This window comes from Bradyrhizobium sp. UBA2491 (assembly GCF_002341725.1).
In the GTDB taxonomy this organism is placed as follows: Bacteria; Pseudomonadota; Alphaproteobacteria; order Rhizobiales; family Xanthobacteraceae; genus Bradyrhizobium.
The window spans coordinates 113,119-157,204 of record NZ_DDOP01000078.1; the positions used below are offsets into that span (position 1 = coordinate 113,119).

Here is a 44,086-nt window from a genome sequence, read left to right on the forward strand (position 1 = left end):
CGCCACTCCTCCATATGGGGCGCGATCTCGCTGGCGAGGAACTTGCGGTAGGAATCGCGGAAGATGACCTGATCTTCGGTAAAGCTGCGCATCATTCACCCAACAGCGCTCTCAAGAGCGCGGCACCCACACAAAAATTCGGAGCGCCGGCTCTGCTGCAATCAAAACCGGCGCTCCGTTTTCGAACAAATCGCGGCGTTACTTGCCCTTCCAGTTCGGCGCGCGTTTCTCGGCGAAGGCAGCCGCACCCTCGCGGGCGTCCTCGGACACGAAGACCGGACCGACGATCTCCTGCTGCTTCTTCCACATCTGGTCCTCGGGCCAGAGCCTGGATTCGACGATCACCTGCTTGGATGCCTTCACGGCGAGCGGGCCATTGGCGCCGATCGCGGCTGCAAGCTGGAGCGCGGCCTCGAGCGCCGGGCCGTCGGTGACGCGGTTGATGATACCGAGCTCATAGGCACGCTCGGCGCCGAAGAACTCGCCCGTCAACGCGAACTCCATCGCCACGCGGAACGGCATCTGGCGCGGCATGCGGATCAGCCCGCCGGCCGCAGCCGCCAGACCGCGCTTCACCTCGGGGATCCCGAACTTGGCGTTGCGGTTGGCGACGATCATGTCGCACGACAGCGCGATCTCCATCCCGCCGGCGAGCGCGTAGCCGTCGACCGCCGCGATCAGCGGCTTCTTCGGCGGCGCCTCGGTGAGGCCGGCGAAGCCACGACCAGGAATCGACGGCCGTTCGCCCTTCAGGAACCCCTTGAGGTCCATGCCCGAGCAAAACGTACCGCCGGCACCAGTGATGATGCCGACGCTGAGCGCATCGTCGGCATCGAGCCGGTCGATCGCCGCCGCCACGCCCTTGGAGAGGGCAAGGTTGGCCGCGTTCTTGGCTTCCGGCCGGTTCAGCGTGATGATCAGGATCGGTCCGCGGACTTCAGTGAGGACCGGAGTTTCGTCGGACATCGCCTTCGTCTCCTGTTGCCGTGATTGTTGTTTGAACATGATCTTTTCGGAAAGCCGCTTCGCGCCTTTCCGGATCATGCTCTAGCGCGGAGCCATGCGGATGGCGCCATCGAGACGGACGTCTTCACCGTTGAAATAGCCGTTGGTGATCATCGTCAGCGCCAGATGCGCATATTCCTCCGGCATGCCGAGGCGCTTCGGGAACGGCACCGACGCGCTGAGCGCGGCCTTGACGTTCTCGGGGGCGCCCTGGAGCAGCGGCGTGTTGAAGATGCCCGGAAGGATGGTGTTGACGCGGATGCCTTCGGCCATCAGGTCGCGCGCGATCGGCAGGGTCATGCCGACGACACCGGCCTTCGAGGCCGAATAAGCCGCCTGCCCCATCTGACCATCCTCGGCTGCGACCGAAGCCGTATTCACGACCGCGCCGCGCTCACCGTGCTCGAGCGGAGCCAGTGACAGCATGCCCTGCGCCGACTTGGCGATGCAGCGGAAGGTGCCGATGAGGTTGATCTGGATGATGCGGTTGAAGGCATCGATCGGGAAGTGGGTGGGCTCGCCGGTCTTCTTGTCCCGCCCCGCGGTCTTCACCGCGTTGCCGGTGCCGGCGCAGTTCACCAGGATGCGCTCCTGGCCATGTGCCGCGCGGGCCTTGGCGAAGCCCGCATCGACCTGCTCGTCGGAGGTGACGTCGACCTTGCAGAACACACCGCCGATTTCCTTGGCGATGGCTTCACCCTTCTCCTCGTTGAAGTCGAAGATCGCGACCTTCACGCCCTGCGCGGCAAGCGCGCGCGAGGTGGCCGCGCCGAGGCCCGACGCGCCGCCGGTGACGACGGCGGCGACCGATGAATCGAGTTTCATTGCGTTGTCCTTTCGCGATCAGAGGCGTTCGATGATGATGGCGGGCGCCATGCCGCCGGCGGCGCACATGGTGACCAGACCATAACGACCGCCGCTGCGCTCGAGCTCGTCGAGCGCGGTGCCGATCAGGATCGATCCGGTCGCGCCGATCGGATGGCCAAGCGCGATCGAGCCGCCGTTGATGTTGACCTTCTCGCGATTGAGGTCGAGGTCGCGGATGAACTTCTCGGCGACGACCGCGAACGCCTCGTTGATCTCCCAGACATCGATGTCGTTCTTGGTCAGGCCGGCCTTGGCGAGAACCTTCTTGGCTGCCGGGACCGGCGCGTTGAGCATCAGCGTCGGGTCATCACCCTGGTTGGCATAGGCCACGATCCGGCCGCGCGGCTTGAGGCCGTGCTTCTCGGCATAGTCCTTCGACGTGATCAGCACCGCGGCGGCGCCGTCCACCACGCCCGAGCTGTTGCCGGCATGATGCACGCCCTTCCACTCGAGGCCCGGATAGCGGCGCTGGATCTGCTTCTTGAAGGTCGTGCCGTTGCCGAGATCGAAATCGGCAAGCTGCTCGAAGCTGGGCTTCAGCGAAGCCAGGCCTTCGGCGGTGGTCTCGGGACGCGGAAATTCCTCACGGCCGAGGGCCACGCTGCCGTCGTCGTTGAGGACCGGGATCACCGACTTGGCGAAGCGGCCTTCGTCGATCGCCCGCTTGGCGCGCTGCTGGCTGGTCAGTGCCAGGGCATCGCAGGCCTCGCGGCTGATCCCCTCGCGCGTCGCGATCGCGTCGCCGCACACGCCCTGGTGGGACTGCGGATGAATCTCGTCGAGCGCCGGATTGCCGGACCCCATCATCCGCGCCGGCTGACCCGCCTTGGAGCGCTCGGCGGCGAGGGTCTGCTGATAGCTCATCATCTCGGTGCCACCGGCGATGACGCAATCTTCCATCCCCGACATGACAGAGGCTGCCGCGAGGTTCACCGAGGTGATGCCGCCGCCACAGAACCGATCCAGTGTCGTACCGCTGGCATTGATGTCGTAGCCGGCCGCGAGCGCCGACATGCGGCCGAGATCGCCGCCCTGCTTGCCTTCCTGGGTCGAGGTCGACCAGATGATGTCGTCGACGGTCGACGTATCGAGCTTGTTGCGCTCCTTGAGCGCGCCGAGCACGGTTGCTGCCAGCTGCTGCGGGTGCAGGTGCGACAGTGCGCCCTTGCCGGGCTTGCCGATGCCACGCGGCGTGCGGACGGCGTCGATGATGTATGCTTCGGGCATGCGTTTCCCCTTCGTTTCAGATGTTTTGCTCAGATTGACTCGTTCCGACCTCCCGACCATTCCGGTGCGCGTACCGCTTCGGAATGAGATAGGTCGTCAGCGGTGTGGCGTCACCGAAAGCGGCTCGGCAATCGAGTTGCGCTGATCTTCGAAATACTCGAAGCGCGGCACCGTGCGGCGTTCCCGCTCATCGGCACAGGCGGGCTTGTCAGCCCCTTGCGCAAACAACGGAGCGCCAGGCGCCGCAGCATGAGGGCCGAGCGCATACTTCTGCTCTTGCGGCAGGTAGATCAATTGGCCGATCTGGGTGAGGGTCAGCGTGAGACGGGAGACCGTCGAACGGGGAAGACCGCAGCGATCGGCGATCTCGCGATTGCCCAGGCGAATGCTTCGGCCTTCGAAGCAACGCACGATGTCGAATGCGCGCGATACCACCTGGATCACGCGCCGGTTGTCCGTGCCGTCGGTGTCTTGCGCCATCAGTACTTCAGATCGACGTCCCATCGTTTACGCCTCACTCCTCATGTTCGTACGGGTGAATGAAGTCCGCCCGGGTTCGGGCGTGACGCGCCGATCCGCGACGTCACGGTCGCGTGCGCGACGTGATGCGGCGAACGCGCCAGCGGATCTGCATAGAGGATCTGACCACAAGCGCCCTGGCATCCAGCCCAGAAGCCGCGAGCGCGGAGCAAGCAGCTTCGGATATCGATGGCCGACCGGCATCAGGCGGATTCTTTCCCTAGGGTTTCAGACCTTAATTAATTGATTAATTAGTCAGGTGCTTAAAGTGGGCGCTGCACCCTGTCAACTGCGGTTGCCGCAGGGCGCCCCGCGCGGATCGCACCTCGCTCACACCGCCCGGACCCATTCGTCGGAAATAGTGGCTACCGCGGCGTCGCGACGCGATCGAACGGAAGCGCGCCGCCGGCGTGGCGAGACAAGCGTGCAGGCAGATGCGATCGGAGATCAGCAGATTTTCGTGAGAAGCAAACCAGGCAACCGGAGTGTCTGAAGCAACGCGACAGACGGCCGGGATGGCCTTACGAGGGCAAACCTAAGCTATGAAAGCTTGGTGGGCGCACCAGGGCTCGAACCTGGGACCCGCTGATTAAGAGTCAGCTGCTCTACCAACTGAGCTATGCGCCCGGAACTTGTCCGGAAATGACCCTCGCAAGAGAGGCCGTCGTTTAGCAAAGCGATTCCGCGATGTCCAGCAAGCTGGCGCAAGTTTTCCCGACTTTTACGCGCCCTCCCGACAGCCGAAAGGCCGCCGGATTCCGGCGGCCTTTCATGAGCTTGGCGAAAGCGCCGGGGCGCGGCGCTCAGAGCCGACCGGAGCGTTCCTGATCCGGCCCGTCGTCGCGGTCGAAATGACGGTCGCGGCCGCCGCGCTCCCAGCGGTCCATGCCGCGCTCGAGGCGGTGACGGCGCCAGCCCTCGGCGCCGAAGCCGCGGCCTTCCATGTGGGTGAGCATGGTCAGGCGCCGCTTCTGGTTGTCGTCGAGCGTCTTGTAGAGCGGGTCGGCAGCATCGGCGATCTTCTTCAGCGAGGCCGAGGTCGCCGCCATGTTGTCGGCGCGTTCGCGCAGGCGCGCCACAGGATCATCCGGCTTCTGCGCCTTGTCGCCATCGGCCTTCTCGGCGGCCATCCGCGCATTGGCGCGATCCATCCGCATCTTGGCGAAGTCGCGCACCGCGGTCTCGACCGGTGGCCACAGCTTCTCCTGATCGGCGCTGAGCTTCAGCCCGGCGTGAACGGCAGCGATCCGCGCGTCGAGGAAAGCGGCCCGATCTTCGGGGCTCATCCGCGTATGGCTGTGGAACCAGGGACGATGCTGGGCATACACCGCGGTCGAACCGGCAATCGTGAGCGCCGCGATACCGGCGAGCAGAACTTTCTTCATGCGATCCTCCTTCAAGGGTTGCCCAAGGATGATGCGCCCGGCCGCGGCCTTCAACTTACCGATTTGACAGAGAGACCTCTCTTACCAAGATGTAATCCGGCTCATTTCGCGCCGGAAATAATCAAAGCGCGAGATCGCGCTTTGATTGCTTGTTGTTTGCGTTAGTTGATCATCCCGAGCACGCGCGGCAGCCACAGCGAGATCTCCGGCACGTAGGTGATCAGGCCGAGGAACACCAGCATCGCGCACAGCCACGGCAACACCGAGATCGTGATCTCGGAGATGCCCATCTTGGCGATACTGCTCGCGATGTAGAGGTTTAGGCCGACAGGCGGATGGCACAGCCCGACCTCGGTGTTGACGATCATCAGGATGCCGAGATGGACCGGGTTCACGCCGAGCTTGGTCGCCAGCGGATACAGGATCGGCGCCATGATCAATAGGATCGAGGACGGATCCATCACGTTGCCGGCGAGCAGCAGGATGACGTTGACGACGAGCAGGAACATCCACACCGAGAAGTTCTTGTCGATGATCCAGGCCGCCATCTCCTGCGGGATCTGCTCGTGCGTCATCAGGAACGAGAACAGCACCGCGTTGGTGATGATGTAGAGCAGCATCGAGCTCATGCTCGCCGCCTGCAGCAGCACCTTCGGCACCTCGGAGAGCTTCAGCTCCTTGTAGACGAACACGGTGATGAAGAAGGCGTAGGTCGCGGCGACCGCGGCGGCTTCGGTCGGCGTGAAGACGCCGCCATAGATGCCGCCGAGCACGATCGCGATCAGCAGCAGGCCCCAGATACTTTCGCGGAACGCCTTGAACTGCTCGCCGATGGTCGCCCGCGGCATCTTCGGATAGCCGTTGCGTTGCGCCACGAAGAAGGTCACCGCGGCCAGCATCAGCGCGAGCAGGACGCCCGGCACGATGCCGGCCATGAACAGCGCGCCGATCGACGTGTTGGTGGAGACGCCGTAGAGCACCAGGATGATCGAGGGCGGCACCAGGATGCCGAGCGCGCCCGAGGTCGAGATCACGCCGACGCCGAACCGCTTCGGATAGCCGTGATCGACCATCGCCGGCATCATGATCGAGCCGATCGCGACCACGGTCGCGACGCTCGAGCCCGAGATCGCCGCGAACATCGCACAGGCCGCGACGCCGGCAAGCCCGAGGCCGCCGGGCAGATGCCCGACCAATGAGGTCGTGAACGCGATCATCCGCCGCGCGACGCCGCCGCGGGTCAGGAAGGTGCCGGCCAGGATGAAGAACGGGATCGCCATGATACCGAAATTGTCGAGGCCCGAAAACAGCTTCAGGCCGACGCTCTCGATCGGCACCTCGGTCATCGTGAACAGGAAGGTGAGCACGGTCAGGCCGAGCGAGATCGAGATCGGCATGCCCGTCAGCATCAGGGCAAACAGCAGTCCAAAAATAAGGGCGGCGCTCATCACGCTTCTCCGAGCGCGACGGGCGCGGTCTTGCTGGTCTCGACGCCGTCGACATGGGAGGCGTCATGGTGCGGCAGCTCGTCGGTCCACCAGTAATTCCAGCACACTTGCAGGAAGCGGAAGCACATCAGATAGGAGCCGAGCGGGATGCAGGCATAGACGATCCAGCTCGGGATCTCCATGTCGGGCGAGACCTGGTCGGTGTGCATCAGCTCGTAGACGAACTTGGCCCCCATGGTGCCGACGATCGCGGTGAACAGCGCACCGCCGAGCAGGCCGAACAGGATGGTGCGCTTGCGCCAATAGTCGTTGAGGCGGTTGATCAGGACGTCGACGCCGACATGGATGCCGGTGCGCACGCCATAGGCGGCGCCGAACTTCGCCATCCAGATGAACATGTAGATGCAGAGTTCCTGCGACCACGCGAGATTGATGCCGAACAGATACGGATAGAGCAAGGGAACGTCGACCAGAAAGCGGTGCACGACCGTGACGAAGGTCAGGAGCGTCGCGGCCCCCATCAGGCTCGCGATGATGATTTCCTCGAGCCGGTCCAGAATCTTCAGCAGCATAAATCTCCCCTGTCATGGCCTGATGCGGCAACCGGCCACGGCACCCAAGCCGCGGCCTCACACGGCCGCGGCGTTCGTTGTGATTGCGGTTTGGATCCGCCTTAGTTCATCGGGCTACGGCCCGTTTCCTTGAGGAATTCGTCGATCAGCGGCTGGCCGACGCGAGAGGCAACGTCCTTGTAGACCGGCATCATCGCCTTGCGCATCGCCTCGTCCTGCTCCGGCGTCAGGCTGATGATCTCGGTCTTGCCGGCCTTCTTGATCTCGGCAAGCGCGTCGTCGTTCTCCTTGGCCGACTGATTGTTGCCGAACTCGGTGGCTTCCTTCATCGCCTTGGAGAGCTCGTCGCGGATATCGCCCGGCAGGCCGTCCCAGAACTTCTTGTTCACGATCACGACATAGCCGATGTAGCCGTGATTGGTGACGGTGGCGTATTTCTGCACCTCGTGCATTTTCTGGGTGTAGATGTTCGACCAGGTGTTCTCCTGGCCGTCGACCACGCCGGTCTGCAACGCCTGGTAGACATCCGAGAACGCCATCACCTGCGGGATCGCGCCGAGCGCGCGGAACTGGGCCTCCAGCACCTTCGAGGACTGGATGCGGAATTTCAGGCCCTTGTAGTCTGACGGCGCGATCAGCTTCTTGTTGGCGCTCATCTGCTTGAAGCCGTTGTCCCAATAGGCCAGACCGGTCATGCCCTTGGAATCCAGCAGCTTGAGCAGCTTGGCGCCGAGCGGGCCGTCGGTCACCTTGCGCAGCGACTTCAGGTCGGGAAGGATGTAGGGCAGATCGAAGACCTCGAATTCCCTGATCCCGATCGGGCCGAACTTCGAATTCGACGGCGCCAGCATCTGCACCGCGCCGAGTTGCAGCGCCTCGAGCTCTTCCTTGTCCTTGTAGAGCGTCGAGTTCGGATAGACTTCGACCTTCACCTTGCCATTGGTGTACTTCTCGGCCAGTTCCTTGAACTTGTCGGCCGCCTTGCCCTTCGGCGTATCCGAGGCCACCACGTGGCTGAACTTGATGACGATCGGCGACTGTGCCGCAGCCGGCCCGACCAAGGCCAAAGCCGCGATCGACGCCGCGGCCAAAATGAATTTACGCATGTTTCCTCCCGCGTAATTGCGGGGCACGAACACCGGCCCCGAGACATCCGGTCGCACCATTACAGAGAAGCAACGACGATTGCCATTGCCCCTTTAGCAGGGGCTGAATGCGCTATTGCTGCACTGCAAAATCCGATCCGACGGTATCCGCTGCGGCTCTCGCAGCCGTCCGGTGACAGGGTGTGCGCCGGGTTTTCGGTGTCATCACCGGCGCCTGCGGTCGGTTGATCGGCGAGTGAGCCACGGCTCTTGCCACGTCGTCCGGGCGTAGGCCGGGACCCATACGCCGCAGCAGACGTTATCGGCGGGACTCGTCGTTCCGGCATCGCGCACCAATTTTCATTTGGGGTAATGGGTCCCGGCCTGCGCCGGGACGACGGTGAGTATGTTGCGCAGTTTGAGCGTCAAACCACCGCGTTCTCGCGACATGATTTGTCCGAGACGTGCTTGTCGCTGGGACGATCTTCCGGGGTTCCGGGATCCGAACGTCAAGATCACGGCCGGAGCCGTGGCAGCCGTCGTGATGACGGCCATGCTGTTCGTGATCATGTTCGCTTTGATGATCGCCGTTTGACCGCCCGTCCGGCTCCGCTCAGGGCCGCCCTGGCGTTGCTAGCGATGTCCTCCATCCGCACGCCATGCACGCGCCTTGGCCGAGATCGCCGCAGATCCGGGCGCGCTCCCGCTCGAACAAGTTCGGCCATGTCGGGTCATAGCTGGAAATGACAATCGACCCGGCTCCGTATCTCTCCACGTGCGCCCCCCTGATCGTCCTTGACTGAACCGTATCACGCGGTGGCGCGTCTCGCAGCGCGCGACGACGGCTCATGCGCCTGCGGCGTCGCTGGCGGGCGGGCAAAGCGACATCCGGCTTTCACCTGATCAGGCAGGGCGGCAAGGCCTTTTCGTTGGATGGTGCGATCGTCGACGACGAGAGTCTCATGCTCTCGGATGGTCGGCTCGGTCATCAGTCCTAGGACGATCTAGGACTGCGGTCCGATTTACTTCGAATCGAAGGAATGCGCATCTCGGGCAATTGCTTAACTGGGAGATGAAAATGAAATCAATAGTTCCCGCTCTGAGCTTGGCCACAACTGTACTTTTGGCACTGGTTGGTTCGGCTCGAGCGAATCAAGTTTCAGTCGATATCAGTGGTGACGTCAACGCCAATGTCGCCACCTATAGCGGCGGCGGAAATTACCCGCAGGGCGGCACGGCGCTGACCATCAACGGCATCAACTTCAATTTGGCAAGTTACCCCGGCACGACGAACCTGGGGGCGGTGCAACTCAGCCCGGGGGGAACAACATCGGTGACGTTCGCCGTAGATATCCCCAACGTCGGAACAATCTACACGCTGCTCAACTCGGCCTTCGGTGCATTTGGCGGCGTCGTCGGGACGATCACATTCAATGGTTCAAGCGGGTCCGATGCGTTCAATCTGACGGAAGGAACCAACATCCGGGATCATTACTGTTGCGGCGGTTACAACGGCGTTGCGACCAACCTTTACGGCACCGCCAATTTCAACACTGACCGCCTCGATGCGCAAAGCTTCGATGTTTCCAACCTTGGCACGTTGACGAGCATCGTCTTTTCCGAAAGCAATGGTGGCGCGTACGGGGAGCCATTTCTGTCGGCGATTACGGCCGATACGGCGGTGGCCTCCGCTGTCCCCGAGCCTTCGAGCTGGGCGATGATGCTGCTCGGCTTTGCAGGTATTGGCGTTATGGCCTATCGGCGCAAGCAGAGCGGACGTCGGCTTCACCTCGCCTGACCGGCGATCATCTCATCCGAAAGGCCGCCCTTGGGGGCGGCCTTTGCGCTGGCGACCGCAGCTCGAGTTTGCCGTTCGAACGTCGCACGGCAACGAGGCAATCGCATTTTCGGTTCCGATCGAAATCAGAACCGAAGCTTGTTCGTCGCGATCGATTTCGTCACACCCACAATGATGCTTTGTTCGCGGCCGCTCTTTCTGACCGACCTCACTCCACGGGCAGATACGATGATTTCGTCGACGCAAGAAGATTGCCGATCGCCGCCCGAAGCTTGCTGTTGGATACCGGTTTGTGGAGCAAGAGAAGGCCGCTGGCGGCCGCCTCCTGTAGCCGATCGGGAGCCGTATCTCCCGTGATCAGAACCGCAGGAATGATCTCGTTGTATTCCGATCGAAGCTTCTCGATCGCCTCGATGCCGTTCTCGTAGTTCCGCAGGCGATAATCGCAGATCACAAGATCCGGTTTGATCGGGCAAGCCGCGAGCAGTTGCAAGACCTCGCTGACCGAAGCTGCGGAGACAACCTCGTGTCCCCAGCCCTTTAGCAGCGCGGACATCGCCTCTCGGATCGGAAGTTCGTCGTCGATCACGACCACCAAGGCGCGAGCAAGGGCTCCGCCCGGCTCCTGAAGCGGAACTTCCAGTTCCTCCAGCAGCGTCGCGCTCGCGAGGGGGACGTCGATCCGGAAGCAGGAGCCGCGGCCCGGTTGCGACATCACGGAGAGCCTGCACTCGAGCAAGTCCGTCAGGCGGCGGACGATGGCGAGGCCAAGGCCAAGGCCCTCAGCGCGATCACGTTCTGGATTTTCCAGCTGGTAGAACTCTTCAAATATTCTTTGCTGTTGGTCGATCGGAATGCCCGGGCCGGTGTCCCAAACCTCGACCGACAACAACGAGCCGCGGCGCCGGCAACCCACCACGACACGACCGCAATCGGTGTAGCGTACGGCATTGGCGATCAGGTTGCGCATGATCCGATCACCGAAGAGAACAGGATCGGTGAAAACGCTGGCGCTGCATGCATGGAGCTTCAGCGCGATATTCTTGGTCGCTGCCAGTTCACGATAGTCGGAGCAGATCCGGCTCAGCAATGGATGGATCGGGAGGTTTTGGCGGCGAACTTCGACGACGCCGGCATCCAGTCTCGAGATCTCGAGCAGTGCGGCGAACAGACGATCAAGGGTGACCGCCGAACTTTCGATCAACGCGACCAGCCGTGTCGCCTCCGCAGGCAGTACGATACCTCGGAGTGCGCCGATCAGCAGCGAGAGGGCGTGCGCGGGCTGGCGCAGATCATGACTCGCGGCAGCCAGGAAACGGGACTTTGCCCGATTGGCTTGATCCGCCAGTTCTTTCTGTTGCCGGAATCGTTCAGCCAGCTCAATCGACCAGACCCGCAGATCGACGGCGGCCTTGAAGTTGCGGTTGACGTTAAGCGCAAGCCCGCCCATCCCAACGATGTAAATCAACATGAAGAAGGCACTGATCTGTTGAATCTGGCTGGTGTCTCCCACCTTCAGCAGCACATAAGGAAACGTGGCCGGGAAGAACAGGGCACAGAACGACGGAAGATAGGAGCTGCGCGCCGGGATCGCACCGGTAGCGACGCCGAACGTCACTGCGAGCACGAGCACCTGAATTTCGAAGAAGCCCGCTGTTGCGAGATGGACAGTGGCCCATCCCCATGTGGAGCCTTCCACGAGGCTGATCGCCGTGAAGCTCCACGCCCAGCGCCGCCAGTTTGCGGCGGACGATGAGTCGCGATGATACATCCACCGGAGAACCAGATGCGCGACGACGCATGCTGCGATGCATGTAACCCAAGCCAGGCTGGTCGCTGCGTCCGTCACGCCGAGATGGATCAGTGCCGTGACCAGAAGAACGGCCGTTGTTGCCGTAGCCAGCCCGTTGAGAACGACATTCCTGAACAGCGCGGCAACCTGCTCCGTGCGCAGAAGCGAGCGATGTTCGGGCAGAATGAAGGAGACCTCGGCTCCGGCCTGATCCGTCACGTTCATGCTGGCCTGTTCGGCATCTCGTTCAAACTCGTTCGGAACGGTTGCATGCGATATCGCCGCAGCCGAAGCATACCACGTTCTCGACGATAGAGGCCGGGGGCTGGGGCGCATTCGTGCGCCACTCGCAGCCGAACGCCGTGTTTCGCAGAGTGTCGCGGCTGCACGTCGCCAGGACAGCTTCGAGATAGACCTAGGACGTCCTAGGACCTTGTGCCCGCCACGGGCCCCTGCCTTGCCGACCAGACACATCCTGCGCCATAGTCGCGGGATGAAGATACTGGTCGTCGATGATCATCCGGTCATGCTCGAGGGGCTATCCGCGCTGCTGCGCCAGGAAGGACCGCAGACCATCATCGTGCAAGCCAGCAGCGCAACGCAGGCGCTCGCCGCCGTCGAGAGCCACCAAGACCTCGATATCGTCGTGCTGGACCTGATGATGCCAGGGGCAAGTGGATTGTCGACAATCTCTGAGATCGGTCGCGCGCGGCCCGAACTCCCCGTTGTCGTGCTCTCGTCGTCCGAGGATCCCATCGACGTCCGCAACGCCTTGTCTCAAGGTGCGCTTGGCTACGTGCCAAAATCGGCCAGCCGGACCACGCTACTCTCCGCCATTAGCCTCGTGATGAATGGTGAACTCTACATTCCACCGTTGATGCTCAACCAGATCGCGACCGCCAGGCCCGTTGCCGACCGACCGACGCCACGCGCATTGCTGACACCCCGCCAGATCGACGTTCTCCGTCGTATCGGTGAAAGCCTGCCCAACAAGACCATTGCTTATGAAATGGATCTCTCGGAGAAAACCGTCAAGGCGCACATCACTGCGATCTTCAAGGCCCTCAACGTCGTCAATCGCACACAGGCAGCCGCAGCCGGCCGAGACCTTGGCCTGATCCGGCCGACGCGAGAGGCGGACGTGGCGCGGAAGCCGATGGATCGACCGTGAACACAATCGGCACGATCCGAGCCGTGGGAATGACGGCAATCGCTTCGCTCTGCGTCGCGTCCTGCGGGCCGCGGCTCCAGTGTCGGCTGGCATCCGGAGGAGATTGGTTTCCGGTGCCGGTTTTCAGCGAAGTCTCGCAGGCGGCCGCCGCCGTGCACGGTTCGCTCGCATGCGATGTGGTGTATCGCATCGACAAGCGCGACTATGTTCTTGGCGGATGCAATCGTGATCCTGTCGGTCTCTGGCCGAAGCAAGAAGGACGTCTGCACGAGGGAACGGGACGGCGGCAGTTGATCTGCAAGGAATGAAGCCCAACAGCCAGATGATGGTCTCGATCCTTCAGGGAGCTCCCGTTGCGGTGTGGTCTTGGCCGGATACCGAGACACGGCGAGATCACGGCTGGAGCCGTGGTGGCCTCATCATGACAGCCATGCTGTTCGTGATCATATTGGCATTGATGATCGCCGTAGTCGGCGACGAATGCCGCGAACTCGATCTCGGCGAATGATCTACGCGCTACGGAATCTTTGCGCGAAGCACCCGACGCGCGTCTTCAAGTACACGGATGAGGCGATCCAGTTCCTCTGCCCCGAGGAAAACCTCGACATCTCCGTTCTTCCGCAGTGACACAGCGAGCCCCACCGCGTCTCCGCTCACGCGGACAAGTACCACCCCTTCATCGCCGCTGTCCTTGTCGATGAAACTGATTGGCGGAATATTCATGACTCACTCCCGTGGTCCGAGGCGATGAGGATAGAGCGAGTTGCCACCGCGATCTCCGCTCAAACAGAAACGCGGCGCCGAAGCGCCGCGTTTTCAACTCGCCGATCGTGCGCGCTCGTCAGCTCGCGGCCGCCGCAGGGACGTCGCGCTGGCGCTTCATCACGATCTTGTTCAGCGCGCCGAGATAGGCCTTTGCGGACGCGACCAGCGTGTCCGGATCGGCGGCACGCGCGGTCATCGAGCGGCCTTCATGCGCCAGACGCACCGAGACTTCGGCCTGAGCGTCGGTGCCTTCGGTCACCGCGTGGACCTGGTACAGCTCCAGCTTGGCCTCGTGCGGCACCAGGCGCTTGATGCAGTTGAACACGGCGTCTACCGGGCCGTTGCCCTCAGCTTCCTCGATCTTGATCTGGCCGTCGACGTCGAGCTTCATGGTCGCGCGCTGCGGGCCATGGGTACCGGCGATCACGGTCAGCGACGCCAGCTTGATGCGATCGTGGGCGGCCGCCATCTCCTGGTCGACCAGCGCCTCGATGTCCTCGTCGTAGATGTCCTTCTTGCGGTCGGCCAGCGCCTTCATCCGCGTGAACGCATCTTCCAACTGGTTCGGGCCGAGCTTGTAGCCCATCTCCTCCAGCTTGTGCACGAAGGCATGGCGGCCGGAATGCTTGCCCAGCACCAGCGAGGACTGCTTCAGGCCGACCATTTCGGGCTTCATGATCTCGTAGGTCGAGGCGTCCTTCAGCACGCCGTCCTGGTGGATGCCGCTCTCATGGGCGAAGGCGTTGCGGCCGACGATCGCCTTGTTGTACTGCACCGGGAACGAGGTCGCGGCCGACACCACCTTGGAGGCGCGGGTGAGCTGCGTGGTGTCGATCTTGTTCCAGTACGGAAACTTGTCGTTCCGCACGTTGATCGCCATCACGATCTCTTCCAACGCGGCATTGCCGGCGCGCTCGCCGATGCCGTTGACGGTGCATTCGACCTGGCGCGCACCACCCATGATGCCGGCCAGCGAATTGGCGACCGCCATGCCGAGGTCGTTGTGGCAATGCACCGAGAAGATCGCCTTGTCGGAGTTCGGCACGCGCTCGATCAGCGTCTTCATGAAGTGGGTGTATTCCTCCGGCACGGTGTAGCCGACGGTGTCGGGGATGTTCACCGTGGTGGCGCCGGCCTTGATGACGGCCTCGACGATCCGGCACAGATAGTCCATCTCGCTGCGGGTGCCGTCCTCGGCCGACCATTCGACGTCGTCGATCTGGTTGCGGGCGCGGGCGACCATCGCGACCGAGGTCTCGATCACCTGCTCGGGCGTCTTGTTCAGCTTGACCCGCATGTGCAGCGGCGAGGTCGCGATCACGGTGTGAACGCGGCCGCGGCGGGCGAACTTCACGGCCTCGGCGCAGCGGTCGATGTCGGCCGGGTGCGCGCGGGACAGGCCGGCGATGACTGAGTTCTTGGAGCGACGGGCGATCTCGCTGACCGCCTGGAAGTCGCCCTCCGAGGTGATCGGGAAGCCGGCCTCGATGACGTCGACCCCCATATCGTCCAGCAACTCGGCGACTTCGAGCTTCTCCTCGAAGGTCATGGTGGCGCCGGGGCACTGCTCGCCGTCGCGCAGGGTGGTATCGAAAATGATGACGCGGTCCTTCTCGGACTTATCAGGGGTGGCCATGTCAGAAATTCCTTTAAGCTTTGCGCCCGTCATGTTTGCTGCTTGAGCGTTTGGGCGATTATCAGGGTCCGGTGATCTCGTACAAACCCCTGAGTGCCCAGGCGCAAACGCCCAGCCGGCCCTCAGGGGCAGGTAAGAAGCAGGCCGCCAATAAGGAGGGTGGGCCGCGCGGCCGGGATCGTGGCGGTAGCCTGGGCCACCTCCCCCGAAATCCCGTCAATTTGGCCGCGAATCAGCATTGCCAGACCCTCTTGAGCGCTAAAATCCTCGGTCAAAACCATTGACGGTCGGTTGCCGGGACGCGCGCTGAGTGGGTTCGTTCTAAACGATGTTGGCAAGCGGCCGCAATGGGGAAAGATGGTCAGGTAGGCTGACCTAATGACTCACCAGTGCTCCGGGACAGCTGAAGAGAGGCAAAATCGGACGGATCAGGGCCGCGGATCTTTCGCCCCGGCCCGGTCAGCAGGATTGTCAGGATGAACAAGATCCAGTCGTTCAGAATATGCGCACCGGTCGATACCCAGATGCTCTTCGTCATGATGTACGGCAACAGCAGGACAAGACGGGTGCTCCCGATGACGGCGAGACACTGCACGACATTCCAGCCATAGGTGGGGAGGTGCGCGCCCGCGAACAGAAGCGCCGCGATCACCCACGCAGCCAAGATCGATGCCCGCCGCGAGAGGTGAAGTTTGGCGCAGAACAGCCACAACAGCGCCAGGAACGGCAGGATCGTGAAGACCTCCTCGCCGAACAGCTGCGGGATGGTCTTGAGGAAGAACAGGATCAACCCGGCAAGCGGAAGATTGGCGAGCCCGGCGAGAGCCGCATTGGGATTCGTTCCCGAAAGCGTCGTCAAGGTGAAGCCGATCAGCGCGCCGATCAGCACGTTGAGAACCGCAAATCCCACCATCCAGCCGATGTCCCGGACGCCCACGCGCCGGAACAACGCGGTCCAGTGCCTCGGCACGACGATAGCGAGCGCGATCAGGGGAACGGCAAAGAACAGAACCGCCGGAACGAATTGTCCGAAGCCTTTGGCAAACATCGGGATCGGGGTGACGAGCACAACGAACGCTGCGACCAGCATGACCATGACGAACAGCCATTGCCGGCCCGAGATCGCCGCCGGCCTGCCGTTGTAATAGGGGAAGTCGTCGCCGGGATATTCAAAGCGCTCGAACCGGCTCGCGTCCAACGGGACGAGAGACGCCACAGGTTCTGTCGTGTCGACCATCCTTACGCCTCCTCGCCTTGCAGCCTTCGAAGCCAACCGGGCGAGGCCTGCGTCACGCCTGCCGACGTGTCGGCTGCGCCTATTTCCGGCCGCCCTTGTCGGCCCCCTGCTCCGCCTCCAGCGCCTCGCGGATGCGCTTGAACTCGCTCAACTCGGCCTTGTCGACTTCGGGGAATTTCAGCTCCAGCCTGTCGAGCGCGCTCACGATGGTCGAGCCGATCACGGCGCGCGCGAACCATTTGTGGTCGGCCGGCACGATGTGCCAGGGCGCCTCCCTGGTCGCGGTATGGTGGATCATGTCCTGATAGGCGGCCTGGTACTTGGCCCACAGCGCGCGCTCGGAAATGTCGGCCATCGAGAACTTCCAGTTCTTGGCCGGCTCCTCCAGCCGGTCGAGGAAGCGCCGGCGCTGCTCATCCTTGGAGACATGCAGGAAGAACTTCAGGATCACGGTGCCGTTGCGCGACAGATAGCGCTCGATCGCGGCAATGTCCTCGAAGCGTTCGCGCCAGATGTTCTTGGTCACCAGCTTCTTCGGCAGCTTCTGCTTGGCAAGCACCTCGGGGTGCACGCGCACGATCAGGCACTCCTCGTAGTAGGAGCGGTTGAAGATGCCGATGCGGCCGCGCTCCGGCAGCGCGATCATCGCGCGCCACATGTAGTCGTGGTCGAGTTCCCGGGTCGACGGCTGCTTGAAGGAGGAGACCTCGCAACCCTGCGGATTGACGCCCTCGAACACGCTCTTGATCGCCGAATCCTTGCCGGCGGCATCCATGCCCTGGAAGATCAGGAGCAGCGACCAGCGGTCCTGGGCGTAGAGCTTCTCCTGGAAATCGTTGAGCCGCTTGCGGTTGGCCTCGATGATCTTGCCGCCGGCGTCCTTGTCGATGCCGCCCTTCTCGGCGGTCGGGTACGACTTCAGGCGAAACTCGCTGCTGCCGTCGAAGCGGAACGGTGCGACGAAGGGTTTCAGTTCATCGGCGAGCGATTGGGACGGTTTGCTGCTCATGGCCTCTCGACGGCTTGCGTGGCGATTTGATCCGGTCGATCACGCTACCAAGAATGCCCTTGGGCAGGAAGATGATGAACAGCACCAACAGCACGCCATAGACCAGATTATCCCAGCCGACCGCCTTGGTGCCGAACCAGATCCGCAGCACCTCCGCCATCACGATGGTGATGACAGCGCCGACAGTCGGGCCGAGCGCGACATAGACGCCGCCGACGATCGCAGCGAACACCATTTGCAGGGAGACTGCGATGCCGCTCACGGTATCCGGCGAGATGAACATCTGGTACTGGCAATACAGCGCGCCCGCGAGCGCGGTCATCAGCGCGCTGATCAGGGTGACCTTGAGCTTCTCGGCGGTGACGTTGACGCCGGCGGCGGCGGCCGCGTCCTCATCCTCCGAGATCGCTTCCATGGCGTGGCGGATCATGCTGCGGTCGATCGCGCGCCAGATCACGAGACCGAGCACCCAGACCGCGAGCGCGATCAGGTACCAGGTGGTCTTGTCGTCGAATTGCAGCGCCAGCAGGCCCTTGCCGCTCGGGGCGCGCTGCGGCGTGTAGCCGAGCGAGCCGCCGGTATAGTCGCGGGTCGCGGTGATGACTTGCAGCACGATGCCCGACAGCGCCAGGGTCACCAGCACGAAATAATGCCCGGTGATGCGGAAACGGAAACAGGGATAGGCGACGATCAGCGCCAGCACGCCGGCGGTTGCCATGCTCACGGGAATGCCGATCCAGGGCGAGACGCCGAGATGATTCCACAACAGCGCGGTGACATAGGCGCCGATGCCCATGAAGCCGCCATGGCCAAGCGACACCAGCCCGAAGCGGCCCATGATCGACCACGAAGTATAGGCGAACGACCAGATCAGGATCAGCACCAGGAGGTGCAGATGATAGGGATCGCGATGCACGAAAGGCAGCGCGACAAGCACCACCAGCGCGATGATCCAGCCGGCAAGCCCTCTGTTCACGAGCGCCTCGACAGCAGGCCGGCGGGCCGGATGAACATCATCACGATGAAGAAGGCGAAGGCCAGCACGTAACCCCATTCGAGATCGGAGAACAGGCCGCCGAGCGAGATGATCTCGGCGAACACGAAGGCGGCGACGAAACCGCCGATGAAATTGCCGAGGCCGCCGAGCACGCAGATCAGGAAGGTGATCGGCCCGAACGACAGGCCGACGAACGGATGCACGTCATATTGCAGCACCAGCAGGCAGGCAGCGAGGCCGGCCAGCCCGCCGCCGATCGCCGAGGTGATCAGGTAGATGCGCTTCGGGTCGACGCCCATCAACGGCATGATCTGGCGGTCCTGCGCGATGGCGCGGATCGCGGTGCCGGTGAAGGTGCGGGTCAGGAACAGGTACACTCCGATCATGCCGGCGAGCGCCGCGCCGAACGACAGCAACCGCGCATAGCTGAAATTCATCTCGCCGAGCGAGAGCACCGGCAGGCGGATGCCGAGATTCTTGAAGTCGATGCCGAAGGCAACGGTGGCGAAGCTTTGCAGGATGAACAGCACGCCGCCGGTGGCGAGCAACTGGTTGATCGGCGGCGCGGTCAGGAGCGGCGCAATGACCAGGAAATGCAGCAGAGCGCCGAGCAGTGCCACCAGCAAGATGACCAGCGGCGCGGCGGCCCAGTACGGCAGATGGAACACCTGCACGAGATAGTACATGCCGTACATCCCGATCATCACCAGCTCGGCATAGCAGATCCAGGTGACGTCGATGACGCCGAAGATCAGATTGAGCCCGAGTGCCAAGAGCGCCAGCACGCCGCCGAGCAGGATGCCGTTGATGACGGCCTCCAGCAGGTAGATATCGAAGATGTCGAGGAAGGATTGCATGGTGGATCTGCCTTAGAGCGTCGTCGTCTAGGTGAACAGGCAAAACCGTCATCCTGAGGAGCCGCGAAGCGGCGTCTCGAAGGATGCGCGGTCCCGCTGGTGGCCGTACATCCTTCGAGGCTCGCTACGCTCGCACCTCAGGATGACGGGGAAGTGTGTGAACGCGCTTGCTCGACTCACAGTCATCATCCTCATACCCCCAGATACGCCTGCTTGACGGTATCGCTGGCCGCGAGTTCCGCCGCGGACCCTGCGGCACGGATGCTGCCGGCTTCCAGCAGATAGGCGCGGTCGACCACGCGCAGCACCTGCTGCACGTTCTGCTCGACGATCAGGACCGTGAGCCCTGAGGCACGGATGCGCTTGACCAGTTCGAACACCTGCTGCACCACGACCGGCGCGAGCCCGGCCGAGGGCTCGTCGAGCAGCAGCAGTTTCGGGTTCGACATCAGCGCGCGGCCGATCGCGCACATCTGCTGCTCGCCGCCCGACATGGTGCCGGCCATCTGCTGAAGGCGCTCCTTGAGCCGCGGGAACAGCTCGAACACGAAGTCGAGCCGCTCGGCGTAATGCGCGCGGGCGCCCGGCATGTAGGCACCCATCTTCAGATTGTCCGCCACCGTGAGCCGCGGAAACAGCCGGCGGTTTTCCGGCACATGTGCAATGCCGAGGCTGACGATGCGATGCGCTGGCGTCGCGACCACGTCGCTGCCCTGCATGGTGATGGTGCCGCTGGTCGGGCGGATCAGGCCCGAGATCACCCGCATCAGCGTGGTCTTGCCGGCGCCGTTCGGGCCGATCACGCCGATCGCCTCGCCCGCTCTGACGTCGAGGCTGACGTCGAACAGCGCCTGGAAGCTGCCATAACCCGCATCGATCGATCGCAGCTCCAGCATGCCGGTCACGCTCCGATCCGACGGCGTGCTTGGGCGGCGGCCGCGGCCGCCAGGCTCGCGTCGGCATCGGTGCCGAGATAGACCTCGATCACCCTGGCATCACCGGCGATATCGGCCGGCAGGCCCTCGGCGATCTTCTCGCCATGATCGAGCACCATGACGCGGTCGACCACGCGCATCAGGACGCCCATGATGTGCTCGACCCAGATGATGGTGATGCCGAGCTCGTCGCGGATCCGGCGCAGCATGTCGGCGGCCTGATCCATCTCGGCCTCATCGAGCCCGCCGAGACTTTCATCCGCAAGCAGCAGTTTCGGCCCGGTGGCGAGCGCTTTTGCGAGTTCGAGCTTCTTCAGACCTGCCGCCCCCAGCCCCTCGACGCTGCTGCGCCGATCGGTCGGCAGGCCGACCATCGCCAACGCGCGCTCGGCCGCCGCCTCCGCCTTGCTGCGGCTGTGGCGGCTCTGGCCGTAGAAGCCGGCAAGCACGACATTCTCGAAGATGCTGAGGCGGTGAAACGGCCGCGGGATCTGGAAGGTACGGCCGATGCCGCCGACGATGATGCGGTGCGGCGCCAGCCCCGCGATCTCGCGGCCGTCGAACAGGATCGAGCCCGAGGTCGGCGGCAACGTGCCCGACAGCATGTTGAAGATCGTGCTTTTGCCCGAGCCGTTCGGGCCGATCAGGCCGAGGATCTCGCCCCGCTCGACGCGGAACGACACGTTGTTGACGGCGCGAAAGCCGCCAAACCGCTTGACCAGGCCTTCGACGGCGAGCACGGCGGGCTCCGCAGCGCGATCGATCGGCGTCTATCGGCGATGCCGGCGAGCGGCAGCAAGCCGGCGCGCAGCCTTGGTGACCCGCATGAATCCCTCCCGGAGATTGTGCACTGCGTTTCTTGTTCTCGTGCCGCCTATCACAGGAGGAGCGGCCGGTGATGTCAAGCGCGATGGCTGCGTCGCCCCGGCGCAGGCTTGATCAACGCCTCGGCTGACGGCTCGCGCGAGATCAGGCAAACCGCCGGGGCCGGAAGCAATTTCTGACGTTGAAGATATCTGATCAGGCCGCCATCAGCGTCGACTTCTGTCGGTAGACCATGAAGCCAACACCCGCAAAGCCAAGTAGCATCATCGCCCAGGTTCCGAGCTCGGGGACGGGCGATGCAATCGTGAGGAAAGCGTCGGCGATCACCAAGTGTCCTGCGGCGGTCGGATGAATGCCGTCCCAATACACGTACTTGCTGCAATCCGTACCAACGGGCGCGGCTCCACATGCATCCGTCGCATTGGTGAAACCAAATGCAGCTGGATCGAGCGCAATCTGCGTCCCAAGGCCGAAGATATCGAACATGGAGACATCGGTTTCGCCGGCCAACTGCAAACCAAGCGCGGTGTTCATGGATAGTGCGATCAGCGAGCCGAGGCCCGATGCCTGCGCACCGGCCGCTTCGACTGCGGGCGCAAGACCTATATTCGGCGTATTCCAGACGACAATGTGCTTGGCACCCGCTGCGTTGAGCTCGTTGACGATGGTTTTTATGTTGGCAGCGTAGGCTGCGGCGGTCGCCGCGATCGTCGGACCGGGATTCGTACCGGGTGGCAACGCTGCAATAGCCGCAAGCGCGTCTCGCGCATTATTGCCTCCGCCTGCGATGACGTAGAGCGCCGTTGGCGAGGCTTGATTGTTCGCGGAGGCGAGATATTGGTTCGCCTGCGTAACGAGACTGAAGGGAAAACCGCCCGGCCCCCCTCCCGGAGTCCCCGTCGTCGCGCCTCCGTAAGCGAAATCCGTCCCACCTAGTTGCGAGGGTGCTAGCGTCAGGCCCAACGAGGACGCGACGTCCGATGCCCACACCGGCCCATTGCTGTAGACGCCAGTCGCATAGGGAGCGGACGGAATGTAGCTGTTGCCGGTGACGACCTGTCCAGAGTTATTGCCGAGGACAGCCGAGTTGTTGCCATTGTCGGAAAGGCTATCGCCGAAAACCACCATTGAACTATAGGGACTTGCCGATGCAGGCACGCCAACCAGCGAGATTGCAGTGAACGCCAGGATGGGCAGAGCTTTTTTGACGAGCGCGAATCTCATGGCTGGCCTCCCGTTTGACTATTTGCTTCGTTATGTCAACAACCCATACTAGAAGATAAAACCGTTTGCCGGTCAATGCTCGACCGGGCACGCAGGCCTAATCCGGCAACTGCGTCTCGATGAACGCGGTCACGAACCGCGGCATCGCGGCAGTGAGATCGGCGCGGCTGCGGACCAGGTGGATGCCGGCGAGTTCCGGATGTTCCTGGCGCGCGAGGTTGGCCTCGATCCGCGCGCGCAACGCATCGCCGGACATGTCGACGCGCAGGATCTGCATCATCGCCAATGCCACGCCGGTGTAGATGCAGTGCCAGTCGGCGTCGGCGCGGCAATCCGACGGCGCGAGGCCGGTTTCCTCCTCCAGCTCGCGCATCACGCTGCCGGCGATGTCGACCGTCTCGCCCCTGATGTCGTCGAGGTCAGGCGTGCCGGAGGGAAAATAGATGCGCCCGGCATTGGCGGTCTGCTCGCCCATCACGCCGCACACGAAGGCACCGTCGCTTGCGAGCAGCGCGCCCATGCCAAAGCCGTTGAAGACCTCCTTGTCGGGAAAGCCCCAGTCGCGCCAGGCCAGGAAGCTCGCGAAATCGGTCTCGAAATAGCTGGCGCTGAGCCTATCGCCGGCAAACACCGGATCGCGCCCAAGCAGGACGCGGCCATTCCAGAGATGCGGCTTCAGCCGCTGCTGCTCGGCGAAATGCGCATCGATCTCGGCGCGCCGCGCGTCGGCGAACGGCCAGGGTCGCCGCACCAATGCGAGGTCGAGCGCCGTGACGCGACGAATGAGTGGAGACTCCATGGCGCTCATTTTGGCATGATCTCTTCGCAAACCGCCGCGCACTCTTGCGGATCGTGCTTTACTTGGCGCTTCCGGTCGTCTTCTTGACCTGATCGACGAACTTGTTGGTGTAGGTCTTGGTGACGTCGATGCCGGCCTTGGCGACCTCAGGCGAACCTTCGCTGAACACCGCGAGCACGGCTTCGGCGCCCTTCGGGTCCATCTTGCCGGTTTCCGAGAACATCGGGATCGTGTTCTTCAGCGCGGCGAGATAGAGCTCCTTGTTCTTGCCGACGATCTCCTCCGGCATCTTGGCCATGATGTCTTCGGCGGAGTGCGAATGGATCCAGGCCAAGGTCGCCATGATCGCATTGGTCAGCGCCTGCACTTCCTTCTCGTGGCCGTTGACCCAGGCCGCGGTCGAATACAGCGCGCCACCGGGATATTCGCCGCCGAACACCGCAAGCGTGTCGTGCTGGGTGCGGGTGTCGCTGAGGATCTTGAGGTCCTTGTGGCTGCCTTGCAGCACGGTGACGGAGGGATCGAGCATCACGGCAGCATCGATCTGGCCCTGCTCCATCGCCGCCACCGCGGTGGCGCCGAGGCCGACGCCGATCACGGCGGTGCCCGACGGATCGAGGCCGTTCTTCTTCAAGAGATATTTCAGGAAGAAGTCGGTCGAGGAGCCCGGCGCGCTGACGCCGATCTTCTTGCCGGCGAGATCCTTGATCGAATTGATCTCGCCGGTGTGCTTCGGCGAGACCACCAGCACGAGGCCGGGATAGCGGTCGTACACGACGAAGGCCTGAAGCTCCTGCTTCTTGGCGGCGAGATTGACGCAATGGTCGAAATAACCGGAGACGACGTCGGCGCTGCCGCCGAGCACGGCCTTGAGCGCGTCCGAACCGCCCTTGAGGTCGACCAGCTCGACCGCGAGCCCGGCCTTGTCATACTCGCCGAGCTGCTTGGCCAGCACGGTGGGCAAATAGCACAGGCAGGCGCCGCCCCCGACCGCGATGGTGATCTTGCTTTGCGCCGCGGCAAGGCCCGTGGACAGGGTCAGCGCCAGCAGCGTTCCGGCAAGCTTGCCAAGCAGGTTCTTCATGACATCCTCCGTTCGATTGGCCGGCAAGATAGAGGAGCAGGCGCGCCTTGAGAAGGCGACTTTCCGATAGCTGGTCAAGCCCGCGGCGACGGCATAGCATCGCCGAACACAAGACAACACCAAGAATACTTCAAACGAAACACCAAGGGAGGCCTTCATGAATCGGACCGCTACCGCCCTATCGATTGCCGCGGCGTTCGCCGCCGGCTGCGGCGTCACCCATCTGCTGCGACCGGCGCTCGCCGCGGAAACCATCACCGCGCAAGTCATCCACACCGGCGAGATGGACGGCGACAAGCTCGGCGACGCCAACAAGGCAGGCTTCCGTTCCAAGACGTTCGTTTCCGCCGACGGCGCCACCGTCTCGATCCAGGACGGCAACGTGCCGAAGCACATGCATCCGAACACCAACGAGATGCAGTTCATCCTGGAAGGCACCGGCACCGTCTGGCTCGGCGACAAGGAAGTGCCGGTGAAGCCGGGCGACCTGATCGTGATCCCGAAGGGCACGCCGCATGGCGGCACCAAGCCGAACGGTCGCCCGTTCAAGGCAATCGCGATCAAGACGCCTCCGCAGGCGCCTGACGATACCAAGCTGCTGGATTGATCGAGCCGTCCAGCCGTCATTGCGAGGAGCGAAGCGACGAAGCAATCCATCGGTCGGCATATGCCGGGAGATGGCAACGCTCGCAATGACGGTGAGGCGCGGTCCGCGCCCGCTCGGTTCCATTACATGACGGACGACAGATAATTCACTTGCCTCATGTCTCGTCAGTTCATAATATGATGACTGTCATTTCATGGAGAGCATGACCATGAGCCTCGACGATCACCCCACGGTCAGGGCCGTACGGGCTCGTAACAGCCAACCCGTCGCTGATGTCCCGGTCGCTTCGGACCTGATCAAGCGGATCGCGCTCGAGTGCGGGGCTGATGATGTCGGCATCATCGAGTTCGAACGCGCCGCGATCGCGCCGCAACGCGACTTCATCCGCAAGGTCTATGGCCGGACGCGGTCGCTGCTCGCGATCGTTTGCCACATGAACCGCGCGCCGGTGCGCTCGCCGTCGCGCTCGGTCGCCAACGAGGAATTCCACGGCACCTACGATCACGTCAACGAGACCGCACGCGCCATCGTTCGCATGCTCGACGCGCACGGCATCCCGGCCTGCAACTCGGTCGCCGCCTTCCCGATGGAGATGGACCTGCCGCGGATCATGATGGTGCAGCACAAGCCGATCGCGGTGGAAGCGGGCCTCGGCCGGATGGGCATCCATCGCAGCATCATCCATCCCAAGTTCGGCAGCTTCGTCCTGCTCGGCACCGTCCTGCTCGGCTGCGAGGTGGACGCCTACGACCATCCGATCGACTACAATCCCTGCCTGGAGTGCAAGCTTTGCGTTGCCGCCTGCCCGGTCGGCGCGATCAAGCCGGACGGCGGCTTCGATTTCCTGTCCTGCCACACCCACAATTATCACGACTTCCTCGGTAACTTCACGCAGTGGGTGGAGAAGGTCGCGGATTCGACGGACGCCAGGGATTATCGCGCCCGCGTGCCGCGCACCGAGACGCTGAACGTCTGGCAGTCGCTGTCGTTCAAGCCGGGCTACAAGGCCGCGTATTGCATCTCGGCGTGCCCAGCCGGCGAGGACGTGATCGGCCCCTTCCTCAGCGATCGCGACGCGCATTTTGCCGACGTGGTGCAGCCGCTGATCGACAAGGACGAGTTCGTCTACGTGATCCCCGATACCGATGCCGAGGACACGGTGACGCGGCGCTTTCCGCACAAGAAGGTGCAGCATGTCACCTCCGGCCGCCACACCGGCAGCATCCAGGCCTACATCTTCTCGCTCTCGCTCGGCTTCCAGCGCGGCCGGGCGCGCGGGCTGGATTTCGTGACCCATCTGCGCTTCACCGGGGCAAGCACGCTCGATATGACGGTCGCGATCAAGGGCAAGGAGTTGCAGGTGGTGCCGGGGCGTCATGTCGGAGATGCGGCCCTGAACATCATCGCCGATACCCAGGCATGGCTGCGCATCCAGAACCGCGATCTCGAGCTTGCCGACGCGATCGCCGCGGAGTTGGTCAGCCATAGCGACGAGAAGCTCTTCGCCGCCTACATGCGGTGCTTCCCGCTCTGAGCGAGTTGCTCATACCAACAGACCACCACCGTCCACGGGCAGAACCTGCCCGGTCACGTAGCCGTTGAGCATCAGATAGACGTAAGCCATCGCGGCCTCGCTCGGCGAGGCTGCACGTGGCAGCGGCAAGGCTGCCACATAGCCACGGACCATCTGTTCCGGCATCTGCTGGACCAGCTCGGTCAAGACAAGACCCGGACACACCGCGTTGACCCGCACCGGCGCAAGATCGACGGCAAGGCCGCGGGCCAGATGCTCGGTGGCGCCGCCGATCGCCGTCACAAGCGCGCGGCCCTTCCTTGGGCGGTTCACCAGCATGCCGCTGGTCAGCGTGATCGAGCCATCGGGCGCGATGGTCCGGCTGCCGTGCTTGATGGCTGCCAGCACACCTGAGAAGCGGAGCGCAAGCCGTTCGTTCAACGCAGCAAGATCGAGATCGCGTATCGCGACGGGCGCCGCGCCGCTCCAATCGCCCGCGGTGATCACGAGATGATCGAACAGGCCGAGTTCGTCGAAGAACCGCGACACGCTGGCCTCGACCCGCAGGTCGACGGTGCGCCCGGTCGACCCGGGCAGCCGCGCGACGGCCGCATCGACCCGGCTCGCGTTGCTGGATGCGATCACCGCCTCCGCACCACGCTCTCGCGCGATCGCGGCGACGGCAAAGCCGATCCCCGACGATCCGCCGATTACAACCACGCGCTTGCCAGCAAGCGACATCACGACATCAGTCACGGCTCACTCCCGTTACCGCGCGAAATAGGCCGGATGATCGATGTCGGCGATCAACCCGGGCTGCTGCGGCTGCCAGTCGAGCCGCGCCCGCGTCCGCGCACTCGAGGTCGGCACGTCGAAGGCGACGAACCGGCCGAACATGCCGAAATGCTCGGCCGCCTCCTCCGGAGACTTCGACACCAGCGGGACGTTGAGCCGGCGTGCGATGACCTCGGCGATCGCCTTGAACGGCACCCCCTCGTCGGCGACCGCATGGAACGGGCCGCCTTCGACGCCGCGCTCGAGCGCGAGCCGGTAGACCCTCGCCGCATCTAGCCGATGCACGCCGGGCCAGCGGTTCTGTCCCTCGCCGATATAGGCGGAGACACCCCTCTCGCGCGCAAAGGCAACGAGTCGGGGCACGAAGCCGTGGTCACCATGACCATGCACCGAGGGCGGCAGCCGCACGACGGCGGCACGCACGCCGCGCGCCGCCACGGCCATCGTCGTCGCCTCGGATGCGCGCGGATAGGCGTCGGACACCGGAATCGGCGGATCGTCCTCGGTCGCAACGCGACCCTGCGCCACCCGCGCGACGCCCGAGGTGGTGATCAGCGGACGCTGCGAGCCTTCGAGCGCGGCGCCCAGGGTTTCGATGGCGCGCCGGTCGTCTTCGCAGTTCTTGGGGAATTTCGTGAAGTCATGGTTGAAGGCGCAATGGATCACCGCGTTCGACTGCGCCGCGCCGCTCTTCAGGCTCTCGAGATCCTCCAGCGTGCCGTAGTGAACGTCGGCGCCCTCGGCGGCGAGTGCTTCCGCGCCCGCGTCGGAGCGGGTCATGCCGAGCACCTGATGGCCAGCGGCGATCAGTTCCTTCGTGACGGCCGAACCGACCCAGCCGGTGGCCCCGGTAACAAACACACGCATGCGAAAATTCCTTGCTTGAATGTCTGCGTTGGCGGAGGCGCCCTCACCGAGGCGCCTCCGATCGTTTGCGCGAATGCGAAACGTCAGCCCTCGATGCGCAGCCGGTCGAGATCGGCGATCAAGCCGGGTCCGGTCGGATTCCATCCGAGCTTCTTGCGGGTCAGTTCGCTGGAGGCCAGCATGTCGAATCCCATGAACGTCGCAAGCCAGCCAAAGGAGGCTTGCGCCTCCTGCGACGTGATGGATTTGACCGGCAGCTTCAAGCGCCGCCCGATCGTTTCGGCAATATCGCGCAGCGGCACGCCCTCTTCCGCGACCGCGTGATATCGTGCGCCCGGCTCGGCGTTTTCGATCGCCAGCCGATAGAGATGCGCAACGTCGAGAACATGCGCCGCCGGCCAGCGGTTGGCGCCGTCGCCGACATAGGCGCAGACGCCCTTTTCGCGATATGCCTCGATCAAAGGCGTGATGAGACCCTGCCTGACCGGATCGTGGACCTGGGGAAGACGCATGGCCGATGCGCGAACACCCTTGAGTGCCAGGGCGGTCTGTTCCGACACGCGGGGAAACGGGAAGTCCGGCGATATCGCGTGGGTTTCGAGCGCGATCTCGCCCGGCGCGGCCAGTCCCGCCAATCCACCTGTGACGATAAAGGGCCGGTCGGAACCGGCCAGGACAGAACCGATCGCTGCGATGGCGTCGCGGTCGATCTCGCAACTCTTCACGAAGTTCGACCAGTCATGCACAAAGCCGAGGTGGATGACCGCGTCCGCGGCAGTTGCGCCTTTGCGCACGCTGTCGAGATCTTCGAGCGAGCCGCGCAGAACCTCCGCGCCGAGAGCGGCGATGGAGTTGGCCCCTTCATTTGAACGGGCCATCCCGAGGACCTGATGTCCGGCGCCGATCAGTTCCTTGACGAGGGGAGTGCCGATAAAGCCGGTGGCACCAGTGACAAACACGCGCATGAGCAAGTCTCCGAGGTTTCGTTGGAGACAAATCTGGCTCGGCGCGCTATCATGTTAAAGTAGTGACCTTATCATGGTATAATGGCTAACAGGATGAGCGAACCGCTCACGCAAGAGAACCTGCTGGGCGCCTATCTGAAGGATCGCCGCAGCAAGCTTGATCCCGCCGTGTTCGGCTTTGCACCGGAGCGGCGGCGTACGCCCGGCCTGCGCCGCGAGGAAGTGGCGCAGCGCGCCAATATCAGCGCCACCTGGTACACTTGGCTCGAACAGGGCCGCGGCGGCGCACCGTCGGCTGACGTGCTCGACCGCATCGCGCGTGCGCTGATGCTGACCGATGTCGAGCGCGAGCATCTGTTCCTGCTCGGTCTCGGCCGCACACCCGAGGTGCGCTACCAAAAGAGCGAAGGCGTCACGCCGCGGCTGCAACGCGTGCTCGACGTGCTGGAGCCGCACCCTGCCATCGTCAGGACCGCCACATGGGACATCGTCGCCTGGAACCGGGCGGCGACCGTGATGCTGACCGATTACGGATCGCTGCCGCCGCGCGAACGCAACGTGCTGCGCTTCATGTTCCTCGATCCCCGCGTCCGCGCCGCGCAACACGATTGGGCCAGCGTGGCACGCTTCGTCGTCGGCGCGTTCAGGGTCGACGCCGCGCGCGCAGGCGCCGCTGCCGAGGTGCAACCGTTCGTCGATGAACTCTGCCGGCTCAGCCCGGAATTCGCGGCGCTGTGGCGCGACAACGACGTGCGAACCCATGGCGAGGGCATCAAACAGCTCCGGCATCCGATCCTCGGCCCGGTCAAGTTCGAATATTCGGCGTTCGCCGTCGACGGCCGGCCCGACCTCGGCATGATCGTCTACAATCCCGTTGACCCCGAGGTGAAGGAGAAGATCCGCGGGCTGATGGAGGCGGCGCCGGCTGCGACCTAGTCCCGCGCCGCTGCCGTCGGGCGCCACACCAGGAGCCGCTTCTCGACCGCGGTCACCGCCATGTCGATCAGGATCACGAACGCCGACAACACGAACATCCCGGCGAACACGCCGGCGACGTCGAACACGCCTTCGGCCTGCTGGATCAGGTAGCCGAGGCCGGCCGCGGAGCCGAGATATTCGCCGACCACGGCGCCGACCACCGCGAAGCCGACCGAGGTGTGCAGCGAGGAGAACATCCAGGACAATGCCGAGGGCCAGTAGACGTGGCGCATCAGCTGCCGCTCGTTCATGCCGAGCATGCGGCCATTGTCGAGCACCGTGGCCGGCACCTCCTTGACGCCCTGATAGACGTTGAAGAACACGATGAAGAACACCAGCGTCACGCCGAGCGCGACCTTGGACCAGACGCCGAGCCCGAACCACAGCGCGAAGATCGGCGCCAGCACCACGCGCGGCAGCGCGTTGACCATCTTCACATAGGGATCGAACACGGCGGCAACGCGCGGCTGCCGCGCGAACCAGAAGCCGACCAGGATGCCGCCGGCCGAGCCGATCACGAAGGCGAGGATGGATTCCCACAGCGTGATCGCGAGGTGCTTCCAGATCACCCCGGTCGAGAACCACTTCACGATCTGGCCGAAGACATCGACCGGGTTGGAAAAGAAGAACGGCGGCAGCAGCACCTTGCCGAAAACCGGCACGGTGGAAAGGAACTGCCACAGCGCCAGCGTGACGACGGCGACCAGGATTTGCAGCGACAGCAGCGTAACGCGCGACATCAGGCGGCTCCCGCCTGTGTCGACTGGGCATAGCCCTTCATCACCTCGTCCTTCAGCACGCCCCAGATCTCGCGGTGGAGGGCATGGAAATCCTTCTCCATCCGGATCTCGGCGATATCACGCGGCCGCGGCAGCGTGATGCGCCAGTCGCCGATGATGCGCGCGCCCGGGCCGGCCGACATGATCACGACACGGTCGGCCAGCGCGATCGCCTCCTCGAGGTCGTGGGTGACGAACAGCACCGCCTTGCGGTCGGCGCTCCACAGTTCGAGCAGCAGATTGCCCATGATCTGCCGGGTCTGGGCGTCGAGCGGGCCGAACGGTTCGTCCATCAGCAGGATCTTCGGATCACGGATCAGCACCTGCGCCAGCGCCACGCGCTTGCGCTGGCCGCCCGACAGCATGTGCGGATAGCGGCCGGCGAAGGCGCCGAGCCCGACCGAGGTCAGCCATTGCTGCGCGCGTGCCAGCGCCTCGCTGCGCGGCGTGCCCGAAATCTCGAGACCGATCGCGACATTGTCGATCGCGGTCTTCCACGGGAACAGCGCATCGGCCTGGAACAGATAGCCGGCGTCGCGGTTGAGGCCACCGAGCGGCTTGTCGAAGATTCGTGCCGACCCGGCCACGGGTTTCAACAGCCCCGCGGTGACGTTGAGCAGCGTCGACTTCCCGCATCCGGTCGGGCCGACAATGGCGACGAATTCGCCATGGGCCACCGACAGACTGGCCTGCTCGACCGCGGTATAGACCCGCCCATCCGCCAACCGAAACGCCACCGTCGCACGATCAAGCGCGATTGCCGTCGGCTCTGAATTCTTCACCGCGTGCCTCCCCACATCGCGGGATGGCTTAGCGGGTTGAACGGGCAAGTCAACGCAGGAAGATGGCGCATAAAGCCGCTGATGCGGCGGTCACGCGGTTTTAAGCGCAGCCGGGCTGTGCGCCACGCAACCGGGGTTGCGAATTGGCCCGACATCGTCGAGGCTGCGGGCCGAAGCGGTGGACAAGGAGACAATCATGCGGATCGCAGTGGTCGGCACCGGAGGCGTCGGGGGCGGCTTTGGCGCGGCGCTGGCGCATGCCGGAGCCGACGTCACCTTCATCGCGCGCGGCGCCCACCTCGCCGCCATGCAGAGCGAGGGGCTGAAGGTTCAGGGCGGCCGCGGCGAAAGCCACCTGGTCCCGACCAAGGCGACCGACGATCCCGCACGCGTCGGCCCGGTCGATATCGTGCTGTTCTGCGTCAAGCTGTGGGATGTCGAAAGCGCAGGCCAGCACATCAAGCCGATGGTCGGTCCCGACACCGCGGTGATCCCGCTGCAGAACGGCATCGACGCGCCCGACCGGCTGATCCCGATCCTTGGACGCAACGCCGTGATGGGCGGCGTGGCGCAGATCTCGGCCTCGATCATCAAGCCCGGCGTGATCAACCAGGTCGGCAGCTTCATGCGCATGATCTTCGGCGAGCTCGACGGCCGTATCACGCCGCGCGGCAAGGCGCTGCTCGAACTCTGCCTCAAGGCCGGCTTCGATGCGACGCTGAGCGAGGCGATCAACACCGAGCTGTGGATGAAGTTCATCGGCCTCGCCACCAATGCCGGCATGACCGCGGTCACCAGGCTGCCGATCGGCCGATTGCGCGACGATCCCGATCTGCGCCCGCTTTTCGTGTCGGCCTGCGAGGAGACCATCGCGGTCGCCCACGCCAGCGGCATCGAGCTGCCAAAGGATGCTTTGTCGAAGGTGCTCGACTTCATCGGACACGCGCCGCCGGCGATGAAGGCCTCGATGGCGCTCGATCTCGAACGTGGCAACCGGCTCGAACTGCCCTGGCTGAACGGCAAGGTGGTCGAGCTCGGCCGCAAGCTCGGCGTTTCGACGCCGACCCACGACATGCTCTATGCGGTGCTGAAGCCCTATGCGATGGGCGCGCCGGCGTAATGAGCGTGCCGAGCCGCCGTTCGGGAGGCTGCGCCTCGCCAACCAAGACCGTTCGAGGAGACAAGCGTGTCGCGAGGCCGCCCACAGGCGATTTCGTTGGTAGGCCGCCGAGGCGTGCGCCCGCCTCAATGACCGCGATGACGCCCGCGATGCGCCCGCCGCCTTGGCGGCGGCGGTGGAGCGAAGAAGGGATTCTCCGAGCAAATCGCCGGAAGCCCGGACGCATTCGCCTGGCATTGCGGGATCGAGGTGAACCTGCAATCGATATAGTTTCCGCCGAACCGGCCGCCATAGACATGGATGCACACCGGATAGTTCGGGTCGTAGGCCTGCCCGGCGGCAGGCCCGGCCAGGGCGACCGCGAACGCGGCGATTGCGAACAGCTTCAGGCGCATCGATGTCTCCTTGTCGTGCGGACGGTTTCCTCACAACCGGCGCAGCCAGTCAATGGCGCCGGCGACGCAACGGCCATGCTGCACGCAAGCGTTTCAAGCGAAGTGGCTTCGCTTCCGATTCAATCAGAGCCGAATTGCGCTAGTCGGAGCGTTGACGTTGCCGCTGCGCCTTGCCCTTCGGCGGCTTTGCCGGCCCCTTGTAGAACGGATTGACGGAGCACGTCGCCGATCGGCCCGAGGCCGTCGCCTGGCACTGCGGCAGCGACGTGAAGCTGCAATCGATGTATTCCGGCGTCAGCCGGCCGCCATAGACTTCCAGGCACACCGGATAGTTCGGATCATAGGCCTGCGCGGCCGCAGGCCCGGCGATGCAAACGCCGATGACGGCGATCAGGTAGAGGTTCAAGCGCATCGGGTTCTCCTCATGCCCGGGCCGCGGCGCCCGGGCGTTATCGCTGCTCGTCATCGGCGGGCTTCGTGTCGCCCTCGCCGAGGCAGCGGATCATGAACGCCGTCGTATCCCGCGGCAGGACCTGGGCGGCGCGGGCCTTGAGACGACATTCGAGCTGTGCGATCTGGCGCGCCCGTTGCCGCTCGGACGGCAGCGCCGATTGCCGCAGGCGGCGCAATGTCATCGGCGAGCCGTCGGACTCGAAGTTCAGCTCGTATCTCTTGCCGCTCTGGTCGGTGGCGGCGCAGGTGATCGTGGACACCTGCCGGGTGACGAAGCTTCCGACCTGACGGCAGGAGCCGGTCGACATCTCGACCAGCGGCACCGGCAAACCATCGACGCGCGGGCGATCGCTCGACTTCAGCAACATGCGGTCGACCGCAAGCTCGAACAGATTGTCCTGGGTGCGCTCGGTGCTCTCGCCCGAGAACGAGACGATGTGGCTCTTGTCGGCGGGATCGTCGAGCACCACGGTGAATTCGGAGCGGCCGCGCAGGGTGTGGAAGTAGGCCACCGCCTTGCAGGTGTAGCTGCGGCCGGCAATGCTGACATTGCGGCACGTGCCCGACATCAACGCATAAAGGTCGACGTCATAGACCGGGCCCGCGGCGACAGCGAGCACCGGCCAGCAGACAATGGAAACCGCAATCAATTGAGCGAAACGGGAAATCATGCTGAAACGGTCGAAAACTCGGTCGCTGGAGAAGTTCGGGGCGCAAAATCGCTGATTTCCACGGACTGTGCAACGATGAACCAGGCCTAAATGTGGACGCCACCAAAACGACCGCAAACGTGGCGCGATCCGTGCTGAAAGGCCGCGGCCCCGGTGCTTTACGTCAAATCTGCGGGCCGGACAGGGTAACCTCGCGCTCGGCGCGGAAGACATTGCTGTAGAGGTTCGCGATCCACTGGCGGCCGCTCGCCGTCATGTTCAGGCAGTTGATCGCGCCCTGGATGTGCGGCGCAACCATGTTCCAGTAGAATTGCGGATAGCGGTCGACGATGTCGGCCGGCGATCCATAGCCGAGCTGGCGGTTGATGCCGACCTCCTCGAACTCGTGATAGAGCGCGTTGGCTTTCCTGATGTAGTTGGGATCGCCGAGTTGCCCAATGAAATCGGCCGCCCTGACGATCGACGCCTCGTCGTCATATTGCTGGCCTTCGGGCGCCGGAAACCGCGTCCCCTCGATGTTGCGCGCGACGCGCTCACGATCGAGCGGAATGACGGCCTCGAGCCGGTCGAGCACATACAGTTTGGAACGATCGACATGATACGGCATCAGGCCCGCATCCGACGAGCCGCGCGGCAGCACCACCTTGTTGCCGGACGCATCGATGACGTAACCATCCGGCCCATCGCCCTTCAACAGACCACGCACATAGCCGATGTCATGCGTCAGGCAGGCGATGATCGTGTGGGTGTAATCCTCGGCGGTGACGTGGGTGTGCAGCGCGCGGCCGCGGATGATGTCGTGCCCGGCCAGCGTGACCAGCATCGTATGCTCGACATTGTGGTAGAGCGCATCGCTGTTGCCGATGCATTCCAGCGCGATGCGGGCCGCGGCCGGAAGGAGTTCGCCGAAGCGGGCCTGCGAGGCACCAAACGTGCGGCTGACCCACGTGGCGAGAAACTTCTCCAAAGCTCCCGCCGCCAACTCAGGTAACGTCATCATCGATGCAGCCCCCGACCGCGCAACGTTCCTCACTCGCTCCGATCTCTCGTCGTAGTTGGGTGGCGACTATAGCGTATCTAACGGCGTGCGGCTACGCGCTGACCGAAGCGTCGATCCGCGTCAGCCGGTACTTTCCCGGTCTTGCCGGTCATGGCGGCAAAGTTGCTGATAATGGCATGAACCCTGCATCTATCGAAGCAGACCGGGTCAACCCCACCGATAAAGGCCGTCATGCTCGTTACGCTCGTCGCCATCCTCTGCAATTCTCAGCTCTGCATGGAAAAGGTCGTCACCACGAGTGATCAATCCGGCATCACCATGGGTGCCTGCGCAGTGAATGCGCAGATCGGCATCGCGGACTGGCTCTCCAAGGGCCCGTATCATGATTGGCACTTGCAGAGTTACAAGTGCATCATGGGCAAATACGTCCCCAAGAACGAAGTGTGATGTATGCTCACAGCCCCGGATCGGGCTGATCCGCTTCGGTCCCGACCGGTACAGGCCGCGAAACCAGCCGGCACGGGCGTCCGCGCCTCGAGTCAAAGTCCATTTTATGGGTTATCACTGTCGTTCACGATGGTGAGACGTGAGGCCGCCCAAGAATGGTCCAGGAATGCCCGCAACGCCGCTGATTGCCTACGCGCATGTCGGCAAGAGTTTTGACAATGGTCGCGTGGTGGCGGTCGACGACGTCTCGCTCGATGTGGCCGAGGGTGAATTCCTCGCGATCGTCGGCGGCTCGGGCTCCGGCAAGACGACGCTGCTCCGGCTGGCCAACCGCCTGATCGAAGCCGATCGCGGCCAGATCGCCGTCGAGGGCGAAGACGTCAGCCGCATCGATCCGATCCTGCTGCGGCGCCGCATCGGCTATGTCTTCCAGAGCGGCGCGCTGTTTCCGCATCTCACCGTCGCCGGCAATATCGGCATCACGCCAAGGCTGCTCGGCTGGCCGCAGGCCGAGATTTCCGCGCGGGTCGACGAACTGCTCGATCTGGTGCGGCTCGACCGTGCACAACATCGTGACCGTTTGCCGCACGAGCTCTCCGGCGGCCAGCGCCAACGTGTCGGCGTCGCGCGCGCGCTGGCGGCGAAGCCGCGTATCGTGCTGATGGATGAGCCGTTCGGCGCGCTCGATCCCCTGACCCGTGACGCACTCGGCGACGACTATCGTAGCCTGCACCACGAGCTCGGCCTGACCACGGTCATGATCACCCACGACATGACCGAGGCCCTGCTGCTTGCCGATCGTGTCGCCGTCATGCATGGCGGCAGGCTGCTCGCCCTGGGCACGGCTGTGGAGCTCGCGGCCAGCACCGACGCCTATGTCGGCGAGCTGATGCGCACGCCGCGACGACAGGCGGAACGCCTCGGCGCATTGCTGCCGCGGGACGGCACGGCATGAACGATCCACGCTGGAGCGAGGCGCTTGCGCATCTGCCTGACTATCTCGGCAACCATGTCCGGGTCAGCGTCGCCGCACTGGCACTCGGGCTCCTGATCAGCCTGCCGCTTGCGATCATCGCCCGCAACCGGCCGGTGCTGCGCGGCGCCCTGCTCGGGCTTGCCAGCATCGTGCAGACCGTACCAGGCCTGGCGCTGCTCGCGCTGTTCTATCCATTGCTGCTGGCACTCGCCGCGCTGACCGCAAAGTGGCTCGGCCTCAGCTTTTCCGCCTTCGGCTTCCTGCCCGCGGTGCTGGCGCTCGCGCTCTATTCGATGCTGCCGGTGCTGCGCAACACCGTCACCGGCCTCTCGGGCGTCGATCCGGCGGTGCTGGAGGCCGCCAAGGGCGTCGGCATGACACCGCGGCAATCGCTCACCATGGTCGAATTGCCGCTGGCATTACCGGTGATGATGGCGGGCATCCGCACCGCCGCGGTGTGGGTGATCGGCACCGCGACGCTGTCGACGCCGATCGGCCAGACCAGTCTCGGCAACTACATCTTCGCAGGGCTGCAAACCCAGAACTGGGTGTTCGTGCTGTTCGGCTGCTTCGCCGCCGCCGCACTGGCGCTCGTCGTCGACCAGTTGCTCGCGCTGATCGAGAACGGCCTGCGCAATCGCAGCCGCATCCGCACCGCGCTCGGCGGCCTCGGCATCGCCGCCCTGATCGCGGCAACGCTGGTGCCCGCGATCGCGCGTTCGCATGGGCGCTACGTGGTCGGCGCCAAGACCTTCGCCGAGCAATATGTGCTGTCTGCGCTGATCGCACAGCGCCTGCAAGCGGCCGGGCTGCCGGCCACCACCCGCGCCGGCCTCGGTTCCAACGTGATCTTCGACGCGCTCGCGGCCGGGGATATCGACGTCTATGTCGATTATTCCGGCACGCTGTGGGCCAACCAGTTCCACCACACCGACATCAGGCCGCGCGCCGAACTGCTGGATGAACTGAAGACGACGCTGGCGAAGCAGGACATCACGCTGTTCGGCGAGCTCGGCTTCGAGAATGCCTATGCGCTTGTCATGCCGAGGAAGCGCGCCGACGTGCTCGGCATCCATTCGATCGCAGACCTCGCATCGCGCGCCGCCGCGATGTCGATCGCCGGCGACTATGAGTTCTTCTCGCGGCCGGAATGGGCCGGCATCCAGAAGGCCTACGGGCTCTCGTTCCGCGCCCAGCGCACGATGCAGCCGGATTTCATGTACGCCGCGGTCGCCTCCGGCGAGGTCGACGTCATTGCGGGCTACACCAGCGACGGGCTGATCGCGAAATACGATCTCGTCGCACTGGAGGACAACAAGCACGCGATCCCGCCCTATGACGCGATCATGCTGCTGTCGCCGAAGCGGCGCGATGACGAGGCCCTCAAGGCGGCGCTGCGGCCATTGCTCGGCAACATCGACATCGCCGGGATGCGCGAGGCCAATCTGCGCGCGTCGGGCAACGACGCATCATCATCGCCCGACGCGGTGGCACGCTGGCTGTGGGGGACGATCGGGCCGAAATAGGCCACATCGTTGCGAGGAGCGACAGCGACGAAGCAATGACGACCTAGGATCTCCTTCAGGCCCTGACCTCCTGGCGCTGGAACAGGACGTAGCCCGCGACGAACAGCACGATGCTGCAGGCGATCAGGCCGACGGTCTGCGGCCAGGCGATCAGCACGCTGGCGCCGAACGGCAGCGGCGCGCCCATCACCGCGCCACGGATCTGATCGAGGAACACCGGGCCGAGCGTCCGCGTGGTCGGCGACAGCACCGCCAGCATCGCCTCGCCGAACAGATCATTCGGCGAGAAGCGTTGCAGCAGCTGGCTCCAGATCGCGGTCCCCGGCGTATCGAGACCGAGCGCGGCAAAACGCGGATCTGGCGGCACGATCGCCTGTGCGATCGCCGGCGCCAACATCGGCCACAGCACGGTCAGGAACAGCCAGATCCCCAGTGCCACCAGCGCCGCGGTGGCCGGCGAGCGGAACACGATCGACAGCAGCATCGCGAGCGACAGCCAGACCCCGGCATAAAAAATCGCAATCACCAGGAAGGCGAGTGAGCGGGCGATCTCTTCGCCGCCTGGCGGCACACCGAGAAAGATCAGGCCGAGCCCGATCACCAATAGCCACAACGCGGTCAGGCTGATCGCGATCGTCGCGAGCCCGGCGAGATATTTGCCGAGCAGCAGCGCGTCGCGATAGATCGGCTGCGCCAGGATCCGCGACAGCGTGCGCCGGTTGTGCTCGCTGTTGATTAGGTCGAAGCCGAGCCCGATCGCCATCAGCGGAATCAGGAAGCCGAGAATGGCGACGAAGGACGGCAGCGGCGCCTGGTCCACCGTGAACAGCCGCAGCAGCAGGAACGGATCCTCGGCGGTGTTCTGGCGCAGCGTGGTGATCGCCTCGTAGAGCGCCGCCATCGCAGTCAGCACGATCAACAGCTCGAGCATCAGCATGCGAACGCTCGAGATGTTGTCCGACAGCTCCTTGACGAAGACGGCACCGACGCCCTGGAATGCTGAACCTTCACGCCGCATCGCGCACGCCTCCTGAGGGGGGAGCCTGGAAGTAACGGGCGTAGATCGCCTCGAGACTCGGTTCGTCGACCGAGAGCCGCCGCAGCGCGCCGTTGGCCGCGACCACCGCGCGCGCGGCATCGGCCCGCACGTCGCGATCTGCGGTCATGCGAAAGCGGTCATCGGCGAGCGTCTCGACATTGCCGACGCCCGGGATCGCCGCCAACCGCCGGGCGATCCCGGCGCCGTCGGCCTCGACCTCGACGACGAAGCCCGCGCCCAGCACCTGGACCGCAAGCTCCGCGACCGACCCCATCATCGCGATGCGCCCGGCACGGAACAGCGCGACCCGATCGCAGACGCGCTGGACCTGGTCGAGCATGTGCGACGACAGCAGCACGGTGACGCCCTCGGCCTTCAATTCCCGGATCAGGTCAAGGAATTCGAGCGTTGCCTGCGGATCGAGACCGGAGGTCGGCTCGTCGAGGATCGCGATCTCGGCGCGCTTGACGATGATCTCGGCGAGCCCGAGCCGCTGCCGCATGCCGCGCGAGAAGGTCGCGACCCGTTTGTCGGCGACGTCTGACAGGCGCACGCGGGTGAGTGCCGCCGCGATCCGCCGCGCCCGTTCAGCCATCGAGAGCCCCATCAGCTTGGCGGCATAGGCAAGGTTCTCCACTGCGGTCAGGTTGTCATAGAAGCCGACCGCATCGGGCAAGTAACCGACGCGCCGCTTGACCTGCAACGGCTGCCGCGCCGGATCGAAGCCGAGCACGCTGACCCGGCCGGCCGAGATCTCGGTGAGCCCGAGCATCATCAGGATGGTCGTGGTCTTGCCGGCACCGTTGGGGCCGAGCAACCCGAACACCTCGCCCTTGGCGATATCGAAGTTGATGGTGTCGACGACGCTGGACTTGCCGTAGCGTTTGGTGAGATTGCGCGCTGCGATGACGGCCTCCGGCCGTGTCGCAGCGCTGTTGTTCTGTTGCTCGCTCATCGCCGTCCGAACCTCGCAACCGCGCCCAGCATCAAGAGCAGCGCGACGCCGATCACGCCGGCTCCGGCCATGCCCCACACGGTGGATGTCGTCACCGTGACGCGGAACTGGCTCGATGCCGTCTCGCCGCGAGAGGTGGCGCGCATCGCGAGCTGGTAATCACCGGCGAGCGACTTGTCGCTCGGCGTCACCAGCGCCTGCACCTCGGCATCCTTGCCGGGCACCAGGCGCTCGATCTTGGCGGGCTGGAACGTGACCTTCCAGCCGCTCGGCGCCGTCGCCGCGAGCTCGATATTGTCGGCCGGCGCGGTGCCGCTGTTGGTGACGACGACCGGGATCGTGCTCTGCTCGGCGGCGACCGCGCGCGCGCTCAGCAGACCGTCACGCCCGGAGAGCTGAAGCTGCGGCTGGCCGGCGACATCGAGCGCCACCTCGGTCTGCGCGCTCGCATCCTCGGCATTGACGGTGACCTTGACCGGGAAGTGTCCGGCATCGATCGCGCTCGGCGGCCGCACCTTGAGCTTGATGTCCTTGGATTGTCCGGCATCGATCGGGATCGACGACAATTCCTGGGTGCCATAGGCCTCGGTGAACGAGGTCTCGAAATTCTGCGGCGCCGCCGCGGCGAAGCTTGCGACGAGGTTGCGGCCGCTGTCGTTCTTGATGGTCAGCGTGTACTCGAAATTCGATTTCGGGCTGCCGCGCAACTCGGGAAGCTTCGACGACACCGTCAGCTTTGCCGGCAATTCCTTGGCGAGTGCGACCACGATCGGCAGACTTGCCTCGCTGCCCTGCCCTTCGGCCTTCACCGTCAATGTCTGCTCGGCGAGCGAAGCATTGGCTGGAATATCGAGGCGAAGCTGCAACGGCACGCTGGAATCCGGTGCCGGCATCGCGGCTGCGACGGGCTGGCCGCCGCCGAGCAGCGTCGCGGTCCAGCCGCTCGGCACGCCCTCGACCGAAAGCCTGTAGCGTTGCGGACCGAGATCGTAATTCTGTAGTCGCAGCGAGATGTTGGAGGTGGTGCCGGGCCTGACGGTGACGGCCGGATAGTCCGTCATCATGTAGAGCCCCTTGATGTCGTGGGGTGGCTCTGCGGCGTAGGCTGTGGAAACGGCAAGGGGAGTAGCAAGTCCGAAGGCGACGACAAGGCGCGCAACATCGAGCGCTCGCATGGGCAAACACTCCTGCAAGAAGGGCGGGATTGGCTAACTTGACGCTGCGCGCTGATGAACATCGTGGCAGCGACGCGACCGATCATCGAGCCAATCGTGACGAAATCTCGGCGGGGCAATTACAAATGAGTAATGCACGCGGCTTCGCGCAGGCGACCTTCGTCTACCGACGTTAGTCTAAAGTCCCTTGATGATTCCTGCGTCGATCAACAGGCGGTTGAAGCGGCGCGCCTCCGCGCCATCCTTGCAGGAATAGAACGCACCATTGCAGCGGAGCATGATCGCCTTCTGCTCCTCGAACGAGGGATCGAGCGGAATGCCGGCGGCTTCCTGAATCACCAGCGGCAGATAGGCGGCGTCGATCGTGTCCATCACCGCGCGGCTTTTCACCGGCTCGAAGTTGACGGCATCGATCGCGTAATAAGTCGCGTAGTAGCGCGGATCGTAATCCATCAGCTTCTTGCCGATGCCGGCCTCATCGAGCTCCGGATCGAGCAGTTGCGGCGAGAACTCCGGCTGATGATCGCCGTAACGCACGATCAGGAACGGCTGCGCCGGAAACTTCTTCTTCAGCGCCGCAACGAAGCCGGCATAATCGTTGGCGCTCATGGTCTGCCGGCGCAGATATTCGTCGATCGCCGGAGCGTTGCCCGGCCGCTTCCAGGCCGGCAACAAGTCGGGACGGAATCTGGTCTCCCACGGGAAATGGTTGGCGGCGAGATAGACGAAGGTGAACAGCGGCGTGCCTGACGTCTTCTGCTCGGCCATCAGGCCCAACGCCTTGTCGTAGAAGAAGCTGTCGGGCTCGACGTCCTTCGCATGCAGGTCATGCGCATCGTAGAAATGCTGGATGCCGGTCGTGGTCTGGAAACTGCGCGCGCTCATGAAGGCGCCGAACGCCGGATAGAGCGACAGCGTGTCATAGCCGCAGCGGCGCAGCGCCAGCGGCAGGCCGCGTTCGACGCGGCCCGAGGCGATGCGGGTGACGAAATAGGAGAAGCGGCCGAACGAGCGCGAGGAGAGGCCCGCGAGCACGTTGTACTCGGTGAACCAGCTCGGCCCGCCATTGCTCTCGGCGAGGAACTTGCGCTCGACCCCATCGTAGGATTTGAACTGGCTGCCGTAGCCCGGCGGAACCTTGACGCCTTCGGCGGCGCGGATGTCGAAGCTCGATTCATCATGGATCATGATGATGTTCGGCCGCCGCCCGGCAGGATGACAGGCCTCGACCGCCGGGATCTTGAGCTGGTCGCTCGTCACCGGGTCCGATTCCATGAAGCCATAGGCGACGAAATCGGACACCACGGTCACGCCCGAGCGCGCGAATTTCGACAGATAGCCGTCGTCGTAATAGCCGCGCCAGGCCTCGTCCGGCCAGGCGAAGGCATAGCCGGACAGCGCCGCGGTGCAGGCAAGACAGGCGGCCGCGGCCGGCAGGCGGCGAATACGAAACGGATCGAGCCACCACAGCGCGTACATCAGGGGCAGCGTGACGAGGCCGGCGCCGATGATCGACCAGCGCAGGGTCGGAAAGATCGTGAGCAGGAACGCCGCGGTGTCGCGATCGATCACCATCAGGTCGACGAAGTTCGCGGTCATCTGCACCACGTCGTGCTTGAACCGCGACAGCAGCACCAGCACCACGACCAGCGTCAGCGACAGCGCGCTCGACAGCGCCGGCCGGCGCAGCAGCGCGATGAAAAGGAAGTTGAGGATTCCCCAGGTCAGCAGGAAGCAGAGCCGCGAGCCGAAATCGGTCTCGGTGCGCAACATGAGGATCAGCGCGCCAAGATGCGGCGCGGCCACCGCCATCAGCCGCCAGATGCCGATCGCGGCCAGACCACCGGCCAGCGCCGCAACCGAGGAGTTTTGCTGAGGCGCGGGCGCCATGGGCAGGACGCAATACAACCCGGCGCAATGCAACTGCCCTGACTGGCAATGGCCAGGAGGCACACCGCACAGCCGGTGTCTGCACCGTGTCACAAAACCGTAATTGAATCGTCATGAATGCGCAATGAATTTGCCCGCGCGCGACCGGTGCGGCGCGCCCTAGACTTTCGCCGCAGGCGCCGGATGCCGGGCGATGCCCGCAATGAAGAGGTCGACGATGTCGGCCGCCATCCGCTCGGCTTCCGCATCCGTGACGCCCCAGCGCGGCAAATGGCCGTCGATATGCATTCGCGCAAAGCCATAGACCAGCGCGCGGCCGGCGATCTGCACCTGCTTCAGATCGTGTGGACCGAGTTGACCGGCTGAAAATGCCTCCGCCAGTGTGCGCTCGGTCAGGCCGATCAACTCGGCATTGTCGCTGGAGACCCCGGCCGAGCGGTCATGGTCGAAGAAGCGGCGACTGGAGATGATCTCGAAATGGGTCGGGTTCTTCATCGCCCAGCGCAGATAGGCGATCCCGAGGCAGCGGAAGCGGCCGAGCGGATCGCCCGCCGGCGCGTCCGCGAGCGCCGCCTCGATCTCGGCGCGGAAGCGGCGCTGCGCCTCCTCCGCCACCGCATTCATCAGGGCGTCCCGGCTCGGGAAATGCCGGAACGGCGCGCCCGGCGAAACCCCGGCGCGGCGGGCGGCCTCGCGCACGCTGACCGCCTCCGGGCCGCCCTCGCCGACCAGTTGCATGGCGGCGTCGATCAGGACCCGGCGGAGGTCGCCGTGATGATAGGGCTTGGCCGCCGGCGCGGCTGGACGCGACTTGGCGGGGCGGCGGCCGGCGGCCGGGTTTTTGGCGGGGCGGCGCATGTCTCATGCCCTAGAGCCTTTCCCGTTCCGATGGAATCGGAACGGGGCTCTAGGTTCT

General features: G+C 64.2%; 47 protein-coding genes, 1 tRNA gene and 1 pseudogene (1 of these 49 cut by a window edge). 13 read left to right on the forward strand and 36 right to left on the reverse strand.

From position 1 onward, the window contains the following. The 10 genes and pseudogenes from B2W55_RS25905 to B2W55_RS25950 form a co-directional block, all read right to left on the reverse strand. Window positions 1-92 carry the 5' portion of an acyl-CoA dehydrogenase family protein gene (locus B2W55_RS25905; protein ID WP_029878933.1) on the reverse strand. 1,069 nt of this gene lie to the left of the window's left edge, so 92 of the gene's 1,161 nt are visible here — the first part of the coding sequence; it begins with the start codon at window positions 90-92; its stop codon lies off the left edge, out of view. Between the two features lie 106 nt (window positions 93-198). Then, window positions 199-966, reverse strand: coding sequence for a crotonase/enoyl-CoA hydratase family protein (locus B2W55_RS25910; protein WP_024580187.1), 768 nt, complete (start codon window positions 964-966; stop codon window positions 199-201). An 81-nt stretch (window positions 967-1,047) separates the two neighbouring features. Further along, window positions 1,048-1,830, reverse strand: a complete 783-nt coding sequence (locus B2W55_RS25915; protein WP_024580186.1) for an SDR family NAD(P)-dependent oxidoreductase — start codon at window positions 1,828-1,830, stop codon at window positions 1,048-1,050. Between the two features lie 18 nt (window positions 1,831-1,848). Beyond that, complete coding sequence (locus B2W55_RS25920) at window positions 1,849-3,099, reverse strand: acetyl-CoA C-acetyltransferase (RefSeq protein ID WP_024580185.1); 1,251 nt, start codon at window positions 3,097-3,099, stop codon at window positions 1,849-1,851. 240 nt (window positions 3,100-3,339) lie between these two features. Continuing rightward, window positions 3,340-3,603: pseudogene (locus B2W55_RS25925) on the reverse strand (helix-turn-helix domain-containing protein); the annotation flags it as partial. A 566-nt stretch (window positions 3,604-4,169) separates the two neighbouring features. Next, window positions 4,170-4,245 (reverse strand) — tRNA-Lys (locus B2W55_RS25930). A 176-nt stretch (window positions 4,246-4,421) separates the two neighbouring features. Further along, complete coding sequence (locus B2W55_RS25935) at window positions 4,422-5,003, reverse strand: Spy/CpxP family protein refolding chaperone (RefSeq protein ID WP_024580183.1); 582 nt, start codon at window positions 5,001-5,003, stop codon at window positions 4,422-4,424. A gap of 161 nt (window positions 5,004-5,164) precedes the next feature. Then, entirely contained in the window at window positions 5,165-6,451 is a 1,287-nt protein-coding gene (locus tag B2W55_RS25940; protein ID WP_024580182.1) for a TRAP transporter large permease, read from the reverse strand. Beyond that, entirely contained in the window at window positions 6,451-7,023 is a 573-nt protein-coding gene (locus tag B2W55_RS25945) for a TRAP transporter small permease (protein ID WP_024580181.1), read from the reverse strand. The genes B2W55_RS25940 and B2W55_RS25945 overlap by 1 nt, the downstream gene beginning before the upstream one ends. A 101-nt stretch (window positions 7,024-7,124) precedes the next feature. Then, the gene (locus B2W55_RS25950; protein ID WP_024580180.1) at window positions 7,125-8,129 is read right to left on the reverse strand and encodes a TRAP transporter substrate-binding protein; all 1,005 of its coding nucleotides are present in this window, start codon (window positions 8,127-8,129) and stop codon (window positions 7,125-7,127) included. A 385-nt stretch (window positions 8,130-8,514) separates the two neighbouring features. Between B2W55_RS25950 and B2W55_RS25955 the strand changes: the two genes are divergently transcribed. Next, the gene (locus tag B2W55_RS25955) at window positions 8,515-8,703 is read left to right on the forward strand and encodes a hypothetical protein (RefSeq protein ID WP_145987250.1); all 189 of its coding nucleotides are present in this window, start codon (window positions 8,515-8,517) and stop codon (window positions 8,701-8,703) included. Between the two features lie 483 nt (window positions 8,704-9,186). Next, window positions 9,187-9,906 carry a PEPxxWA-CTERM sorting domain-containing protein gene (locus B2W55_RS25960; RefSeq protein ID WP_160306747.1) on the forward strand — a complete coding sequence of 240 codons (720 nt, stop codon included), beginning with the start codon at window positions 9,187-9,189 and terminating at the stop codon, window positions 9,904-9,906. Between the two features lie 208 nt (window positions 9,907-10,114). Here the strand turns inward: B2W55_RS25960 and B2W55_RS25965 are convergent, their stop codons facing one another. Further along, window positions 10,115-11,923: a hybrid sensor histidine kinase/response regulator gene (locus B2W55_RS25965; protein WP_024580178.1), complete on the reverse strand. Its 1,809-nt coding sequence runs from the start codon at window positions 11,921-11,923 to the stop codon at window positions 10,115-10,117. 268 nt (window positions 11,924-12,191) lie between these two features. Between B2W55_RS25965 and B2W55_RS25970 the strand changes: the two genes are divergently transcribed. From B2W55_RS25970 to B2W55_RS25980, 3 genes are all read left to right on the forward strand, one after another. Continuing rightward, window positions 12,192-12,869 (forward strand): response regulator, encoded by a 678-nt coding sequence (locus B2W55_RS25970; RefSeq protein ID WP_024580177.1) that lies wholly within the window; start codon window positions 12,192-12,194, stop codon window positions 12,867-12,869. A gap of 113 nt (window positions 12,870-12,982) precedes the next feature. Beyond that, complete coding sequence (locus B2W55_RS25975) at window positions 12,983-13,177, forward strand: hypothetical protein (protein WP_024580176.1); 195 nt, start codon at window positions 12,983-12,985, stop codon at window positions 13,175-13,177. Then, on the forward strand, window positions 13,174-13,377 hold the full coding sequence (locus B2W55_RS25980) for a hypothetical protein (protein ID WP_024580175.1): 204 nt from the start codon (window positions 13,174-13,176) through the stop codon (window positions 13,375-13,377). The genes B2W55_RS25975 and B2W55_RS25980 overlap by 4 nt, the downstream gene beginning before the upstream one ends. Before the next feature lie 8 nt (window positions 13,378-13,385). Here the strand turns inward: B2W55_RS25980 and B2W55_RS25985 are convergent, their stop codons facing one another. From B2W55_RS25985 to B2W55_RS26035, 11 genes are all read right to left on the reverse strand, one after another. Further along, window positions 13,386-13,592, reverse strand: a complete 207-nt coding sequence (locus B2W55_RS25985; protein ID WP_145987251.1) for a hypothetical protein — start codon at window positions 13,590-13,592, stop codon at window positions 13,386-13,388. A gap of 118 nt (window positions 13,593-13,710) precedes the next feature. Then, window positions 13,711-15,270 (reverse strand): 2-isopropylmalate synthase, encoded by a 1,560-nt coding sequence (locus B2W55_RS25990; RefSeq protein WP_024580174.1) that lies wholly within the window; start codon window positions 15,268-15,270, stop codon window positions 13,711-13,713. 361 nt (window positions 15,271-15,631) lie between these two features. Continuing rightward, window positions 15,632-16,507 (reverse strand): type II CAAX endopeptidase family protein, encoded by an 876-nt coding sequence (locus B2W55_RS25995; protein WP_024580173.1) that lies wholly within the window; start codon window positions 16,505-16,507, stop codon window positions 15,632-15,634. A 79-nt stretch (window positions 16,508-16,586) separates the two neighbouring features. Continuing rightward, entirely contained in the window at window positions 16,587-17,516 is a 930-nt protein-coding gene (locus B2W55_RS26000) for a polyphosphate kinase 2 family protein (RefSeq protein WP_024580172.1), read from the reverse strand. Then, window positions 17,482-18,492 carry a branched-chain amino acid ABC transporter permease gene (locus B2W55_RS26005; protein WP_024580171.1) on the reverse strand — a complete coding sequence of 337 codons (1,011 nt, stop codon included), beginning with the start codon at window positions 18,490-18,492 and terminating at the stop codon, window positions 17,482-17,484. Before B2W55_RS26005 ends, B2W55_RS26000 begins: the two co-directional genes overlap by 35 nt. Then, a complete protein-coding gene (locus tag B2W55_RS26010) occupies window positions 18,489-19,370 on the reverse strand; it encodes a branched-chain amino acid ABC transporter permease (protein WP_024580170.1) in 882 nt (293 codons plus the stop codon). Before B2W55_RS26010 ends, B2W55_RS26005 begins: the two co-directional genes overlap by 4 nt. A 191-nt stretch (window positions 19,371-19,561) precedes the next feature. Beyond that, window positions 19,562-20,266: an ABC transporter ATP-binding protein gene (locus tag B2W55_RS26015; RefSeq protein ID WP_024580169.1), complete on the reverse strand. Its 705-nt coding sequence runs from the start codon at window positions 20,264-20,266 to the stop codon at window positions 19,562-19,564. 5 nt (window positions 20,267-20,271) lie between these two features. Beyond that, a complete protein-coding gene (locus B2W55_RS26020) occupies window positions 20,272-21,045 on the reverse strand; it encodes an ABC transporter ATP-binding protein (RefSeq protein WP_024580168.1) in 774 nt (257 codons plus the stop codon). A 280-nt stretch (window positions 21,046-21,325) separates the two neighbouring features. Beyond that, window positions 21,326-22,354 carry an SGNH/GDSL hydrolase family protein gene (locus tag B2W55_RS26025; RefSeq protein WP_080891109.1) on the reverse strand — a complete coding sequence of 343 codons (1,029 nt, stop codon included), beginning with the start codon at window positions 22,352-22,354 and terminating at the stop codon, window positions 21,326-21,328. A 97-nt stretch (window positions 22,355-22,451) separates the two neighbouring features. Then, window positions 22,452-23,153 carry a hypothetical protein gene (locus B2W55_RS26030; RefSeq protein WP_024580166.1) on the reverse strand — a complete coding sequence of 234 codons (702 nt, stop codon included), beginning with the start codon at window positions 23,151-23,153 and terminating at the stop codon, window positions 22,452-22,454. A 58-nt stretch (window positions 23,154-23,211) separates the two neighbouring features. Further along, the gene (locus B2W55_RS26035; RefSeq protein ID WP_024580165.1) at window positions 23,212-24,237 is read right to left on the reverse strand and encodes an ABC transporter substrate-binding protein; all 1,026 of its coding nucleotides are present in this window, start codon (window positions 24,235-24,237) and stop codon (window positions 23,212-23,214) included. A gap of 157 nt (window positions 24,238-24,394) precedes the next feature. Here B2W55_RS26035 and B2W55_RS26040 point away from each other — a divergent pair, with 157 nt between their 5' ends. Both B2W55_RS26040 and B2W55_RS26045 read left to right on the forward strand, forming a co-directional pair. Continuing rightward, window positions 24,395-24,844: a cupin domain-containing protein gene (locus tag B2W55_RS26040; protein ID WP_024580164.1), complete on the forward strand. Its 450-nt coding sequence runs from the start codon at window positions 24,395-24,397 to the stop codon at window positions 24,842-24,844. 208 nt (window positions 24,845-25,052) lie between these two features. Continuing rightward, window positions 25,053-26,378, forward strand: coding sequence for a 4Fe-4S binding protein (locus B2W55_RS26045; protein ID WP_024580163.1), 1,326 nt, complete (start codon window positions 25,053-25,055; stop codon window positions 26,376-26,378). A gap of 9 nt (window positions 26,379-26,387) precedes the next feature. Here B2W55_RS26045 and B2W55_RS26050 read toward each other — a convergent pair whose 3' ends face one another. The 3 genes from B2W55_RS26050 to B2W55_RS26060 all read right to left on the reverse strand — a co-directional run bounded on the left by B2W55_RS26050 (window position 26,388) and on the right by B2W55_RS26060 (window position 28,984). Continuing rightward, on the reverse strand, window positions 26,388-27,113 hold the full coding sequence (locus B2W55_RS26050; protein ID WP_051404265.1) for an SDR family oxidoreductase: 726 nt from the start codon (window positions 27,111-27,113) through the stop codon (window positions 26,388-26,390). 12 nt (window positions 27,114-27,125) lie between these two features. Then, window positions 27,126-28,019 carry an SDR family oxidoreductase gene (locus tag B2W55_RS26055; protein WP_024580161.1) on the reverse strand — a complete coding sequence of 298 codons (894 nt, stop codon included), beginning with the start codon at window positions 28,017-28,019 and terminating at the stop codon, window positions 27,126-27,128. A gap of 83 nt (window positions 28,020-28,102) precedes the next feature. Beyond that, window positions 28,103-28,984 (reverse strand): SDR family oxidoreductase, encoded by an 882-nt coding sequence (locus B2W55_RS26060; protein WP_024580160.1) that lies wholly within the window; start codon window positions 28,982-28,984, stop codon window positions 28,103-28,105. A gap of 93 nt (window positions 28,985-29,077) precedes the next feature. Here B2W55_RS26060 and B2W55_RS26065 point away from each other — a divergent pair, with 93 nt between their 5' ends. Continuing rightward, entirely contained in the window at window positions 29,078-29,920 is an 843-nt protein-coding gene (locus B2W55_RS26065; RefSeq protein ID WP_024580159.1) for a helix-turn-helix transcriptional regulator, read from the forward strand. Here B2W55_RS26065 and B2W55_RS26070 read toward each other — a convergent pair. Then, window positions 29,917-30,702 carry an ABC transporter permease gene (locus tag B2W55_RS26070; RefSeq protein WP_024580158.1) on the reverse strand — a complete coding sequence of 262 codons (786 nt, stop codon included), beginning with the start codon at window positions 30,700-30,702 and terminating at the stop codon, window positions 29,917-29,919. The two genes, B2W55_RS26065 and B2W55_RS26070, sit on opposite strands and share 4 nt — an antisense overlap. Then, a complete protein-coding gene (locus tag B2W55_RS26075) occupies window positions 30,702-31,523 on the reverse strand; it encodes an ABC transporter ATP-binding protein (protein ID WP_080891110.1) in 822 nt (273 codons plus the stop codon). Before B2W55_RS26075 ends, B2W55_RS26070 begins: the two co-directional genes overlap by 1 nt. A gap of 196 nt (window positions 31,524-31,719) precedes the next feature. Here B2W55_RS26075 and B2W55_RS26080 point away from each other — a divergent pair, with 196 nt between their 5' ends. Further along, complete coding sequence (locus B2W55_RS26080; RefSeq protein ID WP_024580156.1) at window positions 31,720-32,643, forward strand: ketopantoate reductase family protein; 924 nt, start codon at window positions 31,720-31,722, stop codon at window positions 32,641-32,643. Window positions 32,644-32,768: 125 nt separating this feature from the next. Here B2W55_RS26080 and B2W55_RS26085 read toward each other — a convergent pair whose 3' ends face one another. The 4 genes from B2W55_RS26085 to B2W55_RS26100 all read right to left on the reverse strand — a co-directional run bounded on the left by B2W55_RS26085 (window position 32,769) and on the right by B2W55_RS26100 (window position 35,162). Beyond that, window positions 32,769-33,038, reverse strand: coding sequence for a DUF3551 domain-containing protein (locus tag B2W55_RS26085; protein ID WP_024580155.1), 270 nt, complete (start codon window positions 33,036-33,038; stop codon window positions 32,769-32,771). Window positions 33,039-33,177: 139 nt separating this feature from the next. After that, on the reverse strand, window positions 33,178-33,450 hold the full coding sequence (locus B2W55_RS26090; protein ID WP_024580154.1) for a DUF3551 domain-containing protein: 273 nt from the start codon (window positions 33,448-33,450) through the stop codon (window positions 33,178-33,180). Between the two features lie 37 nt (window positions 33,451-33,487). Next, window positions 33,488-34,162, reverse strand: coding sequence for a hypothetical protein (locus B2W55_RS26095; RefSeq protein WP_244442163.1), 675 nt, complete (start codon window positions 34,160-34,162; stop codon window positions 33,488-33,490). 163 nt (window positions 34,163-34,325) lie between these two features. Beyond that, window positions 34,326-35,162, reverse strand: a complete 837-nt coding sequence (locus tag B2W55_RS26100; protein ID WP_024580152.1) for a hypothetical protein — start codon at window positions 35,160-35,162, stop codon at window positions 34,326-34,328. Between the two features lie 231 nt (window positions 35,163-35,393). Between B2W55_RS26100 and B2W55_RS26105 the strand changes: the two genes are divergently transcribed. The 3 genes from B2W55_RS26105 (at window position 35,394) to B2W55_RS26115 (ending at window position 38,111) form a co-directional block, all read left to right on the forward strand. Next, window positions 35,394-35,609 (forward strand): hypothetical protein, encoded by a 216-nt coding sequence (locus B2W55_RS26105; RefSeq protein ID WP_024580151.1) that lies wholly within the window; start codon window positions 35,394-35,396, stop codon window positions 35,607-35,609. Between the two features lie 166 nt (window positions 35,610-35,775). Further along, window positions 35,776-36,564 (forward strand): ATP-binding cassette domain-containing protein, encoded by a 789-nt coding sequence (locus tag B2W55_RS26110; protein ID WP_024580150.1) that lies wholly within the window; start codon window positions 35,776-35,778, stop codon window positions 36,562-36,564. After that, on the forward strand, window positions 36,561-38,111 hold the full coding sequence (locus B2W55_RS26115; RefSeq protein ID WP_024580149.1) for an ABC transporter permease/substrate-binding protein: 1,551 nt from the start codon (window positions 36,561-36,563) through the stop codon (window positions 38,109-38,111). The genes B2W55_RS26110 and B2W55_RS26115 overlap by 4 nt, the downstream gene beginning before the upstream one ends. 55 nt (window positions 38,112-38,166) lie before the next feature. Here B2W55_RS26115 and B2W55_RS26120 read toward each other — a convergent pair whose 3' ends face one another. From B2W55_RS26120 to B2W55_RS26130, 3 genes are read right to left on the reverse strand one after another with little or no spacing between them, the layout of a single operon-like run. Further along, the gene (locus B2W55_RS26120) at window positions 38,167-39,129 is read right to left on the reverse strand and encodes an ABC transporter permease (protein ID WP_024580148.1); all 963 of its coding nucleotides are present in this window, start codon (window positions 39,127-39,129) and stop codon (window positions 38,167-38,169) included. Continuing rightward, entirely contained in the window at window positions 39,119-40,105 is a 987-nt protein-coding gene (locus tag B2W55_RS26125) for an ABC transporter ATP-binding protein (RefSeq protein WP_024580147.1), read from the reverse strand. Before B2W55_RS26125 ends, B2W55_RS26120 begins: the two co-directional genes overlap by 11 nt. Further along, a complete protein-coding gene (locus B2W55_RS26130; protein WP_024580146.1) occupies window positions 40,102-41,280 on the reverse strand; it encodes an NEW3 domain-containing protein in 1,179 nt (392 codons plus the stop codon). Before B2W55_RS26130 ends, B2W55_RS26125 begins: the two co-directional genes overlap by 4 nt. A gap of 38 nt (window positions 41,281-41,318) precedes the next feature. Between B2W55_RS26130 and B2W55_RS26135 the strand changes: the two genes are divergently transcribed. Further along, on the forward strand, window positions 41,319-41,456 hold the full coding sequence (locus tag B2W55_RS26135) for a hypothetical protein (protein ID WP_160306751.1): 138 nt from the start codon (window positions 41,319-41,321) through the stop codon (window positions 41,454-41,456). Window position 41,457: 1 nt separating this feature from the next. On the opposite strand, the gene B2W55_RS26140 is transcribed toward B2W55_RS26135, so the two are convergent. Both B2W55_RS26140 and B2W55_RS26145 read right to left on the reverse strand, forming a co-directional pair. Continuing rightward, window positions 41,458-43,170 (reverse strand): sulfatase-like hydrolase/transferase, encoded by a 1,713-nt coding sequence (locus tag B2W55_RS26140; RefSeq protein ID WP_024580145.1) that lies wholly within the window; start codon window positions 43,168-43,170, stop codon window positions 41,458-41,460. A 159-nt stretch (window positions 43,171-43,329) separates the two neighbouring features. Beyond that, a complete protein-coding gene (locus B2W55_RS26145; protein WP_024580144.1) occupies window positions 43,330-44,028 on the reverse strand; it encodes a TetR/AcrR family transcriptional regulator in 699 nt (232 codons plus the stop codon). Window positions 44,029-44,086 lie beyond the last annotated feature (58 nt).

Coding starts and splice junctions, on each gene's coding strand:
- B2W55_RS25910 (WP_024580187.1), bottom strand. CDS start 966: ATGTCCGACGAAACTCCGGTCCTCACTGAAGTCCGCGGACCGATCCTG.
- B2W55_RS25915 (WP_024580186.1), bottom strand. CDS start 1,830: ATGAAACTCGATTCATCGGTCGCCGCCGTCGTCACCGGCGGCGCGTCG.
- B2W55_RS25920 (WP_024580185.1), bottom strand. CDS start 3,099: ATGCCCGAAGCATACATCATCGACGCCGTCCGCACGCCGCGTGGCATC.
- B2W55_RS25935 (WP_024580183.1), bottom strand. CDS start 5,003: ATGAAGAAAGTTCTGCTCGCCGGTATCGCGGCGCTCACGATTGCCGGT.
- B2W55_RS25940 (WP_024580182.1), bottom strand. CDS start 6,451: ATGAGCGCCGCCCTTATTTTTGGACTGCTGTTTGCCCTGATGCTGACG.
- B2W55_RS25945 (WP_024580181.1), bottom strand. CDS start 7,023: ATGCTGCTGAAGATTCTGGACCGGCTCGAGGAAATCATCATCGCGAGC.
- B2W55_RS25950 (WP_024580180.1), bottom strand. CDS start 8,129: ATGCGTAAATTCATTTTGGCCGCGGCGTCGATCGCGGCTTTGGCCTTG.
- B2W55_RS25955 (WP_145987250.1), top strand. CDS start 8,515: ATGTTGCGCAGTTTGAGCGTCAAACCACCGCGTTCTCGCGACATGATT.
- B2W55_RS25960 (WP_160306747.1), top strand. CDS start 9,187: ATGAAATCAATAGTTCCCGCTCTGAGCTTGGCCACAACTGTACTTTTG.
- B2W55_RS25965 (WP_024580178.1), bottom strand. CDS start 11,923: ATGAACGTGACGGATCAGGCCGGAGCCGAGGTCTCCTTCATTCTGCCC.
- B2W55_RS25970 (WP_024580177.1), top strand. CDS start 12,192: ATGAAGATACTGGTCGTCGATGATCATCCGGTCATGCTCGAGGGGCTA.
- B2W55_RS25980 (WP_024580175.1), top strand. CDS start 13,174: ATGAAGCCCAACAGCCAGATGATGGTCTCGATCCTTCAGGGAGCTCCC.
- B2W55_RS25985 (WP_145987251.1), bottom strand. CDS start 13,592: ATGAATATTCCGCCAATCAGTTTCATCGACAAGGACAGCGGCGATGAA.
- B2W55_RS25990 (WP_024580174.1), bottom strand. CDS start 15,270: ATGGCCACCCCTGATAAGTCCGAGAAGGACCGCGTCATCATTTTCGAT.
- B2W55_RS25995 (WP_024580173.1), bottom strand. CDS start 16,507: ATGGTCGACACGACAGAACCTGTGGCGTCTCTCGTCCCGTTGGACGCG.
- B2W55_RS26000 (WP_024580172.1), bottom strand. CDS start 17,516: ATGAGCAGCAAACCGTCCCAATCGCTCGCCGATGAACTGAAACCCTTC.
- B2W55_RS26010 (WP_024580170.1), bottom strand. CDS start 19,370: ATGCAATCCTTCCTCGACATCTTCGATATCTACCTGCTGGAGGCCGTC.
- B2W55_RS26015 (WP_024580169.1), bottom strand. CDS start 20,266: ATGCTGGAGCTGCGATCGATCGATGCGGGTTATGGCAGCTTCCAGGCG.
- B2W55_RS26025 (WP_080891109.1), bottom strand. CDS start 22,354: ATGAGATTCGCGCTCGTCAAAAAAGCTCTGCCCATCCTGGCGTTCACT.
- B2W55_RS26030 (WP_024580166.1), bottom strand. CDS start 23,153: ATGGAGTCTCCACTCATTCGTCGCGTCACGGCGCTCGACCTCGCATTG.
- B2W55_RS26035 (WP_024580165.1), bottom strand. CDS start 24,237: ATGAAGAACCTGCTTGGCAAGCTTGCCGGAACGCTGCTGGCGCTGACC.
- B2W55_RS26040 (WP_024580164.1), top strand. CDS start 24,395: ATGAATCGGACCGCTACCGCCCTATCGATTGCCGCGGCGTTCGCCGCC.
- B2W55_RS26045 (WP_024580163.1), top strand. CDS start 25,053: ATGAGCCTCGACGATCACCCCACGGTCAGGGCCGTACGGGCTCGTAAC.
- B2W55_RS26055 (WP_024580161.1), bottom strand. CDS start 28,019: ATGCGTGTGTTTGTTACCGGGGCCACCGGCTGGGTCGGTTCGGCCGTC.
- B2W55_RS26060 (WP_024580160.1), bottom strand. CDS start 28,984: ATGCGCGTGTTTGTCACTGGTGCCACCGGCTTTATCGGCACTCCCCTC.
- B2W55_RS26065 (WP_024580159.1), top strand. CDS start 29,078: ATGAGCGAACCGCTCACGCAAGAGAACCTGCTGGGCGCCTATCTGAAG.
- B2W55_RS26070 (WP_024580158.1), bottom strand. CDS start 30,702: ATGTCGCGCGTTACGCTGCTGTCGCTGCAAATCCTGGTCGCCGTCGTC.
- B2W55_RS26080 (WP_024580156.1), top strand. CDS start 31,720: ATGCGGATCGCAGTGGTCGGCACCGGAGGCGTCGGGGGCGGCTTTGGC.
- B2W55_RS26085 (WP_024580155.1), bottom strand. CDS start 33,038: ATGCGCCTGAAGCTGTTCGCAATCGCCGCGTTCGCGGTCGCCCTGGCC.
- B2W55_RS26090 (WP_024580154.1), bottom strand. CDS start 33,450: ATGCGCTTGAACCTCTACCTGATCGCCGTCATCGGCGTTTGCATCGCC.
- B2W55_RS26095 (WP_244442163.1), bottom strand. CDS start 34,162: ATGATTTCCCGTTTCGCTCAATTGATTGCGGTTTCCATTGTCTGCTGG.
- B2W55_RS26100 (WP_024580152.1), bottom strand. CDS start 35,162: ATGATGACGTTACCTGAGTTGGCGGCGGGAGCTTTGGAGAAGTTTCTC.
- B2W55_RS26105 (WP_024580151.1), top strand. CDS start 35,394: ATGCTCGTTACGCTCGTCGCCATCCTCTGCAATTCTCAGCTCTGCATG.
- B2W55_RS26110 (WP_024580150.1), top strand. CDS start 35,776: ATGCCCGCAACGCCGCTGATTGCCTACGCGCATGTCGGCAAGAGTTTT.
- B2W55_RS26115 (WP_024580149.1), top strand. CDS start 36,561: ATGAACGATCCACGCTGGAGCGAGGCGCTTGCGCATCTGCCTGACTAT.
- B2W55_RS26120 (WP_024580148.1), bottom strand. CDS start 39,129: ATGCGGCGTGAAGGTTCAGCATTCCAGGGCGTCGGTGCCGTCTTCGTC.
- B2W55_RS26125 (WP_024580147.1), bottom strand. CDS start 40,105: ATGAGCGAGCAACAGAACAACAGCGCTGCGACACGGCCGGAGGCCGTC.
- B2W55_RS26130 (WP_024580146.1), bottom strand. CDS start 41,280: ATGCGAGCGCTCGATGTTGCGCGCCTTGTCGTCGCCTTCGGACTTGCT.
- B2W55_RS26140 (WP_024580145.1), bottom strand. CDS start 43,170: ATGGCGCCCGCGCCTCAGCAAAACTCCTCGGTTGCGGCGCTGGCCGGT.
- B2W55_RS26145 (WP_024580144.1), bottom strand. CDS start 44,028: ATGCGCCGCCCCGCCAAAAACCCGGCCGCCGGCCGCCGCCCCGCCAAG.